At 69.1% G+C, this 56,927-nt stretch carries 48 protein-coding genes and 3 pseudogenes (2 of these 51 running past the window's edge); 26 read left to right on the top strand and 25 right to left on the bottom strand.

Going from position 1 to position 56,927, the window contains the following annotated elements; genetic code table 11:
* The 3 genes from ACEZDG_RS26770 to ACEZDG_RS26760 form a co-directional block, all read right to left on the bottom strand.
* Nucleotides 1-191, bottom strand: the 5' end (the start) of a protein-coding gene (locus ACEZDG_RS26770; protein WP_380513977.1) for a hemerythrin domain-containing protein. It extends 460 nt beyond the left edge of the window; only the first 191 of its 651 coding nucleotides appear in the window; it begins with the start codon at nt 189-191; its stop codon lies off the left edge, out of view.
* Nucleotides 188-1,057: an SDR family oxidoreductase gene (locus ACEZDG_RS26765; protein WP_380513975.1), complete on the bottom strand. Its 870-nt coding sequence runs from the start codon at nt 1,055-1,057 to the stop codon at nt 188-190. Before ACEZDG_RS26765 ends, ACEZDG_RS26770 begins: the two co-directional genes overlap by 4 nt.
* A gap of 414 nt (nt 1,058-1,471) precedes the next feature.
* Nucleotides 1,472-1,939: a MarR family winged helix-turn-helix transcriptional regulator gene (locus ACEZDG_RS26760; RefSeq protein ID WP_380513973.1), complete on the bottom strand. Its 468-nt coding sequence runs from the start codon at nt 1,937-1,939 to the stop codon at nt 1,472-1,474.
* 338 nt (nt 1,940-2,277) lie between these two features.
* On the opposite strand from ACEZDG_RS26760, the pseudogene ACEZDG_RS26755 reads away from it, so the two are divergent.
* The 6 genes and pseudogenes from ACEZDG_RS26755 to ACEZDG_RS26730 all read left to right on the top strand — a co-directional run.
* Nucleotides 2,278-2,433, top strand: a pseudogene (locus tag ACEZDG_RS26755) (DUF255 domain-containing protein); the annotation flags it as partial.
* A gap of 534 nt (nt 2,434-2,967) precedes the next feature.
* Nucleotides 2,968-3,123, top strand: a complete 156-nt coding sequence (locus tag ACEZDG_RS26750) for a DUF3224 domain-containing protein (RefSeq protein WP_380513971.1) — start codon at nt 2,968-2,970, stop codon at nt 3,121-3,123.
* Nucleotides 3,124-3,523: 400 nt separating this feature from the next.
* Nucleotides 3,524-4,162: a carbonic anhydrase gene (locus ACEZDG_RS26745; RefSeq protein WP_380513969.1), complete on the top strand. Its 639-nt coding sequence runs from the start codon at nt 3,524-3,526 to the stop codon at nt 4,160-4,162.
* Nucleotides 4,163-4,412: 250 nt separating this feature from the next.
* A complete protein-coding gene (locus ACEZDG_RS26740) occupies nt 4,413-5,168 on the top strand; it encodes a hypothetical protein (RefSeq protein WP_380513967.1) in 756 nt (251 codons plus the stop codon).
* 400 nt (nt 5,169-5,568) lie between these two features.
* Entirely contained in the window at nt 5,569-6,150 is a 582-nt protein-coding gene (locus ACEZDG_RS26735; RefSeq protein WP_380513965.1) for a DUF6461 domain-containing protein, read from the top strand.
* Nucleotides 6,151-6,160: 10 nt separating this feature from the next.
* Nucleotides 6,161-6,778: a DUF6461 domain-containing protein gene (locus ACEZDG_RS26730; RefSeq protein WP_380513963.1), complete on the top strand. Its 618-nt coding sequence runs from the start codon at nt 6,161-6,163 to the stop codon at nt 6,776-6,778.
* A gap of 1,222 nt (nt 6,779-8,000) precedes the next feature.
* On the opposite strand, the gene ACEZDG_RS26725 is transcribed toward ACEZDG_RS26730, so the two are convergent.
* Nucleotides 8,001-8,300 (bottom strand): hypothetical protein, encoded by a 300-nt coding sequence (locus tag ACEZDG_RS26725; RefSeq protein WP_380513960.1) that lies wholly within the window; start codon nt 8,298-8,300, stop codon nt 8,001-8,003.
* A gap of 86 nt (nt 8,301-8,386) precedes the next feature.
* Here ACEZDG_RS26725 and ACEZDG_RS26720 point away from each other — a divergent pair, with 86 nt between their 5' ends.
* The gene (locus ACEZDG_RS26720; protein WP_380513958.1) at nt 8,387-9,952 is read left to right on the top strand and encodes a Na+/H+ antiporter; all 1,566 of its coding nucleotides are present in this window, start codon (nt 8,387-8,389) and stop codon (nt 9,950-9,952) included.
* Nucleotides 9,953-9,991: 39 nt separating this feature from the next.
* Nucleotides 9,992-10,342, top strand: a complete 351-nt coding sequence (locus ACEZDG_RS26715) for a hypothetical protein (protein ID WP_380513956.1) — start codon at nt 9,992-9,994, stop codon at nt 10,340-10,342.
* A 513-nt stretch (nt 10,343-10,855) separates the two neighbouring features.
* Here ACEZDG_RS26715 and ACEZDG_RS26710 read toward each other — a convergent pair.
* The 6 genes from ACEZDG_RS26710 to ACEZDG_RS26685 all read right to left on the bottom strand — a co-directional run bounded on the left by ACEZDG_RS26710 (nt 10,856) and on the right by ACEZDG_RS26685 (nt 18,298).
* Nucleotides 10,856-11,533: a GAP family protein gene (locus tag ACEZDG_RS26710; protein WP_380513954.1), complete on the bottom strand. Its 678-nt coding sequence runs from the start codon at nt 11,531-11,533 to the stop codon at nt 10,856-10,858.
* Nucleotides 11,526-12,866, bottom strand: coding sequence for a DUF1254 domain-containing protein (locus ACEZDG_RS26705; protein ID WP_380513952.1), 1,341 nt, complete (start codon nt 12,864-12,866; stop codon nt 11,526-11,528). Before ACEZDG_RS26705 ends, ACEZDG_RS26710 begins: the two co-directional genes overlap by 8 nt.
* 61 nt (nt 12,867-12,927) lie before the next feature.
* Nucleotides 12,928-14,322 (bottom strand): DUF1254 domain-containing protein, encoded by a 1,395-nt coding sequence (locus tag ACEZDG_RS26700; RefSeq protein ID WP_380513950.1) that lies wholly within the window; start codon nt 14,320-14,322, stop codon nt 12,928-12,930.
* Between the two features lie 236 nt (nt 14,323-14,558).
* Nucleotides 14,559-15,599 (bottom strand): ATP-binding protein, encoded by a 1,041-nt coding sequence (locus ACEZDG_RS26695; RefSeq protein ID WP_380513948.1) that lies wholly within the window; start codon nt 15,597-15,599, stop codon nt 14,559-14,561.
* A gap of 89 nt (nt 15,600-15,688) precedes the next feature.
* Complete coding sequence (locus ACEZDG_RS26690) at nt 15,689-16,834, bottom strand: hypothetical protein (RefSeq protein WP_380513946.1); 1,146 nt, start codon at nt 16,832-16,834, stop codon at nt 15,689-15,691.
* Nucleotides 16,835-16,948: 114 nt separating this feature from the next.
* Entirely contained in the window at nt 16,949-18,298 is a 1,350-nt protein-coding gene (locus ACEZDG_RS26685; RefSeq protein ID WP_380513944.1) for an AlbA family DNA-binding domain-containing protein, read from the bottom strand.
* 486 nt (nt 18,299-18,784) lie between these two features.
* Between ACEZDG_RS26685 and ACEZDG_RS26680 the strand changes: the two genes are divergently transcribed.
* Together ACEZDG_RS26680 and ACEZDG_RS26675 are read left to right on the top strand one after the other, a co-directional pair.
* Nucleotides 18,785-19,348: an RNA polymerase sigma factor gene (locus ACEZDG_RS26680; protein WP_380513942.1), complete on the top strand. Its 564-nt coding sequence runs from the start codon at nt 18,785-18,787 to the stop codon at nt 19,346-19,348.
* 239 nt (nt 19,349-19,587) lie between these two features.
* Nucleotides 19,588-20,010 carry a hypothetical protein gene (locus ACEZDG_RS26675; protein WP_380513940.1) on the top strand — a complete coding sequence of 141 codons (423 nt, stop codon included), beginning with the start codon at nt 19,588-19,590 and terminating at the stop codon, nt 20,008-20,010.
* A 70-nt stretch (nt 20,011-20,080) separates the two neighbouring features.
* On the opposite strand, the pseudogene ACEZDG_RS26670 reads toward ACEZDG_RS26675, so the two are convergent.
* Nucleotides 20,081-20,430: pseudogene (locus ACEZDG_RS26670) on the bottom strand (transposase); the annotation flags it as partial.
* Nucleotides 20,431-20,690: 260 nt separating this feature from the next.
* On the opposite strand from ACEZDG_RS26670, the pseudogene ACEZDG_RS26665 reads away from it, so the two are divergent.
* Nucleotides 20,691-22,786, top strand: a pseudogene (locus tag ACEZDG_RS26665) (thioredoxin domain-containing protein).
* A gap of 42 nt (nt 22,787-22,828) precedes the next feature.
* Nucleotides 22,829-23,680: a GNAT family N-acetyltransferase gene (locus tag ACEZDG_RS26660; RefSeq protein WP_380513938.1), complete on the top strand. Its 852-nt coding sequence runs from the start codon at nt 22,829-22,831 to the stop codon at nt 23,678-23,680.
* A 27-nt stretch (nt 23,681-23,707) separates the two neighbouring features.
* Here ACEZDG_RS26660 and ACEZDG_RS26655 read toward each other — a convergent pair whose 3' ends face one another.
* The 3 genes from ACEZDG_RS26655 to trhA form a co-directional block, all read right to left on the bottom strand.
* Entirely contained in the window at nt 23,708-24,436 is a 729-nt protein-coding gene (locus ACEZDG_RS26655; protein ID WP_380513936.1) for a TetR family transcriptional regulator, read from the bottom strand.
* Nucleotides 24,433-26,022: an MFS transporter gene (locus tag ACEZDG_RS26650; protein ID WP_380513934.1), complete on the bottom strand. Its 1,590-nt coding sequence runs from the start codon at nt 26,020-26,022 to the stop codon at nt 24,433-24,435. Before ACEZDG_RS26650 ends, ACEZDG_RS26655 begins: the two co-directional genes overlap by 4 nt.
* A gap of 85 nt (nt 26,023-26,107) precedes the next feature.
* Nucleotides 26,108-26,776, bottom strand: coding sequence for a PAQR family membrane homeostasis protein TrhA (trhA, locus tag ACEZDG_RS26645; protein WP_380513932.1), 669 nt, complete (start codon nt 26,774-26,776; stop codon nt 26,108-26,110).
* A gap of 253 nt (nt 26,777-27,029) precedes the next feature.
* Here trhA and ACEZDG_RS26640 point away from each other — a divergent pair, with 253 nt between their 5' ends.
* Nucleotides 27,030-28,862: a phosphoenolpyruvate carboxykinase (GTP) gene (locus ACEZDG_RS26640; protein ID WP_380513930.1), complete on the top strand. Its 1,833-nt coding sequence runs from the start codon at nt 27,030-27,032 to the stop codon at nt 28,860-28,862.
* A gap of 41 nt (nt 28,863-28,903) precedes the next feature.
* On the opposite strand, the gene ACEZDG_RS26635 is transcribed toward ACEZDG_RS26640, so the two are convergent.
* The 3 genes from ACEZDG_RS26635 to ACEZDG_RS26625 form a co-directional block, all read right to left on the bottom strand.
* A complete protein-coding gene (locus ACEZDG_RS26635) occupies nt 28,904-29,365 on the bottom strand; it encodes an SCO4983 family protein (RefSeq protein WP_380513928.1) in 462 nt (153 codons plus the stop codon).
* A gap of 111 nt (nt 29,366-29,476) precedes the next feature.
* The gene (locus ACEZDG_RS26630; protein WP_380513926.1) at nt 29,477-30,691 is read right to left on the bottom strand and encodes a pyridoxal phosphate-dependent aminotransferase; all 1,215 of its coding nucleotides are present in this window, start codon (nt 30,689-30,691) and stop codon (nt 29,477-29,479) included.
* Nucleotides 30,692-30,702: 11 nt separating this feature from the next.
* A complete protein-coding gene (locus ACEZDG_RS26625; protein ID WP_380513924.1) occupies nt 30,703-31,461 on the bottom strand; it encodes a hypothetical protein in 759 nt (252 codons plus the stop codon).
* A 155-nt stretch (nt 31,462-31,616) separates the two neighbouring features.
* Between ACEZDG_RS26625 and ACEZDG_RS26620 the strand changes: the two genes are divergently transcribed.
* Complete coding sequence (locus ACEZDG_RS26620) at nt 31,617-33,080, top strand: cellulase family glycosylhydrolase (RefSeq protein ID WP_380513922.1); 1,464 nt, start codon at nt 31,617-31,619, stop codon at nt 33,078-33,080.
* On the opposite strand, the gene ACEZDG_RS26615 is transcribed toward ACEZDG_RS26620, so the two are convergent.
* Both ACEZDG_RS26615 and ACEZDG_RS26610 read right to left on the bottom strand, forming a co-directional pair.
* Nucleotides 33,077-34,744: an N-acyl-D-amino-acid deacylase family protein gene (locus ACEZDG_RS26615; RefSeq protein WP_380513920.1), complete on the bottom strand. Its 1,668-nt coding sequence runs from the start codon at nt 34,742-34,744 to the stop codon at nt 33,077-33,079. The genes ACEZDG_RS26620 and ACEZDG_RS26615 overlap by 4 nt on opposite strands.
* Complete coding sequence (locus tag ACEZDG_RS26610) at nt 34,744-36,009, bottom strand: alanine racemase (RefSeq protein ID WP_380513918.1); 1,266 nt, start codon at nt 36,007-36,009, stop codon at nt 34,744-34,746. The genes ACEZDG_RS26615 and ACEZDG_RS26610 overlap by 1 nt, the downstream gene beginning before the upstream one ends.
* A gap of 95 nt (nt 36,010-36,104) precedes the next feature.
* Between ACEZDG_RS26610 and ACEZDG_RS26605 the strand changes: the two genes are divergently transcribed.
* Both ACEZDG_RS26605 and ACEZDG_RS26600 read left to right on the top strand, forming a co-directional pair.
* Nucleotides 36,105-36,500 (top strand): RidA family protein, encoded by a 396-nt coding sequence (locus ACEZDG_RS26605; protein ID WP_380513916.1) that lies wholly within the window; start codon nt 36,105-36,107, stop codon nt 36,498-36,500.
* A 38-nt stretch (nt 36,501-36,538) separates the two neighbouring features.
* Nucleotides 36,539-37,162: a prepilin peptidase gene (locus ACEZDG_RS26600; protein WP_380513914.1), complete on the top strand. Its 624-nt coding sequence runs from the start codon at nt 36,539-36,541 to the stop codon at nt 37,160-37,162.
* Nucleotides 37,163-37,179: 17 nt separating this feature from the next.
* Here the strand turns inward: ACEZDG_RS26600 and ACEZDG_RS26595 are convergent, their stop codons facing one another.
* Both ACEZDG_RS26595 and mgrA read right to left on the bottom strand, forming a co-directional pair.
* Complete coding sequence (locus tag ACEZDG_RS26595; RefSeq protein WP_380513912.1) at nt 37,180-38,730, bottom strand: chitinase; 1,551 nt, start codon at nt 38,728-38,730, stop codon at nt 37,180-37,182.
* A gap of 209 nt (nt 38,731-38,939) precedes the next feature.
* Nucleotides 38,940-39,995 carry an L-glyceraldehyde 3-phosphate reductase gene (mgrA, locus tag ACEZDG_RS26590; protein ID WP_380513910.1) on the bottom strand — a complete coding sequence of 352 codons (1,056 nt, stop codon included), beginning with the start codon at nt 39,993-39,995 and terminating at the stop codon, nt 38,940-38,942.
* Nucleotides 39,996-40,145: 150 nt separating this feature from the next.
* Here mgrA and ACEZDG_RS26585 point away from each other — a divergent pair, with 150 nt between their 5' ends.
* The 4 genes from ACEZDG_RS26585 to ACEZDG_RS26570 all read left to right on the top strand — a co-directional run bounded on the left by ACEZDG_RS26585 (nt 40,146) and on the right by ACEZDG_RS26570 (nt 45,198).
* A complete protein-coding gene (locus ACEZDG_RS26585) occupies nt 40,146-40,940 on the top strand; it encodes an isoprenyl transferase (protein ID WP_380513908.1) in 795 nt (264 codons plus the stop codon).
* Between the two features lie 152 nt (nt 40,941-41,092).
* Nucleotides 41,093-42,424: a PhoH family protein gene (locus tag ACEZDG_RS26580; RefSeq protein ID WP_380513906.1), complete on the top strand. Its 1,332-nt coding sequence runs from the start codon at nt 41,093-41,095 to the stop codon at nt 42,422-42,424.
* Between the two features lie 395 nt (nt 42,425-42,819).
* Nucleotides 42,820-43,500 carry an aggregation-promoting factor C-terminal-like domain-containing protein gene (locus ACEZDG_RS26575; protein ID WP_380513904.1) on the top strand — a complete coding sequence of 227 codons (681 nt, stop codon included), beginning with the start codon at nt 42,820-42,822 and terminating at the stop codon, nt 43,498-43,500.
* A gap of 294 nt (nt 43,501-43,794) precedes the next feature.
* Nucleotides 43,795-45,198 carry an AI-2E family transporter gene (locus tag ACEZDG_RS26570; RefSeq protein ID WP_380513902.1) on the top strand — a complete coding sequence of 468 codons (1,404 nt, stop codon included), beginning with the start codon at nt 43,795-43,797 and terminating at the stop codon, nt 45,196-45,198.
* 15 nt (nt 45,199-45,213) lie between these two features.
* Here the strand turns inward: ACEZDG_RS26570 and ACEZDG_RS26565 are convergent, their stop codons facing one another.
* The gene (locus tag ACEZDG_RS26565; RefSeq protein ID WP_380513900.1) at nt 45,214-45,747 is read right to left on the bottom strand and encodes an alkyl hydroperoxide reductase; all 534 of its coding nucleotides are present in this window, start codon (nt 45,745-45,747) and stop codon (nt 45,214-45,216) included.
* Nucleotides 45,748-45,751: 4 nt separating this feature from the next.
* Complete coding sequence (locus ACEZDG_RS26560) at nt 45,752-46,306, bottom strand: peroxiredoxin (protein ID WP_380513898.1); 555 nt, start codon at nt 46,304-46,306, stop codon at nt 45,752-45,754.
* Nucleotides 46,307-46,434: 128 nt separating this feature from the next.
* On the opposite strand from ACEZDG_RS26560, the gene ACEZDG_RS26555 reads away from it, so the two are divergent.
* The 4 genes from ACEZDG_RS26555 to ACEZDG_RS26540 are packed head-to-tail and all read left to right on the top strand — an operon-like array spanning nt 46,435 to nt 50,487.
* Entirely contained in the window at nt 46,435-47,361 is a 927-nt protein-coding gene (locus ACEZDG_RS26555; RefSeq protein WP_380513896.1) for a hydrogen peroxide-inducible genes activator, read from the top strand.
* A 52-nt stretch (nt 47,362-47,413) separates the two neighbouring features.
* Nucleotides 47,414-48,787: an AAA family ATPase gene (locus tag ACEZDG_RS26550; RefSeq protein WP_380513894.1), complete on the top strand. Its 1,374-nt coding sequence runs from the start codon at nt 47,414-47,416 to the stop codon at nt 48,785-48,787.
* Complete coding sequence (locus ACEZDG_RS26545) at nt 48,784-49,512, top strand: HNH endonuclease (protein WP_380513892.1); 729 nt, start codon at nt 48,784-48,786, stop codon at nt 49,510-49,512. The genes ACEZDG_RS26550 and ACEZDG_RS26545 overlap by 4 nt, the downstream gene beginning before the upstream one ends.
* A 9-nt stretch (nt 49,513-49,521) precedes the next feature.
* The gene (locus tag ACEZDG_RS26540) at nt 49,522-50,487 is read left to right on the top strand and encodes a pirin family protein (RefSeq protein ID WP_380513890.1); all 966 of its coding nucleotides are present in this window, start codon (nt 49,522-49,524) and stop codon (nt 50,485-50,487) included.
* Nucleotides 50,488-51,109: 622 nt separating this feature from the next.
* On the opposite strand, the gene ACEZDG_RS26535 is transcribed toward ACEZDG_RS26540, so the two are convergent.
* Both ACEZDG_RS26535 and ACEZDG_RS26530 read right to left on the bottom strand, forming a co-directional pair.
* Nucleotides 51,110-52,027, bottom strand: a complete 918-nt coding sequence (locus tag ACEZDG_RS26535) for an ISAs1 family transposase (protein WP_449341738.1) — start codon at nt 52,025-52,027, stop codon at nt 51,110-51,112.
* A gap of 324 nt (nt 52,028-52,351) precedes the next feature.
* Entirely contained in the window at nt 52,352-52,699 is a 348-nt protein-coding gene (locus tag ACEZDG_RS26530) for a hypothetical protein (protein ID WP_380513886.1), read from the bottom strand.
* Between the two features lie 877 nt (nt 52,700-53,576).
* On the opposite strand from ACEZDG_RS26530, the gene ACEZDG_RS26525 reads away from it, so the two are divergent.
* Both ACEZDG_RS26525 and ACEZDG_RS26520 read left to right on the top strand, forming a co-directional pair.
* Nucleotides 53,577-55,412: a Druantia anti-phage system protein DruA gene (locus ACEZDG_RS26525; RefSeq protein WP_380513884.1), complete on the top strand. Its 1,836-nt coding sequence runs from the start codon at nt 53,577-53,579 to the stop codon at nt 55,410-55,412.
* A gap of 81 nt (nt 55,413-55,493) precedes the next feature.
* A protein-coding gene (locus ACEZDG_RS26520; protein ID WP_380513882.1) for a hypothetical protein crosses the window boundary here: on the top strand, nt 55,494-56,927 show its 5' portion. 195 nt of this gene lie beyond the right edge of the window; the window shows 1,434 of its 1,629 coding nt (coding positions 1-1,434); its start codon is at nt 55,494-55,496; its stop codon lies beyond the right edge, outside the window.

The raw sequence follows: 56,927 nt of genomic DNA, 5'->3' as shown, positions 1-56,927 counted from the left end.
TCGTCCTCGCCGGTGTGGTGCGTGTGGAGGAAGTGCAGCATCTCCCGGGCGTGTGCGCCGATGACCTTGGATCGCGCGGGGTCATCGGCCGCGGAGCGGAACAGCCGGGGGAGCTGGCCGAACTCGCGCCGGATGACGCGGTGGATCAGGACCATCTCGTGGGTGTCGACACCGGGTCCCGAGCTGCTCACCGTGACTCCTCGGTGGTCGCGGCGTTCTGGACGGCTTCGTGCGCCGTGGTCGCCGGCCGGCCGATGAGCTTGACCAGGTCGTCGCTGTCGGTGAACAACTCTCCGCGGGCCAGGCCGGCATCGGCGTCGGCGACCGCGGCGGCCAGCTCTGGGGGCAGCCCGGCAGCGGTCAGGGTGGCGGTGTAGTCAGCGACCGGCATGTCCCGGTAGGCGATGTGGGTGCCCAGGACGTCGCTGATGGTGGCGGCGAGTTCGGTCAGGGTGAACGGCGTTCCGCCGAGCTCGTAGGTCGCTCCGAGGTGCCCGTCCTGGGTCAGCACTGCCGCGGCGGCGGCCGCGTAGTCGTGTCGGCTGGCCGCGCTGACGAGTCCGTTGTGCGCGCTGCCCAGCAGTGCGTGGTACTGGGTGATCATCGGGAGCTGGTCGGTGTAGTTCTCCAAGTACCAACCGTTGCGCAGGATGACGAACGCCGAACCGCTGTCACGCAGGTAGTCCTCGGTGCGGCGATGCTCGTCCGCGAGCGTCATCTGCGCGGTCGAGGCGTTGACGATGCTGGTGTACACGATTCGGGACACGCCCGCGCGCCGCGCCGCGTCGATGGCGTTGCGGTGGTTGTCGAACCGCTGCCCGACCGTTGTCGTCGAGACCAGCAGCATCGTGTCGGCGCCTGCGAAAGCGTCGTCGAGGGTGGTCGGGTCGGCGAAGTCCGCGCGCCGCACCGTGACCCCGTTCTGCGCGAGGTCGGTGAGTTTGCCGATGTCTCGACCGGTTGCCACGATCTGCGCCGGCGGCGTTCCGGCGGCGAGGAGTTGATCGACGACGAGGCGGCCGAGGTGACCGGATGCTCCGGTGATGACAGTGGGCATGGTGTTTCCCTTCCTAGGGGTGTGGTGGGCGTGAATTGCGGCGTGACTGAAGACCGCCGGGGTCCCGTGGTGGGTGGCGAGTGTCCGAGTTGCGGCTGGGCGGGCGCGGGCCTCGGCCGAGGTGCGGCGGTCAGGGCGCCGAGGAGCGCGGCGAGCGTGTGTCCCAGCATCGGTGGGGTGGTGGCGCGGGCCTGCGTGCGGTCCGACTCCGCCACATCCGGGTGCCCTGCACCGTTGCAGCCACCCGTCCATCGCCGGAACATCGTCAGGATCATTGACCAATCTAGTCAATGATCCTGACGATGTCAAGGCAGGGTGGAAACACGCCGGCGCCCGCCGGCCCCGACCGTCCGGGGCGAACGGGGGGACGGGGCGCGGGGGAATCGGGGCTGGACGGCCCGGTGCGGCCGGGGTCTACCGCGCGTAGGGGTCGGTGATCTCGCGGAGTTGATCCAGGATCTGGTGCAGCAGCGCGAAGTTGCGGGTGCCCAGGTAGGCCTTCCACTCCGCGTAGATCCCGTCGAGTGTCGCCGTGGCCACCTCGACCGCCCGCCGCCCGCGCTGCTCGATCACGATCAACCGGGCGCGGCCGTCCGCGGGGTCGGGGATCCGGCGCACGTAGCCCAGGCGTTCCAGCTGATCGACCAGCACGCCGGCGCTCTGCTTGGCCATTTGTGCCTGGTCGGCGAGGTCTGTGAGGCGCGAGCCGTCCGGGGAGATGCGTTGGAACACCCGGCACTGGGCCAGGGTCCAGTCGTCGAACCCGGCTTCCTGCAGCGCCCGGAAAATCCGGTCCTCGGTGTACCGGTAGGGGATGAACAACGACACCCCTAGATCAGCCCGCTGCTCGTCGTCCATGCCGCCCTCGGCTCGATCGCCCACCTGATCCCACGAGGTTCACAGCCTACGTCAACGCTGTCGGGCTCGATCGCCGCCGACCCGACCGCGGCAGTACGTGCGCCACGCGCCCCATCCGTTCCGCCGCGACTGCAGACCTGCTGCTGTTGCCGTCGGTCCTGCTGCACGACCTGCAATGGTAATGATTCCTGACTAATGAGAGAGGAAGGCAGATACGCCAGGACGGACATAGGCCTGGCAGGCAAGCGGGTCCTGGTCGCCGGAGGCAGCCGTGGAATCGGCACCGCGATCGTGCGACATCGGCGGCAGCATGGGGCAGGCTTCAGCGGTCTGGGCGGGAGCGGCATGAGAGGCTGGACGCTGTGAACCGCTTGGGTGGCGCGACCTCGCCTTATCTGCTGCAGCATGCCGAGAATCCGGTCGACTGGTGGCCCTGGTCGGCGGAGGCGATGGCCGAGGCCGCCCGTCGGAACGTGCCGATCCTCCTGTCCGTCGGGTACGCCGCCTGCCACTGGTGCCAGTGGATTTGTAAAGGCTGGTAGTCCTGAACTGGACCTATGACAAGAGGTGACATCATGAGTACTGAAAGTGATGAGCTAGACGTGGAGATCGAAGCCTGGGCGGCGGCGCAGGTCGCTGAGTCGCCTTCGTGGACTCCCGAGAAGTGGGAGAGCATCCTTGCTGGCTTGAGGCCGAGCAAGTCGGAGTAACGCCACGGGCTTTGGGGGTCTGGTCGGGGCGGCTCTGGCGCGCCCGACCAGGCGGCCACCAGTACATGTTCAGGGGCAGTAGTTAGGGCTCACCTACTGCCTAGTGCTGACGTTCGATCAGCTGGCCGGAGAAGTCGTGGAGCATCGCCGGGGCTGTGCTGAGCCCGAGTTTCGTGGCCGCCGAAGCGGTAGACCTGGCATCTCTTGAGTTCTAGGGATCGGTCTTCGGACACCATCTTTGAGTAGAGCTGTGGCGATGCCACGGCTCCTTCGGTGTAGTGCTGCTGGCCGTTCACCTCTACGACGATGCGCACTCCGCGGGGGAGTAGGAGGAGGAAGTCCATGCGTTCGCGGCCGAGGACGGACCGCTCCGACGAGTTCTTCACCATCGTGGCCGCCAGCGGAACCGGCGAGCTGGCCGGCATTCGCGGGACTGGTGGCCTGGCCATCGACCGCGACGGCACGCACCGCGTCTGGTTCGACTTCGAACTGGACTGACGTGCAAGCAAGGGCTGGCCGCGAAACCTGGTGAGGTGCTGGCCGGCTTGCCGTGACAGGGTCGGGCAGGTCACCTGCGTCGTGACCGGCAGGTCACGCCAAGATCACCGACAGTCTCACGGCCTTGTGCTAAAGGACCTCGACGCTACCTTCCACCCGTCCTGCCCGCGCTCGCCGCCGTCGACTCCCAGGTGTCACAGGCCATGACGCCCGCAATCGAGCCGCCTGCGGTTCGCCGGACCCGCTCGCCGAGGAAGACGACACCAGCCAGCGCCAGCTACGCGGCGACGTTCCCCAGGCTTCGTCCTCGTCTGCCTGTCGGAATCCGCGTACAGGCTGGCGGAGCGGTAGTGGGAGTCGTGAGTGCCCGCGCGGATCGGTGGGGCCATAGGGTAGGTGCATGCCATCTGCGTCTTACACCACTCCCGCCGCGGCCTTCGACCTGCTCGTGGCTGGCAACCAGCGTTTCGTCGCGGGGGTGCCCGAGCACCCGAACCAGGACGCCGGGCGTCGGGCTGCGCTGGCACCGGTTCAGAACCCGTTCGCGGTGGTGTTCGGGTGCTCCGACTCGCGGCTGGCCGCCGAGATCATCTTCGACCGGGGCCTGGGGGACCTGTTCGTGGTCCGCACTGCCGGACACGTCGCGGGACCGGAGGTGCTGGGCAGTATCGAGTACGGCGTGAGCGTGCTGGACTGCCCGCTGGTCGTGGTGCTGGGCCATGATTCGTGCGGCGCGGTGGGTGCGGCCAGCGCCGTGGTGGCGGGCGGCGATTCGCCCGCCGGATATGTGCGCGACGTCGTGGAGCGGGTGACGCCGAGCGTATTGGCGGCCCGGGCGGCCGGTATCACCGAACCTGAGGAGGTCGTCGAGGAGCACATAAGGAGCACCGTGGACCTGCTGCTGGAGCGTTCGCGCGCGGTGGCCGAAGCAGTGGACGCGGGCAGGACTGCGGTAGTGGGCCTGTGCTACCGCCTGGGCGACGGCCGTGCCCGGCTGGTGGCCGCTCACGGCATCGACGCCGCGGCCGTCACGGTCTGACTGCTTCGGCCCGGTGCCTTGGGGCACCGGGCCGCTAGGGCGCTGGTGCCGGCGTACCGCACGAGCGTGCGAAGCCGTCTGTGGTCGTCGCGGTGGTCGTGGCCGGGGCGTCGGCCTCGTTGGCCACCGCCGACCGGGACGGCCCTGTGACCGCCGGCTGCAAGCGCAGGCGTTCGACCAGCGGATACAGTCCGTGCCATGATCGCCGATCGTTCAAGGCCAACGGATGCGTCAGGGAAGTGGCGAACGCGTGGACATCAGCAGACTCGACCTGGCCCTCCGCTCGGCGGGTGTCGATCCTTCCGAGTACCTGCTTCCCGGCCGCGGCAATGCGCCGGGTCTGTGGGCCCGTGACGGCGGCATCGCGCTGGTAGCCGGCCCTCAGCAGCAGTGGCGGGTCTACGGCGGGGCGGAGGCCACGTTCGGGTTCACCACCTGTCTCAGCACTTTCGATTCCGAGCGTCAGGGGTGCGCAGCGTTCTACCGCGAGCTGACCCGCGCCGACGCGATGCCGTTCGCCGAGGCCACGGCTGTGTGGCAGCAGGAGTGGGCGCGCGGGCAGCAGGACAGGGACATCGAAGCCACCCGTGCGCACCCGGAGCTCGCCACGCTGCGCGCGCGCTGGGACCACAGCTGGGCGGGTCGTCGGGCGCGGGGCGAGGCGCAGATGACCGCTGCCGAACTGCACACCGCGTTCCAGCCCGTGGGGCGAAGCCTGGGCTGGCACCTGGGCGGCTTCGACCCCGCGCCCGTCCCCGACGCCAACCTCATGGCTGCCCCCGGGCCCGACGGCACATGGTGGCTTGCCAACACCGGCGAGCGCGGACGTCGCCCCTGGTTCATCGCGGTCGGGCTGACCGAAGCGGATGCCTGCACGTACGTCTTCGACGACGCAGTAGCGGTCGCGGGCTTTGCGCGCCGGACCACGGAGGTGCGGTGGCGTGCTGAAATCGCGGCGCGGCACTGCGGCGGGCCACTGCCGCCGTGGCCGCCGATCACCTGCTAGCACTCCCGTGAGCGTTCTGCTTTTTCCCTGTTCAGCGGCTTGTCGGCGGTAAATAGAGCCGCCATGCGCCAGGGACAGGGACGGGTTCGCCGGGATGTCGCGTGACCAAGTGGTCGCGCCGTATGTACGGCCACTGTCGCCGCGACGGCCCCCTGCACCGCTTGCAGATGTCGACGGTAGTGGCCCCGCCAGCGGCGGTTGAGGTGCTTCGACAAGGGCGATGAACACGCAAGGCCCCCCGGGGACGGGTGTAGTGCACGCTGCGATCGGGGCCCAGCCTCATGCGTCAAGGCTCCGACGGCCGGACGCGTTCTCGCCCGCACGGACATCCGGCTTGTCACTGCCGTGTGCGAGTCTGCTGCCTGAACAGAGAGCATCGCCGGTGGAGGGGGTTACAGCCGTGTCCGACGGCATCGGGTGGCTGCTGGAGCCGTACCTGGTCGACTGCGTGACCTTCGCGAGCGGCATACCGCCGGCCTCGCTGGCCTCGCGACTCGGTTTCGTCCCTGGCCAGGACGCGCGCCCCAGGTCGGCGCAGGACGCGCGGGAGGCCCTTGGCAGCGGGGCGCGCCGCGTCGCCCGGGTGGGCGAGGCGGCCGGGTGGGCCTTCGCAGTGGAGTACGGCGACGCCGTCGGTGCTACCACTGGAGGCCTCGCCGCGGTGTCACGCGGTGGCGTGGCTGCGGTCAACTTCACGCTGACGCCGTGGAGCCCGCCCTCGCACTTCCAGCACTACCTCGATGGTGCGCACGTCACCGGCTTCGGCGTGGGTGAGGAAGCACGGCGCTACGGTGCGGAACCGGGCCTGCTGGTCCCTGCGTTGGAGGCGCTGGGTGTCCTGCCCTCCGGGCCGCAACTGGACCGGCGCGGCATGCGGTTGACCATGCTCGCGATCGAGGACCACTTCGGCCTGCGCCTGCCGCGGCGTCAGGTCCTCGACGGGAAGCTACCGATGTACCACCTGCGCCAGCACAGCCCGTAGCCTTGGGCGCATGGCAGACGGTGTTCAGTGGCTTGAGACAGAAGACCAGTTCGACCTCGGCTATTGGGCGGTGTTCGCTCGAGACCTGGACCCCGTCGAACTGGTCCGGCGTCTAGGTCCCGTGACGCCGGTGGGTGGGCCGGTCACGCGGTTCGAGGTGGATGCCGTGGAGGCGCAGTTCGACGGCATCGCGGTAAGGGCGGGAGGCAGCGCGGGGTGGGCTTACGGAGTTGTGGAGAACGGCCCCGTGCGACGCGGTCCCGATGCAGCGGTGTGCAGTCTGTCGATCGGCACGGTGGCTGTGGAGTGGTGGTGCACCGTCAATCGCGACATGCGATTCGCGTTCGCCGAGGACGGGCAGGTCGTGTGCGAGTTCGAGCCCGGGGCGGAGCACGAGCGGTCGGGCGCCGACCCGGACCGGCTGCTGCCGGCCCTGCAGCGCGCCGGCCTGGTCCTGCCCGACGGCAGGACGCCCTTCGAGCACGGCATCGACATCGACCGCCCGCTGCTGCGGGTACTCGCGTTGGCCGAGTCGGAATTCGGAGTAGACCTGCCACGTGGGGCCGTGTTGCACAGCGCGCTGACCGCCGGAGTGCTCAGCGAGTGGAACCAGACATCGAGTTCGTAAAGCGGTCAACCGGTGGCCTTCTTGCGCCGCCACCAGCGGATGAGCATGCAGTCCAATGAGACGAAGGCGTCGCGGATCTCGCGGCGCCGAAACCCTCGTCCCCAACCGACTGCCTTTTCGCCCCCCGACTACCTCAACGGATTCCTCGCTGGGAGCGGCCGCTCCTCCGACCTCCCGCCACCGTCACCCGAGAGCCGGCGGAGGCTCTATTCCTGGTCCTTCGCTCAGACGCGGGGGTGAGTGGGGAGCGTCTCGTCGAGGCCTGCTACCCAGCGCGCTCGGTTGATCCACGTGGGGTCGGGGCCCCGTCGGCCCGTTCTCCGGCTCCGAATACCTGATGCGCGACTGCTGTCGCCGCGCCGGGGTTCAGCTATGCCGGAAGCCATTGAGAAGTGGCCTTGACCTGCGCATACGTGACAACTAAGGGTTGCATGCGCTCTCGGGTGAGAGGTGTCCAGTGTCAGGTGGGTGTAGCCCTGGGCTGCGGCGCTGGCGAGTATCACGCGCAGGGGGGTGGCGGTGAAGTGGTCGGTCTCGCCGGCCAGGTGCAGGGTGATGCGTTCGCCGCTGGTGGTGCAGGAGTGCAGGACTATGACGCCGGGCGTGGTATCCGCGCCCGGGTCCGCGGCCGTTGCGGTCGTGCTGGTCAGTATTGGGAGGATGCCGGTGTCAGTCACGTCCGGTGCAACGTCCAACGGGGCCGGGGGTCATGGGCGGTGGGGGCGGTTCACCCGTGCACCCGTCAAGATCGTCTGTGCGGGGGATTGCGGCCACCCGGACGGGTCGCCTCGTGAGCGAGGGCGCTGGTGCAGCCGGAGATCCCATGCGGTCCCCGGTGGCGGGGCCAGGGTTCGGATCCTGGCCGTGTCCGGCGCGTGAGGGCCCTGCTTCTACCAGTGGCCCGCTGTGGTGGTGCCCCGTTGGCGCTCCGGCACGGTGCGCCGCTGTACCGACCGCGCTGCGGGCGCCGGCCCTGCGAAGGGCTCTGCCGCCACGGCGGGTGGAGGTGAAGCCCCGTCACCGTCGCGGTCCGCAGCCGTGCCTTCGGCGAACATGCGCGCCACCTCCTCGCGGGCGATCCGCGCATGCTCCAAACGCTGCCGCGCCGCCTCCGCCTGCACCTCGGCCTCCCGCAGCATTTCCAGCCACGACTCCAGATCCTCCCGGGCCCGCGCCTCCCGGACCTCCAACAACGCAATGCCGCAACGGCAAGGGACCGGGATCACGCTGCCCCGTTGATGATCCACATGATCCGGGCCGTCGCGAGGTCCAGGTCACCCGATGCGGTGTGGCTGTCTGTGCCGACTTTGGTGATGAGGGCCTGGTTCTTGCCGGCGACACCGGCCTCGCAGTCGGTGGCGGCCTGCTGGTACTGGTCGAGGGCCGCGGACCAGTGGCGTTGCGCCTGCGCGTCGGGGACCGGTCCGGGGACCGGTCCGTAGCAATCTGCAGGCCGGGTCTTTGCGACCAGCCGAGGATGACCACCCCTTCCGGTGCTAAGGATTGGATAAGATACGTTCACGGTGTGCCGGGAAGTCTGGTCGGCCTGGGGATGGATCTGCCGCGGTGGTGCGGCAGGGACCCCGGTGACGATGCGGGGATCCCGAAATGCGCGCGGTCGGCACTGTTCTCGTTCTGGTGGTCCTGGCCACGCTGGTGGCCACCGGCGCGCGGCGCTGGCGGATCCCGGCACCCTCGCTGCTGGTCATCGCCGGTCTGGTGGTGGCGCTGATACCGGGCACCCCGCCGCTGCACATCGCTCCGCAGACCATCGCGCTGGTGGTGCTGCCGCCGTTGCTGTACGCGTCGGCGGAGGAGATGTCGCTGCGTGACCTGAAGATCGTGTGGCGACCGGTGGCCGTGCTGGCGCTGGGCTTGGTGCTGGCCTCGGCCGCCGCCGTCGGGGTCCTCGCAGTGGCGCTGACGCATTTGACCGCGCCGATGGCGCTGGTGCTGGGCGCAGTGTTGGCCAGCACTGACCCGGTTGCGGTCACCGCGCTGGGGCGCAGGCTGGCTCTGCCGGGGCGGGTGCAGACCATGGTGCAGGCCGAGAGTCTGTTCAACGACGCCACCTCGCTGGTGCTGTTCAAGGTCGCAGTCGGCTTGGCCGTGGCCGCTAGTGCGGTCAGCTGGCCCAAGGCCGGCGGCGAGTTCTTCCTGCTGGCCGGGGGCGGCAGCGTCATCGGCGCGGCCGTGGCCGCTCTGGTTGCGCTCCTGCGGGGCCGGACCGCCGACCCAATTTTGGAGACGGTGGTCGCCCTGGTCACCCCTTACGGCGCATACGTCCTGGCCGAAGGCGCCCACACCTCGGGGGTGACTGCCGTGGTGGTGGCCGGGGTGGTCCTGGGCCGCTCGGGGTACCGGCTGGGCGACGCGCGGATCCGGTTGCAGTTGCAGGCGGTGTACTCGGTGGTGGTGTTCTTGCTGGAGAGCGTGGTCTTCGCGATCATCGGCCTGGAACTGCCCACCATGGTCCGCGACCTGCCGCCGGGCTCCGGGGCATGGCCGCTGCAGGCGCTGGCCCTGGCCGCGGTGCTGATCGGGTTGCGGGTGCTGTGGGTGTGGCCGCTGTCCAGGGTCGTCCAACCGGTCGAGGGTGCGGCCTCGTGGCGGGTGGCCGCCGTGGTGACCTGGGCCGGCACGCGAGGCGTGATGCCGCTGGCCGCAGCCCTGTCCATCCCCCTGGTCGCCGACGACGGCAGCGTGCTGCCGGGTCGCGCACTGGTGCTGGTGCTGACCACCGCGGTGGTGGTGTTCACCCTGGTCGTCCAGGGACTGAGCCTGGCCCCGCTGGTGAACCGCTCCGGCCTGGCGCTGGAGCCCCAGGACACCGCCCGCGAGCAGGAGCATGCCCGCCAGCGGCTGGCCCGCGCGGGCCTGGCCTACCTGGACCAGCTCGCCGACCTCGATGCGGCCCCCCAAGCTGCCCTGGAGCGGGTGCGCCTGGCCTTGGACGCGCGCCTGCGCCACAGCCTGGCCCAGGATCTGCGCGACCCCAGTACCGAGCAGGCGTCGTTCCTGCACGTGTACCAGCAGCTGCGGCGTGAGGTCATCGCCGTGCAGAGCACCGAGCTGCAGGGGATGTACGACAGCCACCAGATCAGCGACAGCACCCGGCGCCAACTGCAACACGACCTGGACCTGGAGGAGTCCGGCATCAGCGTCAGCCGCTAGACCCCGCAACGAACCTGACCTTGCAAAGGAGAGAAGTCCATGACCTATCAGGGCCGCCGTATGCTGCACCTGCACCTGCACCCGGCAGACCCCGGCCAGGTGCGGGCCAGCATCCACGGCGTGGTTGACGCCGACGCGGCCCAGAACATCGCGGACACAGTCGCCGGGCTCGTGACGGCGGACACCCGCGAGGTGCACCTGGACGTCGACCAGGCCAACGCGCTCAGTGCGGCCGCCGCCGCCATCCTGCTCTTCGCCCTGCTGCGCGCGGCCCGCACCCACGACCCCGCAGCCGCCGTCACCGTCCACCGGGCCGACTCCCGCACCCGCGCCCACATGCGTGAACTGGGCCTGGACCGACTAATTGCCCACAGCGACCACCCCCTGTGAGCAGGAGTCGACTCCAAGGCCAGGGCAGTCCGGGTCGACTGACGCGGTTGGCTGGGGCCCGGAAGGGTCGCTTGGAGCAGACAAGATGCCATCCTGATTGGCCGTCAGGTTGAGTAGATTGCTTCATGGGCGTTGACTCATGGAACATCGGACTGCCGGAAATTCCCTGAGACGCAGTCAAATATGGTGCAGGGTAGCAATGTTCATCGATACCTGAATCTCATTTCTCATCATTTCTGTGGTGCCAGTGGCACTTGTAAGGCAGCGTAGTGGGCGAGCAGGCAGGATGAAAGAGCCGTTGCGGTCACCTGCCTCGGTGAAGGTCACGACTGGCGCGGGTGCGGTCCGCCAGCTGCCAGATGGCCGCGAGTCCTAGCGATGCTCGCCAGATCGCTGGATTGATGTCCACCACCGTCGCAGCTTCGCCCTCACGCCCGACCAGAGGGCGGTTGTCATTGCCGGGGACTTCTCCCGACCGGTGCGCGTGGGCGTTGATGTCCCTTCTGCGGTGTGTCAGGTGAGGGCGGTGATGGCGTCGCCGATGTACTTGGCGCCTAGGACGGCTAGGACGACGGTCATGATCGCGGAGTTGTGGGCGGACATCCACGCCTTCCAGCTGTCGAGGGTAGTGGTGGCGCGCTGGCCGCCGAAGAGGTAGACGGCCAGGGGCACGGTGGTGCACAGCGAGGCGATCAGCACCATGACGATCCCGGCGACGGTCTTGCCGCCGGTTCCTGCTGTGCTGCCGGCGATGGCGAGGGCTCCGCCGACGACCAGGACCAAGTTTTTCGGGTTCGCCACGGCGAGGGTTGCGGACAGGGCGGCGGCCTTGGCGGGAGTGAACTGGTCGATGGCCTTCATCCACCCGGGGGTTGCGGCTTCCTGGCCCTGGTGGGGGCGTGAGGTGAACTGCTTGACCGCGAGCAGGGCGAACAGCAGGCCCAAGGCGAGCTTGAGCCAGCTGGCCCAGGTGGCCGGAGTCCCGTCTCCGCTGGACGCGTCGGCGCCGGAGCCGAGCAGCGCCAGGGCGGCGGTGGCAATGCCCAGGGCTCCGGTCCAGCCGGCGGCGAAGGCGATGCCGTTGGTGCGGCCGTTGGGCGTGGCGAGCATGAGGATGACAGCGATCAGTGGCAGGGGGCTGATGGCGATGCCCACGGCTGAGGGCAGCATCTGCCCGATGGCGTCACCCACGGTCGGGAGCTGCGGTCAGGTCCGGCAGTTGCCAGGTGCCGTCCAGGACGGCGGAGGCGGGCCCGTAGATGCGGGTGATGACGGTGAAGGGCCCCGCTGGAGCTGGAAGCCAGTTCGCGGCCTGGTCGGGGTCAGCAGGCCGGGTGTGCTGGACGTACAGGGTCAGGCCGCCGTCGGCGTCGTAGACCAGGCCGGGAGTGCGGTCGCCGATGGAGTAGCGGTCGATCGGGTTGTCGACCAGCAGGCGCTCGGGAAGCCGGTACAGGGTGGCGGACCAGAAGAACCGGGCCTTGGGTAGCTGGTCGGCAGTGAAGTGGACGGTGTAGTCGCGGGCTGCGGCATTCGGGGGCCGGTTGCCCGCAGTGTCCGTGAGCCAGCCGCCGTACCAGGCTTCCGCCGTAGGCAGGCCGTAGAGTCCCTTGTCCACGCCTACCGCGCGGAGCAGGAAGTCATCGCCCAGTTCTGCGCGGGTGCCGAAGAGCCCGGCAGAGGAGGGGTGCGCGGCCTCGGCCTCGCGCAGCCGGGCGCGGCCGTCGTCCATGCCCTGGGCCAGTGCCTCGCGCAGCTCCGGTGACAGCGCACCCGGCTCGAAACTGCCTGTGCCGTCGATACCGAGGCGGGCCAGGTCGGCGCGCAGTCGGCGGACGTCCTCGCGGACGGGGACGAACTGGAGCAGGAAGTCCAGGTAGGTGAAGAACTCCACGCTCTCGCGGGCCTCTTCGCGCCAGACCGGCCACTGCGGCTCCACTGCGGGTTCGGGCCGCTCGGCGTCGGTGAACTCGGACAGCGGGCGCAGCAGGTACTGCTGCTGCACGGCCTTGAGCGCGTCCACGTCCTGTGGCCCGGCGAGGTAGGCGCGTCCGAGGATGCCCACCAGCTGGGTGTCCGCCCGCAGTACTCCGGCGAGGCCGTCCGGCACCGGGCCGGTCCGACCTGGGCCGGTTACCAGGTAGTCCCCGGCGCTGTCGCCGGTGGTGCGTGAGCCGATGAAGCCGACGTAGGGGGTGTCCAGGTCGTGCAGGGGCAGCACGTGGTAGCGGTCGGTGGCGGGGACGGAGAGCACCCACGGTTCGGTGCGCAGGTCCAGCCAGGCCCAGGAGTAGGGGGTGTCGTTGTTGGGGGTGACCACGTCGGTGTTGGCGGGGGTGAACGGCTGCGGGTAGTGCCGGAAGGTGCCGAAGCCGCCGACGTAGCGGTGGTCGTCGGCGTCGATGGCCTGCGGGTACATGGTGCGGTAGTTCTCGACCAGGGCGAAGCCCCATACCCAGCCGTCGGCGGCGATGCGGCGCGCATCCTCAGGGCGGACAGGGGCGATGGCATCGGTCGTGGTCATGGGGGCGGTCCTTCGTGCTGGTGGGCGGCTTGTGCTTCTGGGGCGCGGGAGGGCGGTGTGCTTACGCCGAATGGATGTCGCCGAGCTTCCAGCTGCGGTCGAAGTAGGGCTCCAGGGGGCCGTACAGGCGCAGGTAGGAGAACCAGGGGCGGCCGGGGACGGTTTGCACCCAGTTGGCCTCGCCTCCTGGCGGCGGAGTGGGGCCGAAGTGCAGGTCGACAGAGCCGTCCTGGTTGTGCAGCAGGTCGGTGTCGCGTGAGCCGCGGTCGCCGCGCTGCTGGGGGTTGTCGATCAGGCAGCGGGTGTCGGCGTCGTAGACGGTCACCGACCAGAACAGCTTGGCGGGCGGATCGGCCGGCACGTGGAGGGTGTAGGAGCGGCCGCCGTCCAGCCAGGCACCGGTGGCGTCGGTGTAGGTCCCCAGGTAGGCCTGCCCCAGGCCGCGGGTCTGGGAGCGCATGGCGGCGGAGAAGGTGACGGCCTCGAAGAACCACGCCGCGCGCTCCAGCAACTGGTCGTGGTGCTCGGCGCGCTGGTCGGAGCGCTCCAGCATGGTTGCCAGGTCCCACTGGCGGTCGGGCCACCAGCGCGAGCCCTCGAACCGCTTGGCGAAGCTGTTGGCCTGGGCCATCAGCCGCCCTGCCGCCGCCCCCTGCTCCAGGATGCGGGACAGGCGCTCGTCGGGGGCGAAGGGTTTGCCCTTCTCGATGCCCAGCTGGCGCAGCATCGCCAGGTAGAAGCGGTCGCGCTCGTCGACGATCTCGGACTGGTAGATCCGGTGCAGAGCCCGGAAGTAGTCCACCCCGCGCGGCTGATCCGCCGACCAGGGGCGGCCGTCCGGCGATACCAAGCGGGTGGGCGCGGTCTGCTCCCGACGGCCCGCCGGGTAGATCCGCACCTGGTCGACCAATGCCTGCGCGCGGGCAGGGTCGGGGTCCAAGGTGCGGAACCCGAAGAAGATGTTCATCCCGCTGGACTCCAGCACGTGGTCGGCCGTGACGCCGGGCGGGGCCGGGGTGTCGGGCGGCAGTACCAGGTAGGTGCCGCCTTTGCCCTGGTCGGGACCCATCTCGCCCATAGCGCCGACCTCGCGCTGCCAGAAGTCGCTGACGCCGCCGGCAGTCGGGCCGGGCGGCAGCTCGATCACCACCGGGCCGGTGGCGCCAAGTTTGATGAAGTTCATGATGTACGGCGTGGTGGCGTTGGCGGTGATGATGCCCAGCCGGTCCCGGTAACTGCGATAGACCACCAGGTCGAACGGGCCCGCCTGGAACTCCTCGGTGTGCACCTGCTGCCACTGGGCGAAGTCCACCATCGGCAGCGCCCACAGGTACACCTGGCACGCCAGCTGGTAGTCCAGCTCATCGAAGACAAGCGGCAGGTCCGCTCGCCGCGGCAGGCCGTCCTCGATAACTACATCGGCCAGTCGGCCGGGAATCAGCGCACCTTCGTCCATAGCAGCGACGGTAGGCGGCACCCACCGCTACCGCATCCGCACGATCCGACCGGCCGGGGGGACTGACCGAAATCTGCAGATCGATGGCTGGACAGAGAAGAGCAGACGCGGCTGAGCGCCCGCTGACAGGGGACTCCCTGACCAATCGCCGGGACAGCGCCTACAGGCGGCCCCGCGCGGTCCGGAGCCCCCGCCCCCACCCTTGCGCGCTGAACTGCGACCGGGCGGAGCCGAACCTAGTCCTTGGGCAGTTCGCCGCGGCGCAGCAAGGCGCGTCCGGCAGCCAGGGTGGCGTGGACCGCGGGCGCTGTGATCGGAATCGAGGATTCTCCCCGGCGGCGCACGATGCTGATGAAGGCGCCCTCAACGCGCCCGTCGACGATGGCTCCGTGCACGAGGAACGGCTTGAGTTCTTCGGGCTGCGCGGGGACGTGCAGGACGATCAGGCTGCCGCCGTTCACCGGCACGGCCTCGATATCCAAGAAGTCCGGCGGCGGGTACAGGTACTTTTCGATCGCGTCCTGGTACTGACGCAGCGTCCGGCCGTCCACCGGCACCGGACAGATACTGCTGATGATCTCCCCGCCCGGGACCTTCTTGCCGCGGATGCCGACGACCACGATGCCGCCGTTTTCGGCGTTGGCGAAGCGGGAGACAGCCTGCGCGATGGAGATTTTTCCGTGGGGTGTCTGGAGGTTGTAGTGGTCGGCCTTGACATCGAGCCAGGGGCCTTCCTCCTGGCCGATCAGTACGTGGGCGTTGCCTGAGCGCAGCAGGTCCAGGGTCGTTTCGCGGGACGGCTTGCCTGTGTCGTAGGCGACAAGAAGGGCCAACGCCCCTTCGCCCACGCGGAACATCTCGGCGGCGTCCCGGCCGCGAGTCGAGCACGCAAGGGTGATGTTCCAGATAGATGGATCGAAGGGGTCGAGCTCCACTCCAGCCAGTGTCGAACGGTTGCGTTGGAGGTAGGGCCGAAGGACGGACCCAAGAAGCTCGGCGATTCTCTCCTCCTCGACATCATGGTGATCGGTGCTGAAGCACAGGGTGACCAGCAGCTGTCCATGGGCATAGGAGAGTGCGACAGGTTCCGCGATGGAGAGGTCTTCATCAAGGCGGTCGTCGAGTGTGATGTTCACCGTGACGTCGTCGCCGTCCATGGCCCGCTTCAAGGCCGCTCTCAGATCAGTGGGGCGCATCCCGTCCAAGTCGTCGGCGTGGAGCAGGAAATTGTCTCCGTCGTAGCCTCGGCGCTCATCGCCGCCAGGCAGGACGAGCACGTGGTCCCTCCTGTCGAACGCGACAGACTTTGGCACGGCCACGTGGCTTCCCTTCCTGTAGTGCGCCCGGATACCACTATGGCCATTGCCTAAGACTGTCCTGCGACGATCCTGTTCGTCAGGTCGATCGTTGCGGTGTACCAGTAGAAGATCCAGTCCAGGTACAGGCCGGCGTCGTACTTGGTTTGCTGCTTGGCGTCCTGGTGGCGAATGCCGAACTGGTTGGCGATCTGGAACAGTGCGCCTTCGTCCTTGCTGAGCAGTTGGTCCTTGACCAGCGCTCGTCGGCGCTCCAGGATGCCGGCGAGCGCGATGACGGCTTGCCGCTTGTCCATCTGCGTTGCGCCGCGCGCCCTGAACTGCGCCAGGGCGTGTTGCAGCTCCGTCGCGTCGGCATCGTGGACGTTCGCGGCAGTGCGGACGGCCGCGACGAGGTCTTCGAGATGGTTAGGCGCGAGGGTTTCCAGGCGGCCGCTGCTGGCCAGGGTCAGCCCAAGCACGCTCTGGTCCAGGATCTGATTGACACGCCACCGGTAGGTCTGCAGGCCCCGGTCGGCGGAATATCCGCCTTCGTGGTGCCATCCGCATCCGGAGAATTCGTGGTAGCGGCGGCGAAGGGGCCGGCGCACTTGATCGGCTAGGAACTCGATGACATCGCACAGATCATCGAGGCTGTAGGCGCTGGCATGCCTGGACACCGGCCACAGTTGCTCCCGGCCGAGTAGGCGGTGCATCTCTGCCGCAGCATCCGAGCCAAGATCCCCATCGAACCCGCCGTCGACACACGCTTCCCCGAATGCCCAGGCGAAGTAGCCTGCGTCAGACAGCTTGCTGATCAACGATGCGAAGCTACGTGACGTGGCGTCCAAGTCGGTTAGCAGGGGCTTCTTCACCTGTCCGCGCCGCTCCGACCAGTACGGCAGTCGGGGCGCGGGGGTGGGCAGGCCGTCTACTGCCGCATGGAGGTCCTTGAGCCAATCGATCTGGGCGTCCGGAGACTCGTCCCACGTCCTCGTGAAGGCGCTCAGGCTTCCTGTGATGCCGGTAAATTCCTCCGCAGGCTCTTCGGAGGTGAATGCCTCCGTCAGGAAGAGCTCGCACTCGCTCGACCAGGTCGCACGCCGGGAGCTGGGTCCGGTGCTGGCTGAAATGAGGCGGTCGAGTTCGGCGCGGACGATCCACAGCGGCCAGGAAACCTCGAAGCTTTGGGAGTGGAAGCGGGAGTCAGACGTCACAAGGACAAGTCTGGCAGAGCCTCTAACCTGGGACACACGAGTTTCGGTGGCGTAGGTTCACGGGGGAATCCACCGGTAGGTCGCAATGGCCTGCGCCCCCAGGCTCGCTGATCCCTACAGGCAGGTTACGTTGTTCGCTGCGGCCCAGACCGCGATGACAGGGCTGAGCGTCGTAGACCAGCCGGACAAGCGGATCTCTCCGGCCGCGGTCAGGGCGTGGGCCTCCGGCAGTCCGTAGGCCTGGACGAGTTCGTCCGCCAGATGGGAAGCGGCCTGCACGAGTGGGGCTCCGGCGTCCGCCAAGTCGTCCAGGAGGGCGGTTGCAGAGGCTTGGGCGCACGCACACGAGAGCGTTCCTCGTGTCATGGGGCCGCCAGGGGCCGTAAGGGTGAGTGCGTACTGTGTCCGGTCCCGGGCAATGGGAAGTGAATTGGGATGGCTGGGCAGCTCGTCGACCAGTGAGGCCTTGAGTAGGGCAGTGCCAGCGGCACCCGCGCGGTCGCGGGCGTGCCGTGCAAGCAGGACCAGGGCGGAGAGCAGGCCGTGCGCCACTTCGTCGACCTGTACGGTCTGGATCTTGTCGTCGAATTCGGTGTGGCAGGACAGCGGCACCGCGGCTGCACCGGACCCGTCGCGGTGCAGCTGTGTGTAGACGCCCTTGCCGTGATAGTCGGGCTGCTCGGCGATCAGGCGCCGGGATCCGACGTGGACGGCGCCGAAGGGGGTGCCTTGAACTCCAAGGTAGGGCTGTGTCTGTAGTAGTTCATTGCGGTGCCGGGTGAAGGACTCCTGGTTGATCGTCATGTCGCCCGGGGACTCTGGGGTAATGACCAGCAAGAGGTTCGGGGCTACACGGCGTCGGACGGCCACGAGGAGGTTGCGTTCGACCTCGGCCAGGCGTTCCTCGCGGGCCCCGCCTTGGAGGAAGCGTTCGCGGTAGGCGGTGGCGACTGTCGCTTCGGACAGCCAGTCGGTCTTGCTGCCTGAGCGGCGCGGGTAGCGCAGGACGTGCTGGCTCGCCTTGGCTGGCGGCACGGTGATGGCGTGCGGTCCGTAGGGGCTGCGGGGGACCGTCAGGAGCATGAATCCGTGACCGGGGCTGGAGGGGTTCTCCTTGCGTAGGACTTCGTAGCGAACTGGTGGAGCTGTGTTGCTGGAGACGACCTGCTGCATGTGGCGCAGATGGCGGTCGTCCAGGTCGACGTCGCGCGCCTTGGAGGGGACGCCGGAGACCTCCGCCATGCCCAGGACCAGGACCCCACCGAGGTGGTTCGCCAGAGCGGTCACATCCTTGGCCAGCTCTTCTCGCCCCTTGTCGTCGAGAGCGTAGTGGGCGGTCTTGTAGTCCAGGTCTTCTGCCTCTGCTGCATCCTGATGGCCAATCAGATCCAGGATGTCCTGATAGGAGAGCGAGTTGAGGATGCCGCCGAAGAGGTCTTCGATCCTGCGTGAGCGATACAGCATCCCCACAGGCTAGTGTCCCCGTGCGCAACTCGCTCCGGCAGCGGAAGGCTTGCTGGCGCCAGCCCGAGCAGGCCGTCCCATCCCTCGGTACTCTCGGCGCGACGAAAAATACGACCAGGCATCCGGAATACCGATCCCTCCAGCGTGTCTATGGGTGAGAGACCGTCATCGCGCATCAGCGCGCTACCCGAGAGGTGACTAGGTGATCATTTCGCCCTCTATCACGTCATGCGCGACAGCCTGCCCGATCGCTCTGCTAGCGCTGTGCATCGGGCGGCGGCTACTCGCGTCCGTCGACAAGGTCCTTCTTCAACGCCATGCCGTGGCTATTGAGAGGGAACGGCGTGCGACCCTCACACAGGTGATTCAGGTGCTGAACTTCGGCGGCACCGCAGTTCACTTCGAGGGCGGGGCACTGCTGTGGGCCGTACGTACCCCGGCCCCGAGCAACAGCCCGGTCGGCCGTTCGGCATTGGAGCGTGTTGCGTGACAGAAGATCCGGCTCCCGACGCGCGATCGCAGGCGGCCTCGACCGATTTCGTCGACTTCGTGGTGAAGAGTACGGACCGCCTGTGGCCGTTGGCGCTACGGGAAGCTGGCAGCGACTTCCACACCGCTGAAGACATCCTGCAGGACACTTTCCTGCGGATGTTCCGGTTATGGGACCGCATTTCGCTCCGCGAGGGAAGCCTGCACACCTACGCGCGAAAGGCAGTACGCAGTGCGGTCGTCGACCTCTACCGGCGCAACGGGTGCGGCCGGGTGGAGCCGAGCGCTAGCCTGCCGGACGCTGTTGCTCGCACCACGTACGGCAGCATCCCCGGTGCGGAAGAACTGTCCGACCTCTCTGTGCTGGCACTGGAGGCTATTGAGCGTCTTCCTCCCCAGCAGCAGCGTGCGGTTACGCTGCTCTACTTGCACGAGATGCCGATCGCAGATGTCGCTGAGGCGATGGGCGTCAAGCCCGAGAGCGTCGGTCGCTACCTGCGCGCTGCGACGAAGACATTGGAGACGATGCTCGTATCTGCGGGGAAGGACGTGGCGCGATGATCACACGAGACCCGGGCACTTACGAAGAACGCCGCTTCGAAGCGCTGTGGAATCTCTACCTCTCGCTGGACGAGGTGGTCGCTTCAAGCATGTCGCCGGCCGATCGTTCCGGTCGCAAATTGCCGCGGGGACTGCATCCCGAGAGCTCTCCGCACGATGGAGCCGAAGGGCCACTTGCGCTGCTGGAATCTGTGCGGTGGCGACGTAGCGCCACAATTGAACTGCGCCGACTCCTGTGCATGCACGTAGAAGCCCCTGACGATGCGCCTCGAAACCGGCGGATCGCCGAAATTTTCGAGCTTCTCGACCTCGACGACGTCGCCCTCCACTGGTGGTCCCGAGCCGCGCTACTCGGCGATCGCGACGCGGCTGACTACCTAGAAGTACTGCGTCAGGATCAGGACACCCCGGAGGACGACCACGTTTGCTACTCAGTGGGCGACGACGTAAGCCCTTCTGACTCATTTGTCATCGTTCCTGACCGCCTGGCAGGAGTCGAGGACTTCGCAGCCACCTTTATCCCTCCGACGGCAACTTCCCGGGATAGGCGCTCCAGTAGCGCCGCAATGAGACTGCTCGAAGGCTGCAGGAAGGCGTACGACACCCGTGAGGCGGACGGTCCGGCGAATAGGGGGGCGTCTGCGGAGGAGACGGAGAGGTGACCGCTAAGGGCTGTCCCGTCATTGATCTTCAGGCGTGGCGGCTTGTGCTGCGGGTTGGAGTGCCGTCCGCTTACGCAACCTGGTTGAGGTTGTGAAGACGGGTGATGCTGAGCATGGCATGGTGGACGCCGTCACCCTTGAGGCGGCAGTCGCGAAGGATTCTCCAGGTCTTCATGCGGGCGAAGACGTGCTCGACGCGGGCTCGGACCTGCTTGTGGGAGCGGTGTGCTCCTTCTTCCAGTCGCACAGCTCGCCGTCGGCGGGGCGTCGGTGCGGGATCAGCAGGCTGGTTCCCAGGTAGCCGCCGTCGGCGATCGTCGTCGTCTGCCCGACGGCGGCCTTCGCCCCGGACTCGGCCCGCGCTTTGCAGTCGTTGCGATTGCCGGGCAGCGGCCGCCCGACTGCGGCGACCAGGCGCGATGGTCGCGTTTCATGATCCTCTGGACCACGTTGGCCAGCTTCGCTTGAGGGCCCGGCGGGCCTCGGACGAGGTCTTGCCCTCGGCGATCTTGCGGCGTGATCCTGCGTAGCGACAGCCGCGACATAGGCAAGACTGAGCTGTTCCTGTTTTGGGCGGCGCCGTGCCTCCTGTCGCCGGTCGGCGCCGACGAGAATTCGGGGTCGACACGGAGTTGCAGATGCCGTAGGTCGGACGGCCCGGGGCGTGCGACGATGCCGGTATGAACCGACTCGCCTCCGCGACGTCGCCCTACCTGCTCCAGCACGCTTCCAATCCGGTGGATTGGTGGCCATGGGGACAGGAGGCGATGACAGAAGCCAAGCGGCGGGACGTGCCCATTCTCTTGAGTGTGGGCTATGCGTCCTGCCACTTATGCTTCTGATAATTTACTGGTGCCATGTGATGGCGCACGAGAGTTTTGAGGACGCCGAACTGGCCGGGTACCTCAATGAGCGGTTCGTGCCGGTGAAGGTGGACCGGGAGGAGCGGCCGGACATTGACGCCGTGTACATGGAGGCGGTGCAGGCGGCCACCGGGCAGGGCGGGTGGCCGATGACGGTGTTTCTGACGCCCGGTGGGGAGCCGTTCTACTTCGGGACGTACTTTCCGCCCGCGCCCCGGCACGGGCTGCCCTCGTTCCGGCAGGTGCTGGAGGGGGTGCATGCCGCCTGGACGGACCGGCGGGACGAGGTCTCCCAGGTGTCGGCGCAGATCGCCGCGGACCTGGCGGCGCGTGGGGACGTCTACGGCGCGACCGGTCAGCGGCCTCCGGACCGGGCGGTGCTGGACCAGGCCGTCCAGGAGCTCGGACGGACCTACGACGAGGAGCGCGGCGGGTTCGGCGGGGCGCCGAAGTTCCCGCCGTCGATGACGCTGGAGTTCCTGCTGCGGCACCATGCCGCCACCGGCTCGGCCGACGCGCTGCGGATGGCTGAGGAGAGCTGCGCGGCGATGGCCCGCGGCGGGATCTACGACCAGCTGGGCGGCGGCTTCGCCCGCTACGCCGTGGACGCGGAGTGGGTGGTGCCGCACTTCGAGAAGATGCTCTACGACAACGCGCTGCTGCTCCGGGTGTATCTGCACCTCTGGCGGGCCACCGGTTCGGCGCTGGCGCGGCGGGTCGCGCTGGAGACCGCGGACTTCCTGCTCGCCGAACTCCGCACCCCCGAAGGCGGGTTCGCCTCCGCGCTGGACGCCGACAGCCCCGGCCCTGACGGGCACAACCACGAGGGTGTCTTCTACGCCTGGACGCCCGCGCAACTGGCCGAGGTGCTGGGGGCCGAGGACGGCGGCCGGGCCGCGGCGCTGTTCGCGGTGACCGAGCGGGGGACGTTCGAGCAGGGCATGTCGGTCCTGCAACTGCCGCAGGACCCTGCCGACGCGGAGTGGTTCGCCGGTGTCCGGGCCGCGCTGCTGGCGGCACGGGCGGAACGGCCGCGCCCGGCCAGGGACGACAAGGTCGTCGCGGCTTGGAACGGCCTCGCCATCGCCGCGCTCGCCGAGACCGGGGCGCTGCTGGACCGGCCCGAGTACGTCGAGGCCGCAGTCGCCGCCGCCGAGCTGCTGGTCTCGGTCCATCTCACCCCGGAGGGACGGCTGTTGCGCACCTCACGGGACGGACGGGCGGGCGCCAACGCGGGCGTGCTGGAGGACTACGCCGACACGGCGGAAGGTTTCCTCGCGCTCTACTCCGTTACCGGGCAGGTGAGTTGGCTGACCAGGAGTGGGGTGCTGCTCGACACGGTGCTTGAGCAGTTCGCTGATGGTGCATCAGGAGCCTTGTACGACACGGCAGCTGACGCGGAGAAGCTGATCCGGCGACCGCAGGATCCGACCGACAACGCCACACCCTCCGGGTGGACGGCCGCGGCCGGGGCGCTGTTGGGCTACGCCGCGCTGACCGGGTCGGCGAAGCACCGCTCGGCCGCGGAGGGGGCGTTGGGCGTTGTCACGGCGCTGGGCCCGCGCGCCCCTCGGTTCATCGGCTGGGGTCTCGCCGTCGCCGAGGCGCTGGTCGACGGCCCGCGCGAGATCGCCGTGGTCGGCCCGACGGCCGCGACGGCCGCGACCGCCGACGCCCGAGCCGATGCCGATGCCGCTGCCGCTGCCGACGCCACGGCCGCGTTGTGGCGGGTGGCGTTGCTGGGCACCGCCCCGGGCGCGGTGGTCGCCGTGGGGGAGCCGGACACTCCCGGGGTCCCGCTGCTCGCCGACCGTCCGCTGCGGGAGGGCCGGCCCACGGCCTATGTCTGCCGTCACTTCAGCTGTGACGCCCCGGTCACCGATCCGGCGGAGCTGGCCGCGAAAGTCGGGTAGCGGGGGCTGGCGCGGGGTGCCGTGCGTGTAGGAACATCAGCCATGGCCTGGGAGATCACGCACGACGCCGAGCTGTTCCACGCCGCCGCGGGTGACTACCTGGCGGCGGACCCGCTGCGCAGCACCGTCCTCATCAGCGTGGCCGACCGGGCTCGGCGGGAGGGCCCGTTCGCGTTCGGCGGCGAGCTGCCGGCCCGCTTCGGCTGGTGGCGGGCCGAGGCCGGCGGTCCGGTTCTGGGCGCGTATGTGCACACCCCGCCGAACCGGCCCAACCTCGGGCCGATGCCGACCGTGGCGGCCCGGGCGCTGGCACTGAAGTGGCGCAGCAGCGGCATCGAGATCGACGGTGTGGCGGGCGGCACCGACGCGGCGCGCAGCCTGGCCCTGGAGTGGACGGCCAGGCAGGGCCGCTGGTCGGTGTTCCGCAAGCAGCGGCTGTACCGGCTGGACGAACTGCTGCTGCCGCCGATGGACGACGAGGCCGAGCCCAGGCTGGCGACCGTGCGCGATGTGCTGCTGGTCGCGCGCTGGTTCGCGGAGTTCGCGGTCGACATCGGGGAGGAGCGCCGGGACTTCACCACGGCGGTGGGCCGCCGGGTGAGGGCGGGGCAGCTGGCGCTGTGGCAGGTCGCGGGGGAGCCGGTGGCCATGGCCGGGTTCACCGCGGTGGTGCTGGGGCAGGGTCGGGTCTCGCCGGTCTACACCCCGCCGGAGCTGCGCGGACGCGGCTACGCGGCGGGGGCGACGGCCGCGGCGAGCGCGGCGCTGATGACCGCGGGGGCGAAGGAGGTGCTGCTGTTCACCGACCTGGCGAACCCCACCAGCAACGCCCTCTACCAGCGGCTCGGCTACCGTCCGGTGGACGACTGGGTGACCCTGGACTTCCGCCCCTAGCGCCCGCCCCGGCCGCCGTTACCGCCGTTACTGCTGGAAGGCTGCTGTCACCGCGTCCAGCGCGCGTTCCACCACGTCGGCGATGTCCTCCGCGCCGTCGGTGCTGGCCCAGTGGTCCACGGCCTCGCCGCACGCGGCGAGGACGGCGGCGACGGTGGCGCGCAGCGCGAGCAGGTCCACCTGCCCGGCCCCCCTGCCCCGCTTGCAGCCCTTGCCCTGTTCGCCCTGCTCGCCCCGCTCGCCCTCGCGTTCGGCCAGGACGCCGACCATGAGGTCGCGGGTGCGCATCATCTCGCCGGCGCTGCGGTCGCGGATCGCCTGGTTGGTGCGCAGCATCCGGGTCCGGAACATCATCTCCTCGCGTTCGGCGGCCATCACCGTGCGCAGCGCCGGGATCAGGGTCTGCCGGATGGATTCCAGCAGCGGTTCGCCGGGCGGCCGGCTCCGGAGCCCCGACACCATCAGCGGGTCGTAGTCGTCCGTGATGATCAGGTCTTCCTTGGTGGGGAAGTACCGGAAGAAGGTGCTCGGGGAGACGTCGGCCGCGGCGGCGATCTGGTCCACCGTGGTGCTGTCGTAGCCCTGTTCACGGAAGAGGCGGAAGGCCTCCGCGCGGATCCCGCGGCGGGTCTTCAGCTTCTTGCGTTCCCGCAGCCCCAGCGGGGCCGCGAGCAGGTCCTCTATGTCGACCGCACCCGCCGGGGCCGGGGCAGGGGCCGTAACCGGGGCCGGGGCGGGGGTCATTCCGGTACTCATGCCTCTGATTGTGCGTGATCACCCGCGGGCTTGGCGACGACGTCGACGGCGCCATCGCCGCCCGCCGCGGCGCGTCCGGGCATCCGCAGGGCCACCAGCAGTGCGGACAGCAGCGCCGCGATGCCGCAGACCAGCAGCACCGTGCCCATGCCCTGCAGGAAGGCGCTGTGCGCGGACGCGGCCAGCGCGGTGTTGTGGGTGGCGTCGGCGATCGCCTGGGCGGCGGAGACCGAGCCGCGCGCGGCGTGGGCGGCCGAGGCGGGCAGGCTGCCGGTGTCGAGGTGGTCGGTGTAGACGCCCGCCAGCAGGCTGCCGAGCAGGGCGACGCCGATGGCGCTGGCGGACTGACGGAGCGTCTGCAGCAGCCCCGAGCCGACCCCGGCCCGGTCCTCGGGCAGCGCGGCCATCGCCGCGCCCATCGCCGGGACCATGGTGAGGCCCATGCCGAGGCCGAGTACGGCGAGCCAGAGCGCGGTCCAGCCGTAGCCGTCGGCGACACCGGTGCTGCTGCCGAGGAACAGGGCCGCGGCGAGCAGCAGCAGTCCGCCGGTGACCACCCAGCGGACGGAGACCTTGGCGACCAGCTTCTCGGACAGCCGCGCGGCCACCAGCAGCCCGCCCATCAGCGGCATCATCCGGACGCCGGTACCGAGGGCGTCGTTGCCGAGCACCGACTGCAGGTACTGCGGCAGCACAAACAGCGCGCCCATCAGCACAAAGGTGACCAGCACCGTGGCCAGGGTGTTCCAGCGGTAGCCCCGGTCGGCGAGCAGGGTGAGGTCGAGCATGGGGTGCGGCTGGGAGCGCTCGCGCAGCACTAGGCCGGTCAGCAGTACGACCGCGCCGACCAGGGTGCCGATGACGGTGAGGCTGCCCCAGCCGTCGGTGGGGCCCTGGATGATGCCGAAGGTGAGCGCGCCGAGGCCGGTCACGCCGAGCAGCGCGCTGGGCAGGTCCACCCGCGGGACGGCCGGGTTGCGGGACTCGGGGACCAGCAGCACCAGGGCGAGGATGCCGACGGCGATCAGCGGGATGTTGATCAGGAAGATCGAGCCCCACCAGAAGTGGTTCAGCAGCGCGCCGCCGATGATCGGGCCGAGCGGCATGCCCAGGGCCATGCCCGAGGTCATCACGGCGACGGCGCGGGCGCGCTCGTTCGGCGGGAACAGGCTGGGGATGATGGCCATGCCCAGCGGCATGATCAGCGCCCCGCCGAGGCCCATCAGGGCCCGGACGGCGATCAGGGTGTCGGCGGAGTCGGCGAAGGTGCCGACCAGTGAGGCGGCGCCGAACAGCAGCAGGCCGCCGATCAGCATCTTCCGCCGCCCGAAGCGGTCGCCGAGCAGCCCGGCCGGCAGCATCGCGGCGGCGAAGACCACCAGGTAGGCGTCCACGATCCACTGCAGCTGGCCGGTGTCGGCATGCAGCTGCACGGCCAGGTCGGGGAGGGCGACGTTGAGGATGGTGCCGTCGAAGCCGAGTACCAGCACGCTGAGGCAGATGGCCCCGAGCGCCCACCAGCGACGGGGCACCGGGGCGACCGGCTCGATCGGGGTGGTGAGGTGCGCAGCAGTGGGTGCGCTCATGGCAGACTCCGTCTTCTGAGTGATTCTGTCTTATGACAGTAACTCTCAAAAGACGGTAGCCGTCAACACGCGACCGTCGCAGACCCTAGGCGACGACCGTGTAGGCGATCAGGGAGACGCCCACGTACTGGACCGTGAAGGCCGCCAGCGTGCAGAGGTGGAACACCTCGTGGAAGCCGAACCAGCGGGGTGAGGGGTTGGGCCGCTTGATGCCGTAGATGACGCCGCCGGCGCTGTAGAGCAGTCCGCCGATCACCAGCAGCACCACCACGGCGATGCCGCCGGTGCGCAGGAAGTCGGGCAGGAAGAACACCGCCGCCCAGCCCAGGGCGAGGTAGCAGGGGGTGTAGAGCCAGCGCGGCGCGCCGACCCAGAAGACCCGGAAGGCGATGCCGGCCAGCGCGCCGATCCAGACCAGCCAGAGCAGCAGCTGCTGCCGTCCGCCGTGCAGCAGCAGGATGGTGAAGGGGGTGTAGCTCCCGGCGATGATCAGGAAGATGTTGCTGTGGTCCAGCCGCCGCAGGATCGCCTCGCCGCGCGGGCCCCAGGTGAAGCGGTGGTACAGCGCGCTGATGCCGAAAAGCATCCAGGCCGAGGCGGAGTAGACGGCGCAGGCGATCCGCGCCCGTTCCGAGCCGGCCAGGCAGATCAGCACGATCCCGGCGGCGATGGACGCGGGGAACATCCCGGCGTGCAGCCAGCCGCGCAGTTTGGGCTTGACGGGCTCGAGGAAGGAGCTCACGGCGTCGGTCATGGGCCCACCATACCTACGGAACCGTAGGTTACTCATTAGTAGAGGGCTGTCCGAAGGTGTGAATCATCACTCGCACCCTGCGCGTATGCCGCTGATGTCGGCATTCGTCACCCGGGGGGAGCGCTCTCCTGTGGGCTGGGTCACTTTCGCCGCTCGGGGGCGGTATGTCGCTTTAGGAATATCGGCGTTACGCTGCCAAGACCCTCAATCACGCCACCGGATCAAGGACGATTCGGTGCGAAACGGAGCGATCGTGTCGTACGAGAACTCTGCCCTGTCCACCTCCGCGCCCACGCAGCACAAACGGTTGCTCGCCTGGGTCCAGGAGATCGCAGAGCTCACCCAGCCCGACCGTATCGAGTGGTGCGACGGCTCTGAAGCCGAGTACCAGCGCCTTTGTGAACTCCTGGTCGACAAGGGAACGTTCACCCGGCTGAATCCCGAGAAGCGACCCAACTCCTACTACGCGGCATCCGACCCGAGCGACGTCGCCCGGGTCGAGGACCGCACCTTCATCTGCTCCGAGCGCGAGCAGGACGCCGGACCCACCAACCACTGGAAGGCCCCCGCGGAGATGCGGGCGGTCTTCGGTGAACTGTTCGAGGGTTCGATGCGTGGACGGACGATGTATGTCGTCCCGTTCAGCATGGGGCCGGTCGGATCCCCTCTCGCCGCGTGCGGCGTCGAGATCACGGACTCCGCCTATGTCGCCGTCTCCATGCGGGTGATGACCCGGATGGGACAGGCGGTGCTGGACTTCCTCGGTGAGGACGGCGACTTCGTCAAGGCTGTGCACAGCCTGGGCGCGCCGCTCGCCGAAGGACAGCAGGACGTCTCCTGGCCCTGCAACAGCACCAAGTACATCTCGCACTTCCCGGAGACCCGCGAGATTTGGTCGTACGGCTCCGGCTACGGCGGCAACGCGCTGCTCGGCAAGAAGTGCTACGCCCTGCGGATCGCCTCGACCATGGCCCGGGACGAGGGCTGGCTGGCCGAGCACATGCTGATCCTCAAGCTCACCCCGCCGACCCGCGGCGGCGGGACGGCCGAGCCCGTCTACGTCACCGCGGCCTTCCCGAGCGCCTGCGGCAAGACCAACCTGGCGATGCTCCAGCCCACGATCCCGGGCTGGAAGGTGGAGACCATCGGCGACGACATCGCCTGGATGCGCTTCGCCGCCGACGGCCGGCTGCACGCCATCAACCCCGAGTTCGGCTTCTTCGGCGTCGCCCCGGGCACCGGTGCGGACACCAACGCGAATGCCGTCGACTCGATGTGGGGCAACACGGTCTTCACCAATGTCGCGCTGACCGACGACGGCGACGTGTGGTGGGAGGGCCTCACCGAGGAGCCCCCGGCGCACCTCACCGACTGGCGCGGCAACAGCTGGACGCCGGAGTCCGGGACCCCGGCCGCGCACCCCAACGCGCGGTTCACCGTCCCCGCCTCGCAGTGCCCGATCATCGCCCCGGAGTGGGAGGACCCGGCCGGGGTGCCGATCTCGGCGATCCTCTTCGGCGGACGCCGCGCCAGCGCGGTCCCGCTGGTCACCGAGTCCTTCGACTGGCAGCACGGCGTCTTCCTGGGCGCCAACGTCGCCAGCGAGAAGACCGCGGCGGCCGAGGGCACGGTCGGCGAGCTGCGCCGGGACCCCTTCGCCATGCTGCCGTTCTGCGGCTACAACATGGGCGACTACTTCGCCCACTGGGTGAAGCTGGGCCAGCAGGCGGACGCCGCCAAGCTGCCGAAGATCTACTACGTGAACTGGTTCCGCAAGAACGCCGACGGAAAGTTCGTCTGGCCGGGCTTCGGCGAGAACAGCCGCGTGCTCAAGTGGATCGTCGAGCGGCTGCAGGGCGGCGCGGACGGGGTGGAGACCCCCATCGGCGTGCTGCCGACCCGCGCGGCGCTGGACCTGGACGGCCTCGACATCGGCGAGGCCGACCTGGATCTGCTGCTCAGCGTGGACCCGGAGATCTGGCGGCAGGAGGCCGCCCTGATCCCCGAGCACCTGGAGCTGTTCGGCGAGCACACGCCGAAGGAGCTGTGGGAGGAGTACGACAAGCTGGTGGCCCGGCTCGGCTGAGCGAGCCGAGCAGTCGGACGGACGGTCGGGCGGTCGGGCGGTCAGCCGGTCGCTCGGCCGGCGGCCTGGAGCGCCGCCGCGTGGGCATCCATGCGGCGGCACGCCAGCATCGCGGTCGCGGTGTCCTGCCGGGCCGCCGCGACCACCAGCAGCCGTCCGGCCAGGGCGTGGGCGTGCTCGTGCAGTTCCTCCGCCGGCTTTGCCTGGTCGTGGGCCGCCTCGGAGCGGATCACCGCGGCGGTCGGGGACAGTGCGCTGATCCTGGCCGCGATCTGCTCCAGCGCGGCGTCGAGCTCGGCCTGCCGGGCGGGCTCGGCGGTGGCCCGGCGGACCGCCGCGGTGGCCGCGTGCAGCGCCGCGAGATGGCCGGTGAGCTGGGCGCCGACGGTGTTCGCGGCCGTGCCGGACCCGGGCGGCTGCTGGTTCTGGGCATGCAGGCTGCTGTTGTGGGCGCGCACCGGTGCGTGCCGGTGCGCCGGGACGGTCTTGGGCTGCTCGTACATGGGGCGCCCTCGGGGCAGGCGGAAAGGGTTGTGGGACGCCATCCTAACTTAGATCGAGTCTAAACTGGATGGTGTCCCACGTTTTGGTGACGCTGGGTTATGGATGTCGGGTCAGGGCTGCTTGTAGCCGTCCAGGAAGGTGCCGATCCGGGTGACCGCGTCGGTGAGCTCCTCCGCCCGGGGCAGGGTCACCAGGCGGAAGTGGTCCGGATCCGGCCAGTTGAAGCCGGTGCCCTGGACCACGAAGATGTGCTGCTGCTTCAGCAGGTCCAGCACCAGCTGGGCGTCGTCCTTGATCTTGTGGACCTTGGGGTCGAGCCGGGGGAAGGCGTAGAGCGCGCCCTTGGGCTTGACGCAGGAGACGCCGGGGATGTCGTTGAGCAGCTTCCAGGCCGCGTCGCGCTGCTCCAGCAGTCGCCCGCCGGGCAGGATCAGGTCCTTGATCGACTGCCGGCCGCCGAGCGCGGCGGCGATGGCGTGCTGGGCCGGCATATTGGCGCAGAGCCGCATGTTGGCCAGGATGCTCAGGCCCTCGATGTAGCTGCGGGCGTGCTCCTTGGGGCCGGAGATGGTCATCCAGCCGGAGCGGAACCCGGCCACCCGGTAGGCCTTGGACAGGCCGTTGAAGGTGAGGCAGAGCAGGTCGGGGGCGAACAGCGCGGTGGGGGTGTGCGTGGCGTCGTCGTAGAGGATCTTGTCGTAGATCTCGTCCGAGTAGACGATCAGGTTGTGCCGGCGGGCGATGTCGGTGAGGCCGCGCAGCAGTTCGTCGTCGTAGACCGCGCCGGTCGGGTTGTTGGGGTTGATCACCACGATGCCGCGGGTGCGGTCGGTGACCTTGGCCTCGATGTCGGCCAGGTCCGGGTACCAGTCCGCCTGCTCGTCGCAGCGGTAGTGGACGGCGGTGCCGCCGGCCAGGCTCACCGAGGCGGTCCACAGCGGGTAGTCGGGGGCCGGGACCAGCACCTCGTCGCCGTCGTCCAGCAGCGCCTGCATCGACATCTGGATCAGCTCGGAGACGCCGTTGCCGATGTAGACGTCGTCGACCGTCAGCTCCTCGAAGCCGCGGTCCTCGTAGTGCATCACCACGGCGCGGCGGGCCGCCAGCAGGCCCTTGGAGTCGCCGTAGCCGTGTGCGGTGGAGAGGTTGCGCAGGATGTCCTGCAGGATCTCCGGGGGTGCCTCGAAGCCGAAGGGTGCCGGGTTCCCGGTGTTCAGCTTGAGGATCCGATGGCCCTGCTCCTCGAGCCGCATGGCCTCGTCGAGGATCGGTCCGCGGATGTCGTAGCAGACATTGGCGAGCTTGCTGGACTGGATTACCTGCATGGATCCGTACCCTACGGGGCGGCGTCGCCCCGCGCGCTGTGATTTTCGTCGTCTGTCAGGTCGAGTCGCCGCAGGGCCAGCTCGGCCCGTCCGCCGCCGCGCCAGCTGCGGATCTGTTCGACGGCCGGTTCGAGCAGATAGGCCAGGATCAGTCGGCCGCTCTCCACCCACCACTCCCTGGCCCGGTCCACCGCGGCGCTGGGCAGCACCGCGAACACGGCGGCCAGGCCGGGGATCCAGCCGAGCAGCAGGCACCAGAGCACGCCGAAGGCCGCGCCGAGCGCCGGGTAGCCGAAGTAGGCCAGCGGGCCGCCGTCCACGGTCCTGGCCACCGCGATGCCGCGGAAGGCGCCGGCCAGCAGGCCGCCCAGCATCAGCGCACCCCAGCCGACCAGGAACCGGTGCAGCCGGCCCGAACTGGGGTAGGTGCGGCGGTGCCGGGCCAGGATCCGAACCACCGTCAGCACCATCAGCAGCGCGGCGAAGTCCTCGCAGCCCAGCGCGGCCCAGCTCTCGTCGGCGAAGCGGGCGAAGCGCAGCCCGGGCAGCAGGAAGGGCACCCCGAGGGAGCTGGGTATCAGCAGGTAGCCGTGGTGCGAGGTGGCCCAGAACAACAGCGGGTCTAGTCCGAACAGCAGTACCATCAACAGCGTCACCAGGCCGCCGGCGAAGGCGACCCTACGGCCCGTCAGGGTCGCCGTGAGCGCCCGTCTCAGTGCGCGCACCAGGGCGCCGCGAATGCGGGCAGGCTGAAGCTGGATCATGGCCATGGGCGGACTCTAGCCCGGTGGCCGGGTGTCTGGACAGCGAATCCCAGGGAATCCCGAGGAACGGGGATTCCGGTACAGAATCAGGACATGGAAAGCCTGGGATGTAGGGTTCCCGCGATCTAGGATCTCCCAGATCAGCACGATGGGGGCGGGGCATGCGGGGCGTGGGGATAGCGGTGCGGCTGCGGCGATGGCTGGTGAACCTGGTGGTTCTGGCCTGTGCGGTGGGGCTGCTGGCGGCCATGGGCCCCAAGGGTTCGGTGGTCGGTAGCGGCCCGGGGCCGTGGCATGAACGATTCATCACGGACGCCCAGGGCCGCGCACTGATCCTGTACGGACTGAACACCTCGAGCAGTGCCAAGAACTCGGCCGACGGAATGCCGTGGATCACCAAGCCCGGGGTCGCCCAGGAATACAACACTCTGGGTACCGATTTCGTCCGCTATCTGATCCAGTGGCGCCAGGTCGAGCCCTCGCCGGGGGTCTTCGACCAGCACTACCTGGCCGAGGTCGCCCAGCGGGTGGCCTGGTACCAGGCCAAGGGCTACCAGGTGCTGCTGGACATGCACCAGGACGTCTACGGCCCGGCCGTCGACGGCAACGGGGCGCCCGCCTGGGCCACCGACTCCGGCGGGCAGCCGGTCAAGCCGCAGAGCCCCTGGGAGCTGACCTACACCCAGCCCGGCGTGGTGCACGCCTTCGACGAGTTCTGGGGCACCCGCCCGGACCACCCCGAGTACCAGCAGCAGTACGTCGCCGCCTGGGAGCAGGTGGCCAAGTACTTCGCCGGCAATACCGCCGTCATCGGCTACGACCTGATGAACGAGCCCTGGGGCGGCTCGGTGCAGGGCCCGGCCTTCGAGTCGGGGCCGCTGGCCGCCTTCTACCAGCGCACCATCGACGGCATCAGGACCGTGGACAGCAGCCACTGGCTGTTCGTCGAGCCGGAGGCGGTCTCCGCCAACTGGGCCATGCCCAGCGCGCTGCCCCGGCTGACCGACCCGCGCAGTGGCGAGGCCAGGATCGGCTACGCGCCGCACCTCTACCCCCAGCCGATCGACAGCGGCAGCACCTACAGCGGCACCAGCGCCTTTCTGACGGACCGTTCGATAGCCTCCTGGACCATCCAGGTGGAGCGCACCGCCCAGCGCCTGGACGCCCCGGTGCTGCTCGGCGAGTGGGGCCTGGACGCGACCGAGCCGAGCGCGCACCTCTACGTCGACAAGGTCCAGTCGGTGCTGGACCAGATGATGATCGGCGAGGCGTACTGGTCCAGCGACCCCGGGCCCTGGTCGCCGTGGACCAAGCCGGGCCAGCCGGCCCCGATCGCCTCGGTGCTGCAGACCGCCTATCCGCGCGCCATCGCCGGTGAACCGGTGTCGTTCTCCTACGACAAGCCCACCCTCCAGCTCACCGTGAGCTGGACCGACAAGCCCGGGGTCACCGGCAGCACCGACGTCTACCTGCCGCCCTCGGACTTCCCGAACGGCGGTCAGATCGACCTCAACGGCGTCGGCAGCCCGCTGACCCACTGGAACCCGAAGACCCACATCCTGTCGGTGACCGTCCCCAAGCAGGCCGGCCTGGTGCACACCCTGGTGGTCACCCCGGCCAACTAGATCGGCCAACTGACCCCAGTTGGAGACCTTCTGACGGAGCGTCCGGGGGTGGCGCCGGTGCGGCGGTGGTCGTCGACCACCGGGACGCCGTCCACCAGCACGTAGGGGATGCCGGTCGGCGGGGTGCGGGGCTGCTCGTAGCTGGCTCCGGCGGCGACCGTGTCCGGGTCGAGCAGCACCAGGTCGGCCCGGTAGCCGCTGCGGACCAGGCCCCGGTCCGGCAGCCGCAGCCGCCGGGCCGGCCGGGCACTGAGGTGCTGGACGCACTCGGCGAGGCCGAGCACGCCCTGCTCGCGGACGTAGTGCCCCAGGTAGCGGGGGAAGGTGCCCCAGGCCCGGGGGTGCGGGCGGTCGCCGACCAGCAGCCCGTCGCTGCCCCCGGTGTGCGCCGGGTGGCGCATGATCGTACGGACGTTCTGCTCGTCGCCGACGTGCTGCAGGATGGTGGTCCCCAGGCTGTCCTCGCGCAGCAGGGCGACATAGGCGGCGAAGGGCTCGACCCGGTCCCGGCGCGCCAGTTGACTGACCGTCAGGCCGACCGCGGGGCGCAGCGCCGGATTGCGCACCCCGCTGATCTGCACGGTGTCCCAGTCGGCCACCACCCCGTGGCAGCCGTCGGAGCCCTGCTGCTCCAGTGCGGTGCGGATCGCGGCCCGCGCGGCCGGGTCGGCCAGCCGGGCCAGGGTCCGCTCGGGGCCGCCCGCGGTGGCCCAGCCGGGCAGCAGCGCGGCCAGGGTGGTGGAGCCGGGGAGGTAGGGGTAGGTGTCCAGGGTCAGGTCCACCCCGTCGGCCAGCGCCGCGTCCAGCAGCGCCGTCAGCTCATCGGCACGGCCGGCGTTGACCTGGAAGTTCATGGTGGCGTGGGCCAGGTGCAGGGCGCAGCCCGAGCGGCGGGCGACCTCGATCATCTCGGCGTAGGCGTCCAGCGCGTGGGCGCCGTAGGAGCGGTGGTGCGGCGAGAAGTAGCCGTCGTGGGCCGCGACGGTGCGGCAGAGCGAGACCAGTTCCCCGGTGTCGGCGTACATCCCGGGGGAGTAGCTGAGCCCGGCGGAGAGTCCGACCGCCCCCTGCTCCAGGGCGAGTGCCAGCTGACGGTTCATCAGCGCGGTCTCCGCGGCGGTGGCCCTGCGGTCCTCCCAGCCCAGGACCAGGGCGCGCAGGGTGCCGTGCGGGACCAGGTAGGCGGCGTTGACGGCCAGGCCCCGGCCCTGCGGGCCCGCGTCCAGCCGGTCCAGGTACTCGCCGACGCCGCGCCAGGACCAGTCGAGACCGGGCGGCTCGCCGTTCCAGCCGGCCAGTTGCCGGCGCAGCCCGGGCAGGGTGCTGTCGTCGACCGGGGCGTAGGACAGGCCGTCCTGGCCCAGCACCTCCAGGGTCACCCCCTGGGCGGCCTTGGCCTCGTGGCCGGGGTCGGTCAGCAGGGCCAGGTCGGAGTGGGCGTGCATGTCGATGAAGCCGGGGGTCAGCGCGAGGCCGTCGGCCTCGATGGCACGGGCGGCGGCGGGGCGGGGGCCGGGGTCGCCCTCGCGGTGGATCTCCCGGATCAGGCCGTCCCCGATCAGCGCGTCGGCGCGGTAGGGCGTGCCGCCGGAGCCGTCGACCACCAGGGCGCCGCGGACCACCAGGCCGCCGGCCGGACCCTCGTCCGAGACCTCGGCCGGCATCAGAAGAAGGTGCGGATGTAGTCGCTGACCGTGCCGTCCGCCTCGACCTCGGGGATGAGCTGCCACTTCTCGAAGACGGTGCAGGGGTGGGACAGGCCCAGCGCGACCCAGTCGCCGACCTCCAGCGCGGCGCCCGGCCCGACCGCCATGAACGTGTGCTGGTCGGAGAGCTTGCTGACGGACAGTCCGGCCGCCGGGCGGACCTCGCCGGTGGCCGGGTCGCGGACCAGGGTGGGCACCGGCAGGCCCAGGTCGTAGGAGAGGTCGCGCTTCCCGGCGTTCAGCAGCGCGAGGCCCGGCTCCGGGCGGGACACCACCTGGGCCCAGAGCCGCAGCGCCGGGCGCAGCGTCTCGGCGGGGGCGTGCAGCGGGGTGATCGCGGCGTAGTGGACATGGTCGTGGGTGACGTACGCGCCGCTGCGCAGCAGCCGCAGCACCGGCCGGGAGAGCCGCAGCGCGTCGGCGGTCAGCGCCTCGGCGACCAGGTCGAAGTGCTCGCTGCCGCCGGCGCTGACGACGATCTCGTCCGCCTGCCGGAAGTGGCCCGCCGCGTCGATCAGGCGGGCCAGCTCGACCAGGTCGGCCAGCCAGGCCCGGATCGGGGCCCGGTCGTCGGCGCCGGGGTCGATGGTGCCCTCGTAGCCGGCCGCGCCCACCAGGCGCAGCCTGCCGCTGGCCGCCACCCGTGCGGCCAGCTCCAGCGCGGCCTGCACGCCCCGGACGCCGGTCCTGGCGCCCTCCGCGCCCAGCTCGACCACCACGTCCACCGGACGGGTGCCGGGGACCTGCTCCATCAGTTCCACCCCGCGCACCGAGTCGACGTAGCAGACGAAGCGGAACCCGGGGTCGGCGTCCAGTTCGGCGGCGAGCCAGGCCAGCGCGGCGGCGTCCACCAGCTCATTGGCGAGGAAGATCCGCTGCAGGCCGAAGGCCCGGTACATCCGCAGGTGCGAGGGGACGGCGGCGGTGATCCCCCAGGCGCCCAGGGCCAGCTGCCGCTGGTAGAGCTGCGGGGCCAGCGGCGTCTTGCCGTGCGGGGCGAAGGCCAGGTCGTGGGCGGCGGTCCAGCGGGCCATCAGCTCCAGGTTGTGCCGCAGCGCGTCGGCGTCCAGGGTGAGCAGGGGAGTGGTGAACCCGTCGCGGAACAGGTTCGCCCGCTCCGCCGTCAGCTCGGCCACGGTCAGGCCGGCCGAGCGGGGCGGCAGGCCCTTGAATCGCCAGTCGACAGGGGTGCTGCCGAGGTCCTTGAGGGCGGCGAGGTCCATGGGGCTCCTGGTATTGCGTGTGTTGCAACGGTCATTGCATATCCTGCCGCACAGGGGTTGACCCGTACAGCCCCACGATCTTGAGGAGCAGCACCATGAGCAAGTCCGTCGTCCGCACCGACCAGGCCCCGACCCCGATCGCCAGTTTCTCCCAGGGTGTCGCCAAGGGCGGCCTGCTGCAGGTCGCCGGCCAGGTCGGATTCGACCCGGCGACCAGCGTCCCGGTCGGCCCCGGGCTGCGCGAGCAGATCGACCAGACCCTGCGCAACGTCGAGTCCGTGCTGGTCGCGGGCGGGTCCGGCTGGGCCGACGTGATCATGGTGCGGGTCTACCTCACCGACACCGCGCACTTCGCCGAGCTCAACGCCGCCTACGACGAGTGGTTCGCCAAGGCGCTGCCCGAGGGCGGCTACCCGGCCCGCACCACGGTCTACGTCGGCCTCCCGGCCGGCCTGCTGGTCGAGATCGACGCCCTGGCCGTCACCGGCTGAGAGTAGTTTGGCTCCGATGCCGTCGAAGGGGAGTCGACATGCTCGGGACCTATGCGTTCGTGGTGGTGCTGGGAGGCGGCGCCGGGGCCGCGGTGCACCAGCGGGTACGGCGCGAGGCCGGTCTCCACACGGAGTCGCTGCCCTCGCCGCTCCGGGTCCTGCTGCTCTCCGTCGCCGCGCTCGGCGCCACCGCCGCCGCCTGCGGCTACCACTGGCACGTGCTGGCGCTGCTCTGGGCCGCCGCCTTCGCGGTCCCGTTGTCGCTGGTCGACGTCGCCGAGCACCGGCTGCCGCGCCGGCTCACCTACCCCTCGGCGGCCGGAGCGCTGCTGCTGCTCGCGGTCGCATGGTTCGCCGGTGACCGCACCGGGTCCGCGCTGAACGCCCTGTACGGGGCGCTGGCGCTCTGGGCGGTGTTCTGGGTGATGGCGCTGCTGCTCCCGTTCGGCCGGGGCGACGCCGCCCTGGGGCTCACGGTCGGCGCCGTCCTCGGCTGGTACGGCTTCCGCACCCTCTTCGAGGGCTGCGTGCTCGGCTTCCTGCTCGCCGGGCTCTACGGAATGGGAAAGCTCGTCGCGCGCCGAGCCGGGCGTCGCGACGAGCTCCCCTTCGGTCCGTTCCTGCTGCTGGGCACGCTCCTCGCGGTCGCGCTCAGCTCCTAGCCCTCAGGCAGGGGCAGTTACGGCATCGCGTGGACGAACGCACCCTCGTTCAGGGCGAACTGGTTGCCGTTCTTGGCGTCCCAGGCGGTCGACCAGGTCATCACGCCGCCGATCGACGGCCAGAGGGTGGTCGGCTTGTAGGTACCGCAGTTGGTGCCCTTGGCGATGCAGTTGAGGGCGTTCTCGACCACGCTCGGCGCGACATAGCCGCTGCCCGCCGCGCTGGACGAGGCCGGGACGCCGATGCCGACCTGGGCGGGCTTGAGCCCGGCCTGGATGGCGGTGCAGACCATCGAGGTGATGAAGTCCACGGTGCCCTGGCTGTAGACGCCGCCGTCACAGCCGTTCATCGAACCCGAGTTGTAGTACTGGGTGTTGACGATCGTCAGCACGTCCTTGACGGCCAGTGCGGTCGCCAGGTAGTCCGAGCCGGCGCTCAGCATGTCGATGGTCTGCGGGGCCATGGTGAGCACGAAGCCGGAGCCGGCCTTGCTCGCCAGGGAGTGCAGGGCCTGCGCCATGTAGGTCGGATTGAGGCCGTTCTCCAGGTCGATGTCGACCCCGTCGAAGCCGTAGGTCTGCATCAGCGCGTAGGCGCTGTTGGCGAAGTTGGTCGCGGCGGCGGAGCTGGCGACGCTGATGGTGCCGTTCTGGCCGCCGACCGAGATGACCACCTTCTTGCCCGCGGCGTGCTTGGCGGCGATGTCGGCCTTGAACTGGGCGTCGGTGTAACCGCCGAGCTTGCTCTGCAGGGTCGGGTCGAGCGAGAAGGTGATGCCGCCGGTGCTGCTCGGGTCGGCGGTGGCGAAGGACACCGCGATGATGTCGTAGGCCGAGTTGACGTCGCTGATCTTCTGGTCGGTCGCGCCGTTGTCGAAGTCCTGCCAGTAGCCGGTGACCAGGTGCTTCCCGGTCGTCGGCGGCGTGGTCGTGGGCGGCGCGGTGGTCGGCGGCGCGGTCGTCGGCGGAGCCGTGGTGGGGGGCGCGGTGGTGGGCGGGGCGGTGGTCGGCGGGGCCGTCGTCGGCGGCGCGGTGGTGGGGGGTGCGGTGGTCGCACCGGCCGCGCCGCTCAGCGTCACGTCGTCGGCGTTGTAGGCGCCCTGGCCGTACCAGCCGTGCAGGTAGATGGTCACGCTGGTGGTCGACGCACCGGTCTTGAAGGTGGTGCTGAGCTGGTTCCAGGAGCTGCTGTTGGACCAGGTGCTGACGTCCGTGGTCCCGTCCCCGCTGGTGCCCAGGTAGACGTAGGGGCCCTGGACCCAGGAGCTGAGCGAGTACGAGGAGTTGGGCTGCACACTGATGGTCTGGGTGCACTGCGCGGTGTCGCCGCTGGTGGGGGCCGCGGAGAGGGCGTGGGTGCCGGAGTGGACCGGGCTGGAGACCACGGACGCGGTGCCGGCGCTACAGCTCCAGTTGGAGAGCGTGCCGGTCTCGAAGCCGGGGTTCGCCACCAGGTTGACGGTGTCGGCGCTGGCGCCACCGGTGAAGGCGGCCAGTCCGGCGACGCCGAGACCGATGACGGTGGCACAGGCGGTGACTGCGCCGATGGCGCGGCGAGGGGAAGCCATGGATTTCTGTCCTCAATGTGGGGGAGGGGAAGACAGCAGATGACGCTTGACCCACAAGTTGGACTAGACCAGTAGCCGTGTCAAGAGCACCCGTCGGCTCTTAAGGTCCCGTTAAAACAACCCCCACCAGGCACGTTGATCGCCAAAATGGTACAGACCGCACATGGAAGGGATCTTCCACATGCGGTCTGTACCAATCGAATGCGAAATCAGCCCTCGCTGGAGGCCGACCAGATGTTGATGTCCGCCTCGGTGGCGTAGCGGTCGATCTCGGCCAGTTCCGAGTCCGTCAGCTCCGGTCCCTGCAGCGCGGCCACATTCGTTTCGAGCTGGGTCACCGACGAGGCGCCGATCAGCGCGGAGGTCATCCGCGGGTCGCGCAGCAGCCAGCTCAGCGCCAGTTGGGCCAGCGACTGGCCGCGCTTGGCGGCGATGTCGTTCAGCGCCCGCAGCTTGAACAGGGTCTGCTCGTTGATCGCCGCGGGGTCCAGCGACTTGCCCTGGGCCGCCCGGGAGTCGGCCGGAATGCCGTTCAGGTAGCGGTCGGTGAGCAGCCCCTGCGCCAGCGGCGCGAAGCCGATGCAGCCGGCCCCCTCCGCCTCCAGCACGTCCAGCAGGCCGTCCTCCTCGGTCCAGCGGTTCAGCATGGAGTAGGAGGGCTGGTGGATCAGCAGCGGCACCCCGAGGTCGCGCAGGATCGCGGATGCCTTGAGGGTGTTCTCCGCGCTGTACGAGGAGATGCCGGCGTAGAGCGCCTTGCCCTGGCGGACGGCGGTCGCCAGCGCGCCCATCGTCTCCTCCAGCGGGGTGTCCGGGTCGAAGCGGTGCGAGTAGAAGATGTCGACGTAGTCCAGGCCCATCCGCTGCAGCGACTGGTCCAGGCTCGCGGTCAGGTACTTGCGCGAGCCCCACTCGCCGTACGGGCCCGGCCACATGTCGTACCCGGCCTTGGTGGAGATGACCAGCTCGTCCCGGTACGGGCGGAAGTCCGCCGCCAGGTGCCGGCCGAAGTTGGCCTCCGCCGCCCCGTACTGGGGGCCGTAGTTGTTGGCCAGGTCGAAGTGGGTGATGCCGAGGTCGAAGGCGCGGCGCAGGATCGCCCGCTGCGTCGCGAACGGCTTGTCGTCGCCGAAGTTGTGCCACAGGCCGAGCGAGATCTCGGGCAGCTTCAGACCGCTGCGGCCGGTCCTGCGGTAGGCCATCGATCCAGCGTTGGAAAGCGGTTCATAGCGGGTCTCGGCAGCCCGGTACGGAGCTGGGATCATCGGGGTGACGCCTCTCGTGCGAACAACAGGTGGGTGATTTTGTCAGCTGGTTGAACAATAGTCCCGCGGTGCTCCCGGATGTAGGACGTCCTCCGTGTCCGGAGTAGGGTGACCACCCCGGGGGCGAGCAGTGGAGGGGCTACAAAAACCATGGATCTGGGCAGGGTGATCCGCCGCGCGCCGGTGCTCCGGCAGCTGACCTACGGCCTGTACGGGCGACGCGTCGAGGCGCACCTCGACCACGCCCATGTCCCGCGCCACGTCGGCGTGATGCTCGACGGGAACCGCCGCTGGGCCAGAGCCGCCGGCATGTCCACCGTGGACGGCCACCAGAGCGGCGCGGACAAGATCCCCGACTTCCTCGGCTGGTGCGAGGAGGTGGGCGTCGAGGTGGTCACCCTGTGGATGCTGTCCACCGACAACCTCAGCCGCCCCAAGGAGGAACTGCTCCCGCTGCTCGGCATCATCGAGGAGGCGGTCCGCGACCTGGCCGCCCCCGGCAGCAACTGGAAGGTGCACCCGGTCGGCGCGCTGGACCTGCTGCCCGAGCAGCTCGCCGCCGTGCTCAAGGACGCCGAGCAGGCCACCGCGGAGCACACCGGCGTCCTGGTCAACGTCGCGGTGGGCTACGGCGGCCGGCACGAGATCGCCGAGGCGGTCCGCAAGCTGCTGCAGGAGCAGGCCGCGCTGGGCACCTCGGTGGAGCAACTGGCCGAGATGATCGACGTCGAGCACATCGCCCGGCACCTCTACACCAGCGGCCAGCCCGATCCGGACCTGGTCATCCGCACCTCGGGCGAGCAGCGGCTGTCCGGCTTCCTGCTCTGGCAGAGCGCGCACTCCGAGTTCTACTTCTGCGAGGCCTACTGGCCCGCCTTCCGCAAGGTCGACTTCCTCCGCGCGCTGCGCGACTACGCCGCCCGCAACCGCCGCTACGGCGGTTGAACAGCTGGTGACGTTGACGCGTCAGTTCGTTTCTGTTGGCATGGGTTCGTTACCACGGGGGAATAACCGACGCAGACCGTGAGCTCGGCCACTCGGGGCCCGAGGGATCGGTGAGCCGCGGATGACAGCAGGTCGTCCGCCCGGGAGGCTTCGTGGTCAGTTCCAAGAGCCGCCGGAGTTTGCATGACCGGCGCACGTACGTCCTCGACACCAGCGTCCTGCTGGCCGACCCGAACGCGATGACCCGCTTCGAGGAGCACGAAGTCGTACTCCCCGTGGTGGTGGTCACCGAACTGGAGGCCAAGCGGCACCATCCGGAGCTCGGTTACTTCGCCCGGCAGGCGCTGCGCCTGCTGGACGACTTCCGGGTCAGGTACGGCAGGCTCGACGCCCCGATTCCGGTGGGCGACGTGGGCGGCACGATCCGGGTCGAGCTGAACCACACCGATCCTTCCGTTCTCCCGGCCGGCTACCGGCTCGGGGACAGCGACAGCCGGATCCTGGCGGTCGCCCGCAATCTGCAGGCCGAGGGCTACGACGTCACCGTCGTCTCCAAGGACCTGCCGATGCGGGTGAAGGCCAGCTCGGTGGGCCTGCTCGCGGAGGAGTACCGCGCCGAACTCGCCATCACCTCCGGCTGGACCGGGATGACGGAGCTCGCCATCGGCGGCGAACAGGTGGACGCCCTCTTCGGGGCCGAGCGCAGCGAGACCGTCGACATCCCCGAGGTCGGGGACCTGCCGGTGCACACCGGCCTGGTGCTGACCTCGGAGCGCGGCAAGGCCCTGGGACGGGTCACCGCGGACGGCCGGGTGCGCCTGGTGCGCGGGGACCGCGAGGTCTTCGGCCTCCGCGGACGCAGCGCGGAGCAGCGCATCGCGCTGGACCTGCTGCAGGATCCGGACATCGGAATCGTCTCCATGGGCGGCCGGGCCGGCACCGGGAAGTCCGCGCTGGCGCTGTGCGCCGGCCTGGACGCGGTGCTGGAGCGCCGGCAGCACCGCAAGGTGATGGTCTTCCGGCCGCTGTACGCGGTGGGCGGGCAGGATCTGGGATACCTGCCGGGTTCCGAGTCGGACAAGATGAGCCCCTGGGCCCAGGCGGTCTTCGACACCCTGTCCGCGGTGACCACACCGGATGTGATCGAGGAGGTGCTCTCCCGGGGCATGCTCGAGGTGCTGCCGCTGACCCACATCAGGGGGCGCTCGCTGCACGACGCCTTTGTGATCGTGGACGAGGCGCAGTCGCTGGAACGCAATGTGCTGCTGACGGTCCTGTCCCGGATCGGCCAGGGCTCGCGGGTGGTGCTCACCCACGACGTGGCGCAGCGGGACAACCTGCGGGTGGGCCGGTACGACGGGGTGGTCGCGGTGGTGGAGAAGCTGAAGGGCCATCCGCTGTTCGCGCACATCACGCTGAACCGCTCCGAGCGCTCGCCGATCGCGGCGCTGGTCACCGAGCTGCTGGAGGACATCCAGCTCTGACGGAGACCGCTGTACGAAGAGTGCCGCCGCCCCTGGAGCCAGGGGCGGCGGCACTCTTTTGGCAAAGTTGCCCGATCGTAACCATGGGCTCAGCCGTCCCACAGGGGATCCGCAGAACTTTTCGCCCCATCCGCCATGTGAGTTTCGACACGTTAGTAAGAATTGCGTCGGCGGGGCCGGGTCGGGCATGGTGTGGGTTCTGTCAGGCCCCGCTTGCGGTATGACTGGGCATCTGTTTGACGGTCAGTCCGCAAGCCGCCCGAGCACCATGGCGCCCCGGCATCCCCGGGACGCTCCGGGCCCGTGTCTCCCGTGACCAGTTCAGGGGGAGGCCAGCGTCAGGGGCGGAGTTCGCCCGTCCGGTCACCACGCGGGCGACGCTGGAAGGAAACCGTGTGAACCGGATCTCGGTACGGGGTGTGGCCGTGGCCTCAGCCACCGCCGTCACTGCCGTCGGAGCTGTGGTGGGGGTTGCCAGCGGCAGCGCCGCCCAGCCGACCACCCAGGTCGCCGACGCGGCAGGATCCACCCTTCTCGCCGACATCCCGTCCGGCGACGGCGCCCAGACGGTCGTCGACAACCTGGCCCGCCAGGCCGACGCGCAGCAGGCTGACGCCGACGCCGCCGCGCAGAAGGCCGCCGACCAGGCCGCCCGGATCAAGGCCGCGAACGCGGCCAAGGCCAAGGCGGACGCGGACAAGGCAGCCAAGGCCGCCGCGCAGGCCCACGCCGACGCGCTGGCGGCCAGTCGCGCCGCGGCCCGCGCCACGCTGACCAAGAACTTCAGCCCGGGCTCGGTCCAGGCGATGGCGCTGGCCATAGTGGGCCAGGCCCAGTACCAGTGCTTCAGCAACATCGTCACCCGTGAGAGCGGCTGGAACTACACCGCGACCAACCCCAGCTCGGGTGCGTACGGCCTGGTCCAGGCACTGCCGGGGGACAAGATGGCCTCGGCCGGCGCGGACTGGCGGACCAACCCGGAGACCCAGATCAAATGGGGTCTGACCTACATGAACTCCCGCTACGGCAGCCCCTGCGGCGCGTGGAGCTACTGGCAGGTACACCACTCGTACTGAGCCCGGAACGGCTTGAGGACAAGTTGAAGCCCCCGATCCCTGTCCGATCGGGGGCTTCGTGTACTTCTCCCACGGAACCGGCCGCTGTGTGCGTGGCGGCCTCGGACTGGTCGTCCCCCGGTCCGCCCGGGGCTAAACCCATATCGTCGAAAATGACCGGATTTTCCGATATTCGTCCGATCTGGCTTCTCCGCCGCCGTCCCCGGCCCCGGTGGGGCGCCCCTGGCCCCGCCGCCCGCACCGGGTAGCGTTCTCAGCGCACGCACATGGGGTGGGAAGGGGCGGGGAGCAGCGATGGAGCCAGCCGGCAGGGGAGCACGGCCGCGCGCGGCGCTGGCCTCGGTCGTGGCACGGGTCGGCGCGCGGCTGGAACGCCGCCGCCGCGAGGCCGAGCACGCCGTCCAGGCCGCCGAGCACCGCAACGACCCGCCGCCGCTCCCGAACGGCCGCCCGCTGCCGCCCGGGATGCCGCTGGACGGGACGGCGGGCGAGAGCCCGGCCTTCCCGGCCCGGTCGAGCAGCCCGGTCGAGGCGGTGCCGTGGAGCCTGCGGGTCACCGCCGAGATCGTCTGGCGGCTGCTCATCGTCGGCGCCGGCCTGTACGTCCTGTTCCAGGTGGTGCAGACGCTGCGGATCGTCGCGCTGGCCTTCATCGCCGCGCTGCTGATAAGCGCACTGCTGCAGCCCACCGTGGCCTGGCTGCGCCGGCACGGGGTGCCCAGGGCGCTGGCGGCGGTGATCACCTTCCTCAGCGGGCTGATCGGCATCGGCCTGGTCGGCTGGTTCGTCGGCTGGCAGGTCAGCACCAATCTGAACCAGGTCACCGACCACATCCAGACCGCGATCACCCAGATCCGGAACTGGCTGACGCACGGTCCGATGCACCTGACGGACAAGCAGATCAACCAGTTCGCGCAGACCCTGTCCAAGGCGGTCGGCAACAACAGCGACCAGATCACCTCCTACGGCTTCTCCACGGTCAGCATCGTCATAGAAATCCTGACCGGGGTGTTCCTGGCGGCGTTCTGCACCTTCTTCCTGATCTACGACGGCGAGCGGATCTGGAGCTGGGTGCTCCGGCTGTTCCCGCCGCCGGCCCGGCTGGCCATGGCCGGGGCCGGCCCGCGGGCCTGGTCCACGCTCACCGCGTACGTCCGCGGGACGGTGCTGGTGGCCTTCATCGACTCGGTCTCCATCGGCATCGGCATCTACCTGCTGGGGGTGCCGCTGGCGGTGCCGATCTCGGTGCTGATCTTCCTCGGGGCGTTCGTCCCGCTGGTCGGCGCCCTGGTCACCGGGACCATTGCGGTGCTGATCGGCCTGGTCACCCATGGCGTCTTCACCGCGCTGATGGTGCTGGTGGTGCTGCTGGTGGTGCAGCAGATCGAGGGCCATCTGCTGCAGCCGCTGATCCTGGGCCGCGCGGTCCGGGTGCACCCGATCGCGGTGGTGCTCTCGGTGACCGTCGGCTCGGTGGTCGGCGGCATCGGCGGGGCGGTCGTCGCGGTCCCGCTGGTCGCGGTGACCAACAGCACCATCGGCTACCTCAAGGCCCGCCAGCACGCCGGCGAGGACGTCAGGGCGGCGCTGCTGGCCGCCCAGCAGCACCCGGCCGCGCCGGTCCAGCCGCAGCCGGGCGTGCCGGAGCCCCCGCCGGGTTCCGCTTCCGGCGGGGGCTCCGCGAACGCGCAGGACTGAGCGGCAGGAGCGGCCTCAGCCCTGGATCCGGCCCTCGGCCTCCAGGGTGACGCCGACGGCCTGGACCACGGCGGCGATCCGGATCGCGGCCTGGACCACCTCCCGGTCCACCCCGGCCTTGCGCAGCACCTGCTCGTGCGAGTCCAGGCACTGGCCGCAGCCGTTGACCGCGGAGACCGCGAGGCACCACAGCTCGTAGTCGACCTTGTCCACGCCGGGGTTGCCGATGACGTTCATCCGCAGCCCGGCCCGCAGCGTCCCGTACTCCTTGTCGGAGAGCAGGTGCAGGGTCCGGTAGTAGACGTTGTTCATCGCCATCATCGCGGCGGCGGACTTCGCGGCGGTGTACGCCTCGGGGCTCAGCTCCGCCTTGGCCTGCGGCTCCAGCTCGGTCAGCACCCGCTCGCTGCGCGAGGCGATGGCGCAGGCCAGCACCGTGCCCCAGAGCTGCTGCGGCGGGAGGTCGGAGTTGCCGATCACCGAGCCGAGGTTGAGCTTCAGGTCCTTGGCGTAGTCGGGCAGGGCGGCCTTGAGTTCGTCGAGGGCCATACCGTCACTCACCGGCCAGCAGGGCCACCGGGTCGAGCGTGCTCTCGCCCTTGGTCCAGTTGCACGGGCACAGCTCGTCGGTCTGCAGCGCGTCGAGGACCCGCAGGACCTCCTTGGGGTTACGGCCGACGGAGCCCGCGGTCACCATGGTGAACTGGATCTCATTGTTGGGGTCCACGATGAACACGGCGCGCTGGGCGGTGCCGTCCTCGGCCTCGACGCCGCAGTCGCGCATCAGCTCGTGCTTGATGTCGGCCAGCATCGGGAAGGGCAGGTCGCGCAGGTCCTTGTGGTCCTTGCGCCAGGCGTGGTGCACGTACTCGGAGTCGCCGGAGACGCCCAGGATCTGCGCGTCGCGGTCGGCGAACTCCTCGTTCAGCTTGCCGAACGCGGCGATCTCGGTGGGGCAGACAAAGGTGAAGTCCATCGGCCAGAAGAAGACGATCCGCCACTTGCCCTCGTAGGACTTGTGGTTGACCGGGGCGAACGCCTTGTCCGGGTCGAGGTCGACGCAGGCGTTGAGGTCGTAGTCGGGGAACTTGTCACCGATGGTGAGCACGTTCGCTCCTTCGTGGCTGAGGGGAGAGGGTTTCGTCCGTGTTGCGCGGGGTTCGCCCGCCCACGGTCAAGATCCACGGTGACACAGCGCGCACTGATCAGAGAAATAGCTACACTCGGATCCGTTGATTGGAGTCGGCTATCAGTAAGACCCGCCTGCCCTCACTGTCCCAGCTCCGGGCCTTCGCCGCGGTGGCCGAGTACCGGCACTTCAGGGATGCCGCGGCGGCCATCGGGATGAGCCAGCCCGCCCTGTCCGGCGCCGTCGCCGCGCTGGAGGAGGCGCTGGACGCGCAGTTGGTCGAGCGGACCACCCGGAAGGTCATCATCACCCCGCTGGGGGAGCGCGTGGCCCAGCACGCGCGCGGGGTGCTCTCCGGGCTGCACGCCCTCACCGACGAGGTCGAGGCCTCCCGGCGGCCCTTCACCGGGCCGCTGCACCTCGGCGTGATCCCCACCGTCGCCCCGTACCTGCTGCCGGTGGTGTTCCGGCTGGTCCGCGACCGCTACCCGGAGCTGGAGCTCAACGTCCACGAGGAGCGCACCCCGCAGCTGCTGGACGGCCTCGGCTCCGGGCGGCTGGACGTGCTGCTGCTGGCCCTCCCCGGCGGCCGGGGGACGGCCGACATCCCGCTCTACGATGAGGACTTCGTCCTGGTCACCCCGCCGGACCACCCGCTCGCCGGACGCGCCGACGTGCCCCGCGACATGCTGCTGGACCTGGAGGTCCTGCTGCTGGAGGAGGGGCACTGCCTTCGCGACCAGGTGCTCGACCTCTGCCGCGAGGTCCCCGGCGGGACCCGGGCGGCGGGCCTGCCCACCCTGGTCCAGCTGGTGGCCGGCGGCCTCGGCGTCACCCTGCTCCCGGCCACCGCGCTCGACGTCGAGACCAGCCGCTCGCCCCAGCTCGCCGTCGCCCGCTTCGCCGCCCCCGCCCCCGGCCGCCGGATCGGCCTCAGCCACCGCCCCGCCTCCGCCCGCACCCCCGAGTACCACCGCCTCGCCACGGCCCTCCGCGAGGCGCTGCGGCCCTTGCCGGTGCGGATCACTGACTAGAGTGGGGCCCCACCGGGGTTGGACCGCACCGACCGTTGAGGAGGGGCCGGCCGTGTACATCTCCAGGATTGAGATCTCCGGCGTCAAGGGCTTCTCCGGCGCGCGCAGCGTGGACCTCGACCTCACCCGCCCGGACGGTTCGTACGCCGGGTGGACGGTGCTGGCGGGGCGCAACGGCTCGGGCAAGACCAGTCTGCTGCGGGCGACCGCGGTCGGGCTCGGCCTGGCCCGACCGGCCGACCTGGCCGGCTGGTCGTCGGCCAGGAACGCCTCGGTCTCGGTGTCGCTGAAGCTCAGCGGGGACGAGGCGGGGAGCCTGCTCGGCGGCCGGGAGGGGATCGCCGACCCCGCCCAGGAGCCGCTGTTCCCCGGTGCTCCGCTGCTGGTGGCCTCCTGCACCTGGAAGCGGGTGATCAACAGGCGGTCCAGGGCCGTGCACCGCCGTCCGTCGTGGACCGCCGCGTGGCACCAGGCCTCGACCGCCGGGGCGGGCGGACTCCGGGTGGACCTGCCGGAGCCGGACTCCGAGATCGAGGAACTGCCGCCGGTCATCGCGGTGGGGGCCTTCCGCAGGCTCGGCCATGAGCTCGGGCGCGGATCGGGCGGCGGCAGCAGCGCGGTCGAGAGCCTCTTCAACGAGGACGCCACCCTGACCGACGGGGTGGGCTGGCTGATCGAGCAGCACCACCGCAAGCTCACCGGCGACGAGCAGGCCGGCCGGATGCTGGACGCGGTGCTCGCCCTGCTCGGGGACGGGCTGCTGCCCGACGACTACGAGGTGGACCGGGTCGACGCCGACGGGCCCTGGGTGGTCCGTTCCGGTCGGCAGTTCTCGCTGTGGGAGCTGAGCGACGGGTTCCGGTCGGCGGTGGCGCTGGTCGTCCACATCCTGTGGAAGCTCGCGACCCATCCGTACGGCGAGCCGCTGACCACGAGCAGCGTCCACGGCCGGGTCGAGGTGTCCGCCCCCGGCGTCGTCCTGATCGACGAGGTGGACGCCCATCTGCACGTCAGCTGGCAGCAGCGGATCGGGGGATGGCTGAAGACCCGCTTCCCGAACGTCCAGTTCATCGTCACCACGCACAGCCCCTACATCTGCCAGGCCGCGGATCCCGGCGGCCTGGTCCGGCTCGCCGGGCCCGACGAGGAGGCCGCGCCGGAGGTCGTCTCCGAGGACCTGTACCGGCGGGTGGTCTACGGCAGCGGCGACGACGCGGTGCTGTCGGAGCTGTTCGGCCTGGAGAGCCCGTACTCGGACGACGCGCAGGCGAGTCGGCGCCGGATCGGCGACCTGGAGGGGCGGGTGCTGGAGGGGAACGCGACCGCCGCCGAACTCGCGGAGTACGAGGCGCTGAGCCAGAAGCTCAACAGCTCGCTCAGCGCCCGGGTGGACGAGGTGGCCGCCCGACTGGCGCGATCCGAGTGATCCCGCTGCAGCGGCCCAGCCTGGACCAGGCCGTGGAGCGCCGGCTCGCGGCACGCACGGCCACCCTGGTCCGCGACGGCGCCACCACCGCGCGGGCCCGTCAGGAGTGGTCCAGCGCGGCCGGGATACGGCGGCAGCTCCGGGCCGCACTGGAGGCGATGGCCCCCGGCGTCCAGCGCTGCATGTACTGCGGCGACGGCCAGGGCTCCTCGATCGACCACTTCGAGCCGCTGGCGCGCGACCCGCTGAAGGCCTTCGCCTGGGTGAACCACCTGCTGGCCTGTACCCACTGCAACAGCAACCACAAGCGGGACCGCTTCCCGGTGGACGCGGACGGCCACTGCCTGCTGGTCGACCCGACCAGCGAGGACCCGGCCGAGCACCTGCGACTGGTGCTCGGCACGGGGGAGTACCGGCACCGAACGGCCAAGGGGGAGGCGACCATTGACGTCTTCGGCCTGGGCCGCCCGGAGCTGGAGCGCGGACGGGCCGCGGCGTTCGTCCGCTGCCGGTCGATGCTCCGCGACCTGCACAGCCTGACCGGGCCCGGGGCCGGTGCCGGGGACGCCGCGGAGGCAGCCGCGGTGGCGGCCTCGCTGCGGGTCCAGCCGTTCGCGGACGTGCTGCACGCCATGCGCGCCACCATGGACTCGCCCGGGGCGGCGATCGTGATCGGGCAGCGGGAGTTGGAGAGCCTCCGAACGCTTTCCGGCCGCTCCGGCTAGGGTGCGGCCATGAGCAACCTGGAGACGGAGCCGCAGGCGCGGGTGTGCGGCGGGCGCGAGGACGTGTCGGCGCGGCCGGTGCACGAGCTGCTGACGCCGAAACTGGTGCCGCTCGGCACGAGCACCGTGGTGCGGCGGCTGCTGCCGAACCTGGGCCGGCGGATGGTCGGGGCCTGGTGCTTCGTCGACCACTACGGCCCCGACGACATCGAGCGGTCGCCGGGGATGCAGGTCGCCCCGCATCCGCACACCGGTCTGCAGACCGTCAGCTGGCTGCACGACGGCGAGGTCACCCACCGGGACAGCCTCGGCAGCCTGGCCACGGTACGGCCGCGCGAGCTGGGGCTGATGACGGCGGGTCGGGCCATCGCCCACGCCGAGCAGTCGCCGCTGGAGCACGGCCCGAAGCTGCACGGCGCGCAGCTGTGGGTCGCGCTCCCCGGCGCGGACCGGCACACCGAGCCGCACTTCGAGCACCACCCCGAGCTGCCGGAAGTCACCGCCCCCGGCCTGCACGCGACCGTGATCATGGGCGAGCTGGACGGCGCCCGCTCCCCGGGCCGCGCCTACTCCCCGCTGGTCGGCGCCGACCTGACCCTGGCCGCCGGCTCCTCGGCCCGGCTCCCGCTCGACCCCGACTTCGAGTACGCGGTGCTCTCCATGTCCGGCGACGCCGAGGTGGACGGGGTCCCGGTCGAGCGCGGCTCGATGCTCTACCTGGGCTGCGGGCGCCGCGAGTTGCCGCTGCGGGCCGGGGTCGACAGCAGCCTGCTGCTGCTCGGCGGCGAGCCGTTCGAGGAGAAGATCGTGATGTGGTGGAACTTCGTGGCCCGCACCGGTGAGGAGATCGGGCAGGCCCGCGAGGAGTGGATGAACGGCGACCGCTTCGGCACCGTCCACGGGTACGACGGGCCGTCGATCCCCGCTCCCACACTGCCGACCGCGCCCCTGAAGGCCCGGGGAAGGACCCGCTGAGCTGCAGGTATTGTGCGGGGCCCCAAAGGGAAGCGCGCGGCGCTGCACGGTGACGGGAATCCCGTCCAGGGCTCTCTGATGTGCTTGGATTGCTTCGCCCTGCGTGGGTGGTCGATTGTCAGGGAGCAGCAAGGTGTGACCTGGCGTGCCAGAACGAATGCTGACTCAATGCTGACTTTTCTGATTGGTCATCAGAAAAAGCTGATGGCCCATCAGCCTGCATGTACTCGCGTTCGAGTTTGACGTCAACGGTAGTGGCCAGCGGTCGCACCCGCTGGCCGGCCCTCGCTTTGGATCGGGCCGTAGGCACCTACCTGGCCGACCAGCACCGCACCGCCGGGGGGGCCGCCACGACCGGGCGACGGCGTGTCATGGCCGTCGACGGCACGGCGCTCAAGGGCTCGGCCCGGCTCACCGCAACACGCTGGCACCTGCTCTCCATCGTCACCCGCGGCCTCGTAATCACCCTCGCCCTGGCCGAGGTCGGCACGAAGGCCAACGAGACAACGCACTTCCGGCCGCTCCTGATGCCGCTGCACCTGACCGGCGCCGTGGTCACCTTCGACGCCCTGCACTCGATCAAGGCGAACATCTCCTGGCTGGTCCAAGACAAGAAGGCCTACTACATCGCCGTGATCAAGACCAACCAGCCGACCGCCCACCACCAGTTCGCAGCCCTGCCCTGGCACGACATCGACGTCCAGTACACCGCCTCGGGCACCGGACACGGCCGCCGGGAGGCCTGGACGACGTGCGGGAAGTCCAGGTCCAGGTCGGTGACGGTCAGCACCCGCAGCGACCGGGTCTCGCGGCGCCCGTGCCCGTGTTCGCGGTCGTAGCGGGCCCGGACCCGCTGCCAGTGCAGGGCCCGCAGGGCGGCATGCAGCCGGGGCTGGTTGCCTTTGACCAGCAGCAGATAGTGGGCGTCTCGGTCCTCGACGAGGTGGTGGGCGTGGTCGCGCTGGGTGTGCACGGCGTCGGCGGTCACCGTCACTCCCGTGAGGTCGAACGGGGCGAGCAGGTACCGGAAGGCTGTGACCTCGTTGGTCTTGGCCGGGACGCGTAACTGGGTGACGGTCCGGCCCGTGGCGGTGACGGCAGCCAGGAGGTGGGCGGCCGGGGTGGTGTGGGTCCGTGAGCCGCGTGCGGTCTTGCCGTCCACCGCGATGGTGTCGGTGCCGGTCGGGTCGGTTCCGAGCAGGTCCGCCAGTCCGCCGTGGCAGATCGCGAGCAGGACCCGGCGGACCGTGGAGGTCGAGGGCGGGGTGCGGACCCCGAGCACGCCGTGCGGGCGCAACCCGAGGCGGGCGAGGGTGTGCTGGGGTGCGTGGCGGGCCCACTGACCGATCGCGAGATAGGAGCGGGCGCCGGCCAGGACCGCGCACGCGGCGGTCAGCAGCACAGCGGCCAGCGGATGCCGGCGTCCCCGCCGGTCACGCGGGTCAGGCAAGGCAGACAACCGGTCGGTGATGCACGGGAGTTCACGCTCGGCGCGGCCGGGCGACTTGATCAGGCAGACGGTGGCAGACTGACGGCACATCGGAGTTCCGGGACACGGGCGACTTGGCAGGTCACCCCGTCAACCGGAGCTCCGTTGCTTACGTGACGGCCGACACGACTCCACGCCCCCGACCTGCACGTTCACCCATGGCCAGGACTTTGAATCAGCCCTGCCTCGACGCCCACCAGACCAGCCCCGCCGACCTGGCCACAGACATCCGCGGCCACTCGGGAGTAGAAAACTCCCCACACCACATCACCATCGTCAGATACTTTCGCAGGGCTCAGCGTGATCGGCATCGGTGCCCTGTTTGAAGATCGCCTTCCCAGTAGTAGATCTGAATACATAGAATGGGATTCTTTGTCAATTGTCGATTTGCTTGATCCAGAACGCGATCCGCTTCGTCTTCGCCGGTTCCGAGAAATCAAGTGCGCCACCATCGGCGAAAAGAAGACGTCCCGTGGGAAGGCGCGGGCCCACTGGCGAACTGATGGCACTAGCCTTCGAGAACCAAGTAGTCCCGCCTGTTCGCTGGAGGTCGACCTCCAACGTGATGGTTTCAAATGAGAGCAAGAGGTTTTGATTCTCAATCGCGATGCCCTTGAGGCGTTTGCCAACGAAAGCAGCAGGGTCGACGAGTGTTTTCAAGCTATTGATCCCGAATACTCGAAACTCTGCTACCGTCTGCCCGATGGCATTTTCTGCGATCACGGGGACTGAATCTCCGACCCCGCTGGCCTTAACAACACTCTGAGCCTGTCGCACCATCTCTGCTCTCCTGTATTCTGACCATGGTCATTGTCTTATGGGATTACCAAGTCGCAGATTGACCCGTGGACCCATCTGCTTCACCTTTGGAAATACTGCAAAACAAGATGCTCGGAATTCTATCAGAGCCATTTGGATCTGGGGTAAAGACGGACAGATTGACGCAGGTCGAGAGAGTCCATCCCCAGGGGGGAACATCTTGATCACCATGTAGCCATGGCAAGGAGTCCGCCGGAGGGGGTCGAGTGTTCGGCACAACCGATCCCTGAGCCGGCAATCGGTCCAAGGCCCACGGGTGGGGTGGATTGCCGTGCCTGCTCCTCGCGTGGCGAGGGCTGCTTCGCGCCTGCCTCGCAATAGCGGGCGGCGCTTCAGGGAACATGCAGGTCAAGGCGGTGTGTGCGCCTGCGCTCTGAGAGTGCTGCTGCAGGTCAGCCATCAAGCAAGGCTGAACCCGTCGACCGAAGAACCTGATTGCGTAGGTGCGGGAGCACCTTGGGGAGTGTGTATGACGAGGCTCTCGTACGCCGCTGGACCGAAACTGCGTGACCAGTGAGCCTCCGACGGCTCAGTCTCCTGGGATCGCCGCGCCGCGCTGGTGGGAGGTGTGGCTGCGTGATGGTCTGAGGCTTCTGCGTCTAGCCGGTACGCTTCAACCTGCGGCAACGGGCCGCAGCACCCTGATCGGAGGAGCACACTGAACGCGGCAGCGAAGGCGTCTGGGAGTGCCAAGAAGCCAGTGTCCGGCGCGGTTAGCGCCGCAGACACTCATCGTGTCATAAGGCTCCCGAAAGACACTCTGAGCAGCTACCCTGTCCTCATGGGTGACCGCGACGGATTGCTTATTCCAGTAAACAAGCTCATCGAGTTCAAGCCGACTAGGCTTGGTGAATTCGCACTTGAGTTCGCCAAGGCGGCGACCACTCTGAGCGGCCTGCCGCAGACTGAGGTCAGGGAGCGCCTGAAGCAAGCTGCGGAAGGCTGTGAAGATCAAACTTCTAGTGGCAAGGCGTTTCGTGCAACTCTGTTGATCCTCAGGGACTACGTGGATTCCGGCTACTATCCGCTGAGTCAAGATGGAAAAGTATTCGTTGCTTCTTTGCTTGAAGCGCGCAATATCGGCACAGCGGGGCGTGGGCAGGCCCTACGATTGCTTTATCGGCAGGCGCGCTCCAATGCACTTAGGGAGCCTGTCCATCGCAAAACTCTCGATCGCACCTTGGATATTGTCAACCGTCTTGACTATAGGCCGGAAAATTCAATTGAGTCGCTTATCGAGGGTGCCCCCGATCTCCAACTCACGGTAGCCCAGCACGGCACGCAAAGAATGCTCTGGCGTGCCGTCCGCTCGACCTGGTCGATGACGCCCGACGCAAGTGCTCCGGGGCGGGAAGTGTCGATCCTGATTACGGACCGAAAGACTCCAGATACGCCACTCGGTGTTGCCCAGTTCAGAAACGTCGTGCCGGAGATTCGATGCCGAGATTCATGGCTTGGCTTGACGTCACGTAACAGTGATGGAGGCCCTGGCGGATACATTGACCGATTGGAGGCGGGCGAAGACCAGAACGAGCGACTGCGCGCGACGAGCAAGGTCTTGCGCACGCTTCTTGCGGCAGTGAACACGGAGGGCTTGCCTGAACTCGGCCTAGCGGGAGGGCAGCAGCAGGCAGCAGCCCTGCAACTCCGCTCCGCTTCCTACCGCCTGGCATACAACGATGCACGCAAGAACGGCAAGCGGGCAGAGGCCCGTGACCTTCTGGCGAAGACGAAACGTGCGGAGACGGCCGCCGAACTCAGCCTCGGGTTGGCCGGATTGGCCGCGTGCATCGATGCAGAGGCTCCTGTGAAACTCCTTCGAGAGAGTGCGGCCACACGCAAACTTGTAGATGCAGGACTGCGCAAAATCTGGCACTACCATATGGGATTCGTCGCGCTTGAGATGAGTGTCTGCGGGGCAGCGCCGCCGTTCGGTCCTTTCCGTCTTGGCAAACTGGCTGCGGCCGTTGCGGGGAGCGAGGTAGTCCTATCAGCATGGGGCAGAGACCGGCCTCTTGGGGAGATCGCGGCGACTGTGTACCGCCCTGAGGTGCGGGCCCTGCTGCCCAATCCTGGCCCCCTCGTTGTCTTCACGAGTGGTCTCTACCCCGGACACAGTTCCCAGTACAACCGGGCCTCCAGCGGCGGCCGGCGCTGGCTCAGGATCGGGGAGACCCGCGGTTTTGGCTCCTTCCACATCGCGACCGACACCATTGACGCCATTGACAAGTACAACGAGGCAGCTGACGGTTACTCACATATCACACGGAGCTTCGGAGAAGGGGCAAGTGCTCGATTCCGTGCCATCGGCAGGGCCCTGTCGTCGCTCGGCCTCCCCGATCTGCGTCGGCATGACACACGACGACCGTTGTACGCTCTTCCGCTGGTGGAGGACCCAGGAGCTGTTCTCCTGGGCTGGGCAGAAGCAAGCAACGTGGTGGGTGCTAGCGAGACTGATCTGGCGAATGAATGGTGGGAGCGATGGGTCCGACCTCGGCGTCACGCCCTGGCACAACTGGCACACCAGACGCCTGATCTACTCGATGAACTGTCAGGATTGCTCCGCGAGGTTGGTGCAGCGCCAGAGCAGAACGAGCAACTCAGGCTCGCCCTATGAAGCGATCTTGGCCAAGGTCCCCTCCATTGTCAGAGGTGTTCTGTAGCGTGTCCTGAGGACGCCTGCCGTACTCACTGAGTTGTGGAGACTGTCATCACCAGGACAAAGCTGACCAGTGATCTTACCGCCCTGTTCAAACGGGGTGAGGTCTACGCGGACTCGTGGTCCACCGAGGTCCGACGCCAACTCAACGTCGAGGATCCCCTCGTGGATCTTGTCGCTAAGCGCCTGGACGACGGGTGGCACGTGGTCATCACTGGGAATGCCGGTGATGGCAAGAGTCATCTCGTGGTCACAGCAGGAGAGTTGGCTAGAAACCAGCGCGTGGAGGTCGAGGCAGACGACCAACGACCCAAGCCTCTCACCAGCGAGCATCGTCTCTTCATCCGTGATGCTGCAACGCTTGACGATGAGGCCATCCTTGCTTGGACCGCAGCCGCCCAGTCGGCAGGTGCCCAACTAGTGATCACGCTCAACGAAGGACCCCTCACTTCACTGGCAGCGCGTCAGGGACAGGGGTTCTACGAGGAAGTTCGTCGAGTTGCTCACGCGCGCGCGCGGGGGGAGGACGAGTCTGACCCCGAGGGCGTGCTTATTTTGAACTTGGCAGGTCGGCAACTCGTATATGCCGACTTTGTTGCTCAGGCCCTGGCTCGCTTGCTGCCCGCAGTGGTCCCATGTGACACATGCCATGATGACCAAAGATGCCCTAGGACAGCAGGACGTGATCTTCTTTCTGAATCCGAAGAAGCGGTCAGCCGGCTGACCTTCCTGCTACGGCTTCTTGGACAATCTGGGATGCGGCTGACCGCTCGAGAACTCTGGACCTTTTTGTCGGACCTTTTCTTCGGATGGACGTGCCCCACGGGATCACGTGATGTCGACAAGTTGCCGGGATGGTGGTGGGGGCGAGTATTCGAACGCTCGAGCGCGATCGGAAGGGCGATCGGTCGGGAGTTTGACCCGATCAGGGCAGCCGACGCCAACGTCGACAGCCGTCTCTGGCTAGGCGATGCCAGTGGATTGGGGATTCCAGAGCGCACTCCTTTGCTGACCCCAAGAAACCTGCATGGTGCGCATCCTGCAGATGCCCTGGGTGCCTTTGCATCCGCCAAGCGAGCGTGGTTTTTCCTCACGCCGAGCATTGATGCCGAGAAGATGATTGATCGACAGTCGCAGATCCCGAAATACGCGCAACTGATCGAAGAGGCCGATTCTGTGGGGCAGCGGGCCGTGCAGCGGATGATCCTTATGATCAATGGCCATAGGTTGAAAATTAACGAAAGCCGTCAACTCTACCTTAGTCGACACCATCGGCTCACAGCTATAAGCCGACCTTCGCTCATTGCCGCGAGTGAAACTGCCAAGGCCGACGACCTACAGGTTATGCTCCCTTATCACGCTGAAGCGCATGGTATTTCGGATGCAGGATTTCGCCCGACGCGTGTAGAGCTCTCCTGGAAGGGAGGGCGAGGTGCAGTCTTTGCAGTCGACTATCAATCATGGCTGCAACTG

It is taken from the genome of Streptacidiphilus alkalitolerans (assembly GCF_042511045.1).
Taxonomy (GTDB): domain Bacteria; phylum Actinomycetota; class Actinomycetes; order Streptomycetales; family Streptomycetaceae; genus Streptacidiphilus; species Streptacidiphilus alkalitolerans.
Note: the sequence above shows the minus strand (reverse complement) of the source record. Positions and strands in the feature narration are given on the sequence as shown.

Coding starts and splice junctions, on each gene's coding strand:
- ACEZDG_RS26630 (WP_380513926.1), bottom strand. CDS start 30,691: ATGCAGGTAATCCAGTCCAGCAAGCTCGCCAATGTCTGCTACGACATC.
- ACEZDG_RS26705 (WP_380513952.1), bottom strand. CDS start 12,866: ATGACCACGACCGATGCCATCGCCCCTGTCCGCCCTGAGGATGCGCGC.
- ACEZDG_RS26570 (WP_380513902.1), top strand. CDS start 43,795: ATGGAGCCAGCCGGCAGGGGAGCACGGCCGCGCGCGGCGCTGGCCTCG.
- ACEZDG_RS26675 (WP_380513940.1), top strand. CDS start 19,588: ATGCACGTAGAAGCCCCTGACGATGCGCCTCGAAACCGGCGGATCGCC.
- ACEZDG_RS26745 (WP_380513969.1), top strand. CDS start 3,524: ATGCCATCTGCGTCTTACACCACTCCCGCCGCGGCCTTCGACCTGCTC.
- ACEZDG_RS26615 (WP_380513920.1), bottom strand. CDS start 34,744: ATGCCGGCCGAGGTCTCGGACGAGGGTCCGGCCGGCGGCCTGGTGGTC.
- ACEZDG_RS26685 (WP_380513944.1), bottom strand. CDS start 18,298: ATGCTGTATCGCTCACGCAGGATCGAAGACCTCTTCGGCGGCATCCTC.
- trhA (WP_380513932.1), bottom strand. CDS start 26,776: ATGACCGACGCCGTGAGCTCCTTCCTCGAGCCCGTCAAGCCCAAACTG.
- ACEZDG_RS26535 (WP_449341738.1), bottom strand. CDS start 52,027: ATGTGCCGTCAGTCTGCCACCGTCTGCCTGATCAAGTCGCCCGGCCGC.
- ACEZDG_RS26565 (WP_380513900.1), bottom strand. CDS start 45,747: ATGGCCCTCGACGAACTCAAGGCCGCCCTGCCCGACTACGCCAAGGAC.
- ACEZDG_RS26655 (WP_380513936.1), bottom strand. CDS start 24,436: ATGAGTACCGGAATGACCCCCGCCCCGGCCCCGGTTACGGCCCCTGCC.
- ACEZDG_RS26720 (WP_380513958.1), top strand. CDS start 8,387: ATGCGCGCGGTCGGCACTGTTCTCGTTCTGGTGGTCCTGGCCACGCTG.
- ACEZDG_RS26585 (WP_380513908.1), top strand. CDS start 40,146: ATGGATCTGGGCAGGGTGATCCGCCGCGCGCCGGTGCTCCGGCAGCTG.
- ACEZDG_RS26605 (WP_380513916.1), top strand. CDS start 36,105: ATGAGCAAGTCCGTCGTCCGCACCGACCAGGCCCCGACCCCGATCGCC.
- ACEZDG_RS26650 (WP_380513934.1), bottom strand. CDS start 26,022: ATGAGCGCACCCACTGCTGCGCACCTCACCACCCCGATCGAGCCGGTC.
- ACEZDG_RS26750 (WP_380513971.1), top strand. CDS start 2,968: ATGCGTTCGCGGCCGAGGACGGACCGCTCCGACGAGTTCTTCACCATC.
- ACEZDG_RS26715 (WP_380513956.1), top strand. CDS start 9,992: ATGACCTATCAGGGCCGCCGTATGCTGCACCTGCACCTGCACCCGGCA.
- ACEZDG_RS26660 (WP_380513938.1), top strand. CDS start 22,829: ATGGCCTGGGAGATCACGCACGACGCCGAGCTGTTCCACGCCGCCGCG.
- ACEZDG_RS26765 (WP_380513975.1), bottom strand. CDS start 1,057: ATGCCCACTGTCATCACCGGAGCATCCGGTCACCTCGGCCGCCTCGTC.
- mgrA (WP_380513910.1), bottom strand. CDS start 39,995: ATGATCCCAGCTCCGTACCGGGCTGCCGAGACCCGCTATGAACCGCTT.
- ACEZDG_RS26525 (WP_380513884.1), top strand. CDS start 53,577: ATGGGTGACCGCGACGGATTGCTTATTCCAGTAAACAAGCTCATCGAG.
- ACEZDG_RS26595 (WP_380513912.1), bottom strand. CDS start 38,730: ATGGCTTCCCCTCGCCGCGCCATCGGCGCAGTCACCGCCTGTGCCACC.
- ACEZDG_RS26540 (WP_380513890.1), top strand. CDS start 49,522: ATGAGCAACCTGGAGACGGAGCCGCAGGCGCGGGTGTGCGGCGGGCGC.
- ACEZDG_RS26700 (WP_380513950.1), bottom strand. CDS start 14,322: ATGGACGAAGGTGCGCTGATTCCCGGCCGACTGGCCGATGTAGTTATC.
- ACEZDG_RS26600 (WP_380513914.1), top strand. CDS start 36,539: ATGCTCGGGACCTATGCGTTCGTGGTGGTGCTGGGAGGCGGCGCCGGG.
- ACEZDG_RS26730 (WP_380513963.1), top strand. CDS start 6,161: ATGGCAGACGGTGTTCAGTGGCTTGAGACAGAAGACCAGTTCGACCTC.
- ACEZDG_RS26620 (WP_380513922.1), top strand. CDS start 31,617: ATGCGGGGCGTGGGGATAGCGGTGCGGCTGCGGCGATGGCTGGTGAAC.
- ACEZDG_RS26635 (WP_380513928.1), bottom strand. CDS start 29,365: ATGTACGAGCAGCCCAAGACCGTCCCGGCGCACCGGCACGCACCGGTG.
- ACEZDG_RS26625 (WP_380513924.1), bottom strand. CDS start 31,461: ATGGCCATGATCCAGCTTCAGCCTGCCCGCATTCGCGGCGCCCTGGTG.
- ACEZDG_RS26610 (WP_380513918.1), bottom strand. CDS start 36,009: ATGGACCTCGCCGCCCTCAAGGACCTCGGCAGCACCCCTGTCGACTGG.